Here is a 56,243-nt window from a genome sequence, read left to right as displayed (position 1 = left end):
CATCACGAACCCGCGCATGGCGCCGAAAACGCGCATGCTCTGCTATTCGGATTTCGTCGTGCTGCATTCGGGGATCACGCACGGGCCGCTCTGGTCGGCGGAACATCTCACGCGCGATCACCTCGACGCCGCCCGGGACATGACGCGCACCAATCGTTTCTTCGAGGACGACCGCCTGCCAGCCGGCGAAGGCGCGACGCTCGCCGACTACAAACGCAGCGGCTTCGATCGCGGCCACATGAGTCCGGCGGGCAATCGCTGGAATCCGCAAGCGATGGCCGAATCGTTTTCGCTCGCCAATGTCGTTCCGCAGAATCGCGAAAACAACCAGCGCCTGTGGGCACACATCGAAACGGCCGTGCGCAAGCTCGCCGACCAATACGGCGAAGCCTGGGTCGTGACCGGGCCGCTCTTCACGGGCGCGCAGTTGCAGACCATCGGCGCGACGCGGGTGCTGGTGCCCACGCAGATTTTCAAGGTCGTGTACGTGCCGTCGCAGCGGCTCGCGTTCGCCATCGTGGCCGACAACACCACCGTCGACCGCTATGACATTCGCCCGGTGCGCGAGTTGAGCGCGCAGGCCGGTATCGCATTCCCCGGCATTCCGGCGGACGCCGCCGCGAAGACCAACGTGGCGTTCAATGGCCACGCGTTCACGGTGCGCAAGTGGGGCTGGTAAGCGCGGCGGCATGGAAAAGGCGCGGCGCCTGAACCGCGCGCCGCGCCCTTTGAAACGCTTGTGAACTTGCTTGCGAACCGCTCGTGAGCCGATCAGAGATCGAGCCGCGAAACCTTCGAGCCTTCGAGCGAGACGCCCGCCATTAGACCCGCATTGGTGAGCACGATGGCTTCGATGGGATTGACGGCGGTCGTCGTGTCGATCGTACCGTTCGCGCCCATCTTCACGAGTGCGACGGTGCCGTCCGCGCCGGCCGCCCAGCCGCTGCTCTGGCGGAAGCGCTCGTATGCCCCTTGCGTCATGAAGGCGTAGAAGACGGCGCGCGACTGCGCCCCCACCTGGAAGCCGAGTGAGCCCGCAGTCGTGCTGAAATAGCCCACCGTGCGACCGCCTGCGCGCAACGCGCCCTTGCCATACTGCCCGCCCACGCCAAAGCCCGCGCCGATCACGTCCGGGAATACAAGCACGGCGCGCGCTTTCGAGAGCAATTCGCGCGAACCCTTTACCGTGCCATAGAGACGCGAGAGCGCGCCATCGACACCCGCGTCGATTTCACGGCGCGCGTGCCGGTTCTCATCGGCGGAACTGGCTGTCGCGGGCGTGGTCGTGCAGGCGGCCAGGCTGGCCAGCGTCGCCACGCCGGCGGCGCCGGTCACGAGAAATTGTCTTCGATTCATTTTTTCCATCTCGATTTGTACTCCGGAACAACGGTTACGATTGCGGACGCGGCAGCCAGTCCTGCGGATCGACGGGCTTGCCGTTCTCACGAACTTCGAAGAGGAGCGTGCCGACACCGGCCGCGTCGGCGCCGCTCGTGGCGATCGTCTGGCCGGGCTTCACGGCATCGCCCTGCTTGACGAGCAAGCGGCCGTTGCGGCCGTAGGCAGTGAGCAGGCGGGCGTTGTGTTTGACGATGATGAGCTTGCCGTAGCCCTGAATGCCGCTGCCCGCGTACACCACGCGCCCGGCGGCGGCGGCTTTGACCGGCTCGCCGGGCGCGCCCGCGATGACGATGCCGCGCGACTTGCCAGGCGAGAACGCGGTGGCGACACTGCCGCTCATCGGCCATGCGAGGCGTGCGGGGCGTGTGGTAGCCGCGCGCGATCTGGCGGCGGGCGGCGTGGCGCTCGATTCAGAGGCGGCCGTTGCAATCGACGCGGCGGGTACTTTAGGCGCTGCGGGAACGGACGCCGGTGCTGAAGCCGCCGCCGCGACCTTCACCGGCGGCGCGACCCGCAACATCTGCCCCACCTTCACCTGGCCTGAAGCGGGCAGCTTGTTCCACGCCACGATATCGGCGGGACGCTGGCCATGCGCGGCGGCGATGTGATAAAGCGTGTCGCCGGCCTTCACGCGATACAGGTCTTTGGACGCGCCCGCAGCCGGGACTTCGGCGACGACCTTGGACGTCGGTGGCGGAATCGGCGTGGACGAAGGCGCGGCCGACGCACTGGCCACGGCGGACGATGCCGCCGTGACGTCCGCCGCCGCGTCAGCGCCGCCATCGTCGCCGGGACGGCCGAGCGTCTGCCAGGGTGTAAATGTGCAGGCCGCCAGCAGCGTGACGCACGCGCCAATCAGCGCCGTCGCCGTGAGCCACGCTGCCCGCAAACGCGTCATACGCGCAACGCGCGAGACCGTCATCATCGGGCGGTCCATGACGTTTGCGCATCGCGCTTCGTTTGCGCCGCCATGCCGACGATTGCGGCAACCTTGTCTAGAATTCCCATGACGCACTCCTTGTTCAAACTCAGGTGCGTCATCATCATCGGTTTGCCGCGAAGCGCAGCGGATTCGCGATTCGATCTTGATCTGCGTCAGTGTGGGCGCAGCGCGGCCTCAAAGGCCTGACAATAGCTTCACATTCGGCTTCACATTCGCTTCACGTTTGATGGCGGCGTGCGGCGCTTCTTATAATGCGAGTCCAACGTGCATCGCGCTCAAGGAGGAATAGAAGGTGTTCGACGCATACGCAAACGACGACGATGTTCTGAACGTGCAAGGCGACGCGCTCACGCTCACCAACGGCACCACGCGCGTGACGCTTGCCGGCACGCTCGAACTCACGCGCGACAAGCGCGGGCTGGCTGCGGCGCTCGCGCTGAAGGCGGCGCTCGACAATGTCGTCGCGAAACTGCAGGCCGATCCGCATCTGCCCGCACAGGTCAAGGACGAACCGGACGCGAAGCCCGGCGTCGTCGACAATCCCTTTCAGTAAGCGCGGCGCTCACGAGCGCCCACGAGCGCCTGGCAGCGCCCATCACGAAGGCAAGCTCAGAACGGCTTGCCTTCGCTGCTTTGCCACGCGGGCATGAGCGTGTTCGACGGCAGGGTTTCGTCGAGCAGTTTCTTCGCGCTTTCGATGCCCGCGATCGGCAGGCCGGCCGGATCGATGGCGCCGATCTGCGCGAGCACCGAAGCCTGATCCCAGTAGATGTGCTCGTTGTACAGCTTGCTGCCGCGAAAGCAGATCACGGCGAGCATCGGCACCTCGAAATACTTGCCCGTGGGCGCGAGGCCCGGCAGCAGCCAGTCGATCTCGCGGTCGTGCGTGCAGCAGAAGATGAACTCGTCGACCACGCGATCCGAGCCGATGGTGCGCGAAATCGGAATCAGGCGCGTGTCGGCCGGGTTCGAATGCACGAAATGGTGCGTGTAGAAGCGCTTGAGTTCGTCGTGGCCGACGCCGCCCGTCATCGTCGGGATGTGGTTGACGTAGGGCTGCGCGACCATCGTCGGCATCACGTCGTTGGGATTGCGCGCGACGAACTCGTGATAGCAGTGCTCTTCCCAGAGCGCGTTGAAATCGTAGATCGGCCCCATCACCCGGCGCAGCATCGCCAGCGAGCGCGAGTACGCCATCATCGCGGCGGCCTTGTCGTATTGCGGCCGCGCGGGCGAGGCGAAGGCGTGATCGCAACCCGGATACGTGTACAGCTCGACGCCGGGCTTGCCCGCCAGCGCCGCTTCGATGCGCGCTCGCGTGGCCGCGTCGCATGACTTGTCGTCGGCGCCGAAGTGCAGCATCAGCGGGCAGCGGATCGTGCCGGCCTCGTTCAACTGGTGTTCGAGGCCCACGGCGTAGTAGCCGATCGCACAATCGACATCGGTGCGCGCCGCCGCCAGATACGCCAGGCGCCCACCCAGGCAATAGCCCAGCGCGCCCGTCTTGCCGCGCTGCGAGGGATGCGCGCGCAGCGCGGCGAGCGTCTGCGCAATGTCGTCAAGCGCGAGATCGACATCGAAGCGCTCATACAGCGCGAGCGCCTTCGTCATGTCCGCGCCTTCGTAGCCCAGATCGACGCCTGGCTCCAGACGCCAGAACAGGTCGGGCACCATGACCACGTAGCCTTCCTCGGCGAAGCGCTCGGCCATCGCGCGCATATGCGCGTTCACGCCGAAGATTTCCTGCAGCAGCACGAGGCCCGGGCCGCTGCCCTCGGGCGGCAGTGCCGTGTAGGCGCGGAATTCGCCGCCGTCGCGCGACTTCACCGTGGTCCATTGTCCGTTCATTCGGGTCGTCTCCTTGTGTGCGTATTTTCGAGGCGATGCGCGCTCAGGCCGTTGCGCCGAATCCGCCCGCCGGCAAGAGCGGCGGCAGCGGCACCTCGCCGCGTATCCAGGCGTGGTTGGCGAGTTGCGCCATTTCGCGGTCGCCGCGGCTGTCGCCGTAGGCGTAGAGCGTCGCGGGCGCCTTGTCGCCCCACCAGGCGCGCAGCCGCGCGACCTTCTCCGGCCCCCAGCAGTTGCGGCCCGCGAGCCGTCCAGTGTAGACGCCATCGCGCCACTCCAGCTCGCTGGCGAGCACCGTCCCGATGCCCACCGTCGGCGCCCATTTGCGCAGATACACCGAAGGCGACGCGCTCACGAGCACGACTTCGTGGCCAAGCGCCTGATGCTCGCGGATGCGCGCCAGCATCTCCGGGCGCAGCAGATCGGGCAGACGGGTATCGACGAAACGTTGCGCGGCGGCTTCCAGCGCGTCGCGCCGCACCGGGCCGAGCGCGGCATGAAGAAAGCGCGCCTTGGTGCGGCCCCGGTCGGACCAGCCGGGCGCGATGCCCGCGAGCCACGGCAGGCAACGCAGCGCGGCAAGCACGAAGCGCGGGACGCCAGCGGCATCGAGCATGAAGGCACGGAAGCTGTCGGACGTGGTGATGGTGCCGTCGAAGTCGAAGGCGGCAATGACGCGGTCGGTCATGAAGCGGTATCGGAAGGTCGGAAAGTCGGAAAGCGCCACGCTCAGGCGGCGGGTTGAAGGATGGGGCTGCGGCAAGCCCGCTGTAAGCCCGCGCCATTGTCGCGGCAAATGGCGCAGCGCCGCAATGGCGCGGGCCATCGGGCGCGCGTGGAATTAGCGCGCCTGCTGCTCCAGACGCTGCGCATCGACGATTTCTATCTCGCCGTAACGCAGCGCCAGCAGCCCGTCGCGCTCGAACTGACGCAGGATCTGGTTCACGGTCTGGCGCGACAGCGCCAGCATCAGCGCGAGATCCTCCTGCGGCACGTGTACGACGAGATGCGGCGGGCGCGCGCCTTTGGCCACTTCGCCGCCGGATTCGCGGCCCGCTTCGCCATAGCCGTAGCCCGCCGCCAGCAGCAGCAGACGCCGCGCCACGCGCGGCGCGGCGGGCAGGAGCGCGCTTTCCTCGATGGCGTCGAAGGCGAGGCGCAGTTTCTGCGCGAGCAGCAGCCCAAAGGCATGCCAGTACGCGGGCGTTGCGTCGAGCAGCGCGGCAAGCGGCGTGCGCGGGACATGAAAGAGCGTGGTATCCCGCTCGGCATAGGCATCGTGCGTGCGCACGCCCGAATCGAACAGCGCGATCTCGCCGAACCAGCTTGCCGGGCCCATCAGCGCGAGCAACGCCTCCCGGCCGCACACGCTCGCGGCGCCCACGCGCACCGCGCCTTCCAGCACGCAATAGACGCCGTCGGCCGCATCGCCGCGCAGGAACAGCCGCTCGCCCGCACGCAGCGCGCGCACCCGGCCCGCCGAGCGCAGGCCGTCGCGCAGCGGGTCGGACAGCCCGGCGAACCAGGCGCTGCGCTCCAGCGCCGCAATCAGGCTGGGCGAAGCAGTGTCGAGCGGCAGTCCGCAGGCGGGGGCGTCGGGGCGTGAAGTCATCGGATGGAGATTGTCGGCTAGCCGAAGGTCAGCGTCGGCGCGCCCGACGATCATAATGATTTTCGAGACGCAGTTGGAATAAAGGACATCCATGAGAAACCTGACCGATCAGCTCACCCAGTACGCCGAATATCATCGCGACCCGCGCAACATCGCCACGCATTTCGTCGGCATTCCGATGATCGTGCTCGCGCTCGCCGTGCTGCTTTCGCGCCCGTCGTTCGCGCTCGCCGCCTGGCCGCTGGCCGCCGTGCCGCTGTCGCCCGCGTGGCTGCTGTTCGGCGCGTCGACGCTCTATTACCTCGTGCTCGACGTGCCGCTCGGGATCATGATGGCCGCCGTCGCGGCGCTGAGCCTGACGTTCGGCGCGTGGCTCGCGCAGCAGAGCACGGCCACCTGGCTTGCGGGCGGCATCGGCCTGTTCGTGGTGGGCTGGGTGTTCCAGTTCGTCGGCCATATGGCTTACGAGCATCGCAAACCGGCCTTCGTGGACGATCTCGTGGGCCTCGTCATCGGCCCGCTGTTCGTGCTCGCCGAGGCGCTGTTCGGGCTGGGCTGGCGTCCCGCCTTGCGCGAGGCCATCGAAGCGAAGGCCGGCCCCACGCGCATCAATCCGCCGCGCGGGCACGCCGCGCGCTGAATAAGTCGAAACTCGCGTCGAAACTCGCGTTGAAAGCCGCGCGCTCAGCGGGCATGGCGCACGAGCCGCGCGCCATGCAGCGCCGTCAGCGCGACGGCGATCCAGATCGGCACGTAGGTCGCTAGCTGGCGCAGCCCCAGATGCTCGCCGAGCAGCGCGACGGAAACGATCACGAGCAACACCGGCTCCACATAACCGAGGATGCCGAACAGCGCCATCGGCAACAGGCGGCTCGACTTCAGATAGGTCGCCAGCGCAATCGTGCTGATCACGCCGAGCCCCGGCAGCAGCACCCACGCGAGCAGCGTGTGCTGGCCGAGCAGCGCAAGCGAGCCGCCCGCGTGCACTTCGATGAAGGCGACGGGCAGCAGCAGAACCATCTCGACCGCGAAGGTCACGAGCGAATCCGCCTGGATCTTGCGGCGCAGCACGAAGTACGGCGGATAGCCGAGCGAAGTCAGCAGCGTCGGCCATGAAAACGCGTGCGTGGCCCAGAGTTCATGCGCCACGCCCACCGCCGCGCAGGCGACCGCGAGCCATTGCAGCGGCTCCAGGCGCTCGTGATAGTAATAGCGCCCGACCAGCACCATCACCAGCGGCAGCATGAAGTAGCCGAGCGACACTTCGAGCATGCGTCCATGCAGCGGTGCCCACAGAAACACCCACAACTGCACGCCGAGCAGCGCGGCACTCGTCACCAGCATCAGCGCGACGCGCGGCTCGCGGATGGCGCGCGTCACCAGTTCCAGCAGTTGCGGCAGGCGCTTGCGCAACACCAGCAGCGCGAGCGCGCCGGGCGCGGTCCAGATCACGCGCCACGCGAAGATGTCGAGGCCGCCGAGCGGCTTGAGCAACAAGGTGTACGCCGACAGCAGCGCGAACAGCGCCGAGGCGCCCACCGAAAGCGTGATGCCGCGCCTGGGATCGTAGTTGTTCATCGGCGGATCACGGCGCGGGCCGTCTGCGAGGGCGAGGAAAATCGGAAAAATCGGGACGAAACATCCCGGCGCGCGGCCATGCAAAAAACAGGCGGCGCGGAAAAAAGCGTTGTCATGTGAATCGGTTATTGAATTAGGCGTGCTGTCTGCCACTACGCGCCAGCCGGCATTCTAATGCGCCGCAAGCCCCGCCGGAGCGGCGGGCACGGCCGATGCGAGCGCTGCCATAGCAGCGAATTCCGCGATTTAGTCCGTGAATTGCCCGGCACGATGGACTAGAACGGAAGTCTTTGCTGGAGAACCGCCCTTCGTCCGGCGCGCGGATTTTCGTTTTTGCGAGCGTGTTTTTGCGTTCGTTCGTAACCGCACCGCGCCCCGGCCGCCTGCCGTCCCATGCATCAGGAGCCCGCATGACCCTGCCCGCCTCCCGCCCCGAACCGCAGACTCCCGCCCAAACCAGCTTCGCCGCCGATGTCCGCCACGGCCTCCTGCACGCGCCGCAAAAGGAATTGCCGTCGATGTATCTGTATGACGAAGTCGGCTCGGCGCTGTTCGAAGTCATCACCGTGCTGCCCGAATACGGCGTCACGCGCTCGGAAGAACGCCTGCTCACGCGCTACGCCAACGAGATCGTCGAGGCGCTGCCCGCCGATGTCACCGTCGCCGAACTCGGCAGCGGCAGCGGCCGCAAGACGCGCCGCATCCTCGAAGCCCTGTGCCGCAAGCGCCCCACGTCGTATTGCCCAATCGAGATTTCGCGCACGGCCTTGCAGCTATGCCGGCGCGAACTGGCCGATATCGAACGCATTTCCATCGTCGGTTACGAGCGCGACTATCTGGCCGGACTGGCCGAAGTGAGCCGCCAGCGCAAGAACGGCGAGCGCCTGCTGGTGCTGTTTCTCGGCAGCACGATCGGCAACTTCGCGCGTCTCGCGGCCACGCGTTTCCTGCGCGAGATCCGCGCGATGCTGCGCCCCGGCGACACGCTGCTGCTGGGCACCGATCTCGTGAAACCCGTCGATACGCTGATCGCCGCCTACGACGACAGCATCGGCGCGACCGCCGCGTTCAACCTCAACCTGCTCTCGCGCATCAACCGCGAGCTGGACGGCGACTTCGACCTGCACGACTTCGAGCACGTCGCGCGCTTCAATCCCGATGCGCGCAGCGTCGAGATGCACCTGCGCGCGAAGCGTCACGTCCATGCGCACGTGGGCGCGGCGCGCCTGGACATCGACATGGAGGAAGGCGAGACGATCTGGACCGAGAGCAGCCACAAGTACCACGCCGACGAAATCCCGGCGATCGCCGCCGATGCGGGCTTCACCTGCGCGCGGCAGTGGGTGGAGAAGGAGTGGGGATTCGCGGAGAGCCTGCTGGCCGTGGCCTGAATGCAGCGAGTGCAATAAGGGCAGCAAGCGCGCTGGGCACGGGCTTCCGAAACGAAAAAGCGGTGCGCCTTTCAGGGCGCACCGCTTTTTTCCTGCGGCGTTTTCAGTTCAGTGCTGCTCGAAGCGCTCGTAGCGCTTTTCGGTGTGGCGCTCCTCGCTTTCCACCGAATTCACGTGCGCCGCCGGCGGCCCGTGGCGCAGCCACGAGAGCATGCGGTCCACCTGGTTCGCCGAGCCCTGGATCACGGCTTCGACCGAGCCGTCCTCCAGATTGGCGACATAGCCGCGAATGCGCAGCGCGTGCGCCTGGCGCACCGTCGCGTGACGAAAACCCACGCCCTGCACCGTTCCGCGCACGCGCACGTAATACGTTTCAACGCGCGCATCCAGATCCGGTTCACTCATATTTCGTTTCTCCTGTTTCCCTGCGTACGACATACGGACGGCATTGTAGACGCCCGCGCGCACACGCGCCGGACCCACGGCACGTACAATCCGTGCCACTGCGGCGTCCGGCATGGATGGATAACGACCCGGCGCCCATCATCGAACCCGAATGCGAAACCAGAATGACCGACACCTCCCGCGCTAACAAGGACCTCGTGCTGATCACCGGCGCGTCCGGCTTCGTCGGCTCGGCCGTCGCCCGCATCGCGCTGGAAAAAGGCTTCGCCGTGCGCCTGCTGGTGCGCTCGACGAGCCCGCGCAAGAACCTCGAATCGCTCGACGTCGAGATCGTCACCGGCGACATGCGCGACCAGGCCTCGATGCGCCGTGCACTCGACGGCGTGCGCTATCTGTTCCATGTCGCCGCCGATTACCGCCTGTGGGCGCCCGATCCGCTCGAAATCGAGCGCGCCAACCTCGAAGGCGCCGAAGCCACCATGCGCGCCGCGCTCGACGCGGGCGTGGAGCGCATCGTCTACACCAGCAGCGTGGCGACGCTCAAAGTCACGAGCTCGGGCCATTCCGCCGACGAAACCTCGCCGCTCAAGGCCGATCAGGCGATCGGCGTGTACAAGCGCAGCAAGGTGATCGCCGAGCGCGCCGTCGAGCGCATGATCGAACAGGACGGCCTGCCCGCCGTGATCGTCAATCCGTCCACGCCGATCGGCCCGCGCGACGTGAAGCCGACGCCCACCGGCCGCATCATCGTCGAGGCCGCGACGGGCAAGATGCCCGCTTTCGTCGATACGGGCCTGAATCTCGTGCACGTCGACGACGTGGCGAACGGGCACTTTCTGGCGCTTGAGCGCGGGCGCATTGGCGAGCGCTATATCCTCGGCGGCGAAAACCTGCCGCTGCAGCAGATGCTCGCCGATATCGCCGGGATGGTAGGCCGCAAGCCGCCGACGATCGCGCTGCCGCGCTGGCCGCTCTACCCGCTCGCGATGGGCGCGGAAGCCGTCGCGCGCATCACGAAGCGCGAGCCGTTCGTGACCGTCGATGCGTTGAAGATGTCGAAGAACAAGATGTATTTCACTTCGGCGAAGGCGGAACGCGAGCTGGGATACCGTGCGCGACCGTATCGCGAGGGTCTGAAAGACGCGCTCGCGTGGTTCCGCGAAGCGGGCTATCTGGGCGCGAAATAAGGGCTTCGGCAAGGCTTCGGGTCGCTCGAAAACCGGTCGCACCATTAATTGTTACAACTTAAGTTGCGACCTGCTTACAACGGCCGCCGACCTGTCGACGCGCTCTGTGGGTAAAATCGCGGGTCTTACCAGAGAAGCTCGCATGAATCTTCAAGACCAGATCGGCGCGATCGACGTGGGCGTCGATCAACTCATTCAGGCCGTCAGCGCCGCGCCCGCGCCGGCCGCGACCGACGCAGCGGCCCCGCAATCGACTGATACGGCGAAGTACACGCCTGCGCACCTGATAGCGCCGGACATGGCCATTGCCGCCGTGGACCACGCGCAGCCCGAAGCGCTGGAAGCCGAAAGCGAAGCCGCCGCGCCCGCCGACGCACCGGCTTCGGACGCGCGCGCCACGCTGGAGGTCGGCCGTCCCTCGCAGAACGAGATCACGATGACGATCGGCGGCCAGACGGTGTCGCTGCATCCGATGCAGGTGAGCCAGCTGATCGAGGAACTCGCGAACGTGCGCGCCTCGATGCAGCCGGAACCGCCGCCTGGCATCCCGCCCGGCTGGCGCTTCGCCTCGACCAAAAATCCGATGATGGCCGTGCAGAAGCAATCGAACGGCGACCGTCTGCTGGTAATGCGCCACACGGGCCACGGCTGGGTGCCGTTCACGTTCTCGCCCGACATGGTCGTGCAGATGTACATGATGCTGACGCAGCGCTAAGCCTTCGTCAGTCCGTCTGCGCGAAAAAAAAGCCGCCGCGTTTCACACGCGGCGGCTTTTTTAATCGGCGGATCGGCTGGATGGCGGCAGTGCGCCACGCCAGATCGACGAGGCGCTCAACGCCCTTTCAACGCCCCTGCGCCGGCGCCTGCACGCGCGCCTTCCACTGGCCGCCCTTGCCGCGCCAGAAACGCCAGGCCGACGCGAAGGTCGCGCCCACATAAAACAGCGCGATCAGCGGCAGGAACGGCGCCCACAGCGGCGAGCGGCGATAGTAGGCGAGCATCGGCGAGTACGCGCAGCACATCAGCGCCCAGGCAAGCCACGCGGGCCAGCCCTTCGCGCCCAGCACGAGCGCCACGACCGGCGGCGCCAGATAGATCACCGTCATGCCGACGATCGTGCCCGCCAGTTGCAGCGCCGAGTAATGCAGCTGCGTGAAGGCGGTGCGCGCGATCATGTTCCAGATGTCCTTCCACGAATCGTAGGGGCGCAGCGACACGCTCTTCGCGGCCACGTCCAGGCGGATCGGATGATGGCCTTCGCCGCGATGCTTGATGCGCGCGGCGAGGCTGCAATCGTCGATGAGTTCCGCGCGGATCGATTCGATGCCGCCCGCCTCCTCCAGCGCCTTGCGGCGCACCAGCATGCAGCCGCCGGCCGCCGCCGCCGTCTTGTTGCGCGCGTCGTTGACCCACGCGAACGGATAGAGCTTGGCGAAGAAGAACACGAAGGCCGGGATCAGCGCCTTTTCCCAGAACGAGTCACAACGCAGACGCACCATCAGCGAAACCAGATCGCGCTTTTCGGCCTGCGCGCGCACGACGAGCTGCGCGAGCGCGTCGGCGGGGTGTCCGATGTCGGCGTCGGTGAGCAGCAGGTAGTCGGCGTCCAGACCCAGCGTGCGCACGGCCTCGATGCCCTGCGACTGCGCCCAGACCTTGCCCGACCAGCCCGCCGGCAGCGGCTTCGCGGTGATGACCGTGAGCTTTTCGGGGCACTGCAGCGCGAGCGCGGCGGCGCGTGCGGCTTCGGCGGTGCCGTCGGTGCTGTGGTCGTCGATGACGATCACATGGAAAGCGCCGCCGTATTCCTGGCGCAGCAGCGAGGTGACGGCCTCGCCGATCGCGTCGGCCTCGTTGCGCGCCGGCACCACGGCACAGGCCGAGGGCCAGCCCGCCGCCGGCTCGATCACGGGCAGCGGCTCGGCGGGACGCGAGCGCCAGAAGCCGCCGCGGCCGAACAGCAGCACCAGCCAGATCAGCAGCGAAAGACAGGAAACGGCGAACAGAATCGTGGTCATCATGCGTTATTACTCTTGATCGAAGGCGTGCGCACGCCGACGCGGCGCGACAGCCACATGGCCGCCGTGCGCACCAGCACCACGGACCAATCGGAAGCGCGCAGCGCAGGCCGCGCGCGAAATACGTCGTAGTCGGCACGCTCGATCACGTCGAGCATGCGCAGGCCGCCGTGCACCACGCTGCACAGTTCGAGGCTGAAGCGCCCCGGCACGCGCAGCGCCAGCGGCGCGCCGCTGAGCATCAGCGCGCGCACGTGGGCAATCTCGTGCCGCATCAGCGCGCGCCACGCGTCGTCCACCACACCGGCGGCGATCTGCGCCTCGGTCACGTTCAGGCGCTCGCGGTCCGCGTGCGGCAGATAGACACGCCCGCGCCGCCAGTCGGCCGGCACGTCCTGCAGGAAGGTAATGAGCTGCAAGGCGGTGCAGATGGCGTCGGAGTCGGCGAGGTTCTCAGGCGTGGCCTCGTCGATCAGATGCAGCATCAGGTGCCCGACCGGATTCGCCGAGCGCCGGCAGAAGTCCATCAGTTGCAGGCGATCCGCGTAGCGCGTGGTGTCGATGTCCTGATCGAACGCCGACACCAGATCGTAGAACGGCTGCAGCGGCAGGCGGCAGCGGCGCACCACCTCCGCGAGCCTGGCGAACAGCATCGGGTGCACCGGCGCGGCGCGCCCTTCGGCCACGGCGTCGAGCCCGTCGCGGAAATCGGCCAGCCGCGTGTGACGCTCCTCGCGGCTCCAGTCGCCTTCATCGGCGATGTCGTCGAGCGTGCGCGCGACGTGGTAGATCACGCCGACAGGCGCTCGCAGCGCCTTCGGCAGCAACAGGCTCGCTACCGGAAATTCGTCGTAGTGCTCGGTTTCCATCCAGGCGTCCTGATTGGGGTCGGGCCCGCATCGCGTCGTGCGCTTCGACAGCGGGGACGTTAGTTTAAGGGTTCCCGCGCCATGTTGCACCGCGCCATCCCTGATCGCCCGCCTTTGTTTTCGGATCCTCGCATCGCGCGGACAGCCTGTTTGAGCGGCCCGGGGCGCATTTTATACAGGGTCGAAACGCGATTCATGCCGATTATCGTCGCGTGCGCGCCGCACCTTCTCGTGCGCCACACAGCAAAGGTGCGGCGATGGGGTTAAAATGCGCGTCTGGTTTTTCCGCCCTCCCTCTGGCGGATGTACGCATTCATTAGAACCTTATTAATATGATCGCCGCGGCGAGCAAGTCTTTCAGGGCTTCCTCGTGATGCGCGGCAGTCGGAGTTCGCCACCCTATGCGAGTGATCCTTGCCCAACCCCGCGGCTTTTGTGCGGGGGTTGTCCGCGCTATCGAAATTGTCGATCGCGCATTGCAGAAGCACGGCGCGCCGGTCTACGTGCGCCATGAAATCGTCCACAACCGTCACGTGGTCGAGAACCTGCGTAACAAGGGCGCGCGTTTCGTGGAAGAACTCGACGAAGTGCCCGAAGGCGCCGTCGCGATTTTCAGCGCGCATGGCGTGGCGAAGACCGTCGAGCGCGCCGCCGAAGAGCGCGAGCTCGACGTGCTGGACGCGACCTGTCCGCTCGTCACCAAGGTTCACGTGCAGGGCCGTCAGTACGTCGCGGCGGGCCGCACGCTGATCCTGATCGGCCATGCCGGTCACCCGGAAGTGGAAGGCACGATCGGCCAGATTCCCGGCACCGTGCTGCTGGTGCAAAGCGAAGCCGACGTGCAGAAGCTGGATCTGCCGCTCGACGCGCCGCTCGCGTACGTGACGCAAACCACGCTGTCGGTGGACGATACGCGCGGCGTCATCGATGCGCTCGTGAAGCGGTTCTCCGACATCGTCGGCCCGGACACGCGCGACATCTGCTATGCGACGCAAAACCGTCAGGCCGCCGTGCGCGATCTGTCGTCGCAGGTGGACGTGCTGCTGGTAGTGGGCGCCACGAACAGCTCGAACTCGAACCGCCTGCGCGAAATCGGCAGCGAATCGGGTCTGCCGAGCTACCTCGTGGCGGACGGCTCGGAAGTGAAGGCCGAGTGGTTTGCCAACGCGCAGACGGTCGGTATCACGGCCGGCGCGTCGGCACCCGAGGAAATGGTAGAAAACGTGATCGACGCGCTGCGCGCGTTGGGGCCTGTCGAGGTGTCGACGATGGCGGGCCGTGAAGAAAAAGTCGAATTCAAGCTGCCGTCGAAGCTCTTGCAACCGCTCGTCGCACGCGAAGTTTAAGGAGGACACCTCTTGTCTATTCCGCTGCTCCAAAAAGTCCGCGTTGGCGCCTATATCTTCCGCCAGCATTTCGGCGGCAATAAGCGTTATCCGCTCGCGCTCATGCTCGAGCCGCTTTTCCGCTGCAACCTGGCCTGTAACGGTTGCGGCAAGATCGACTATCCGGATCCCATCCTGAACCAGCGTCTGTCGCTCGAGGAATGCCTCGGCGCGGTGGACGAATGCGGTGCGCCGGTCGTCTCGATCGCCGGCGGCGAGCCGCTGCTGCACAAGGAAATGCCCCAGATCGTCAAGGGCATCATGGCGCGCAAGAAGTTCGTGTATCTCTGCACGAACGCGCTGCTCATGGAAAAGAAGATGGACGACTACGAGCCGAGCCCGTACTTCGTCTGGTCGGTCCACCTGGACGGCGACCGCGAAGCGCACGATCACTCGGTATCGCAGGAAGGCGTGTACGACAAGGCCGTCGCGGCCATCAAGGAAGCCAAGCGCCGCGGCTTCCGCGTGAACATCAACTGCACGCTGTTCAACGACGCGCAGCCGGATCGCGTGGCGAAGTTCTTCGACACGGCGCACGCCATCGGCGTGGACGGCATCACGGTCTCGCCGGGCTATGCGTATGAGCGCGCGCCGGACCAGCAGCACTTCCTGAACCGCGACAAGACCAAGAACCTGTTCCGCGAGATCTTCAAGCGCGGCAACAACGGCAAGAAGTGGTCGTTCAGCCAGTCGAGCCTGTTCCTCGACTTCCTGGCCGGCAACCAGACCTACGAATGCACGCCCTGGGGCAACCCGGCGCGCACGGTGTTCGGCTGGCAGAAGCCCTGCTATCTGGTCGGCGAAGGTTACGTCAAGACCTTCAAGGAACTGATGGAAACGACCGAGTGGGACAAGTACGGCACGGGCAAGTACGAGAAGTGCGCGGACTGCATGGTCCACTGCGGCTTCGAGGCCACCGCCGTGATGGACACGGTCGCGCATCCGCTCAAGGCCGCGCGTATCGCGCTGTCGGGTCCGCGCACCACGGGCGCGTTCGCCAAGGACATCCCGCTGGACACACAGCGTCCGGCTGACTACGTGTTCTCGCGTCACGTCGAAATCAAGCTCGAAGAGATCAAGAACTCGGCGAAGACCAAGAAGCCGGTGACGGTCGCGGCAAGCTGAGTTTTTCCGGTGCGCTTTTTAAGGCGCTGGGAAGAGAAAAGGGCGCAACGGTGCAAACCGTTGCGCCCTTTGTTTTTGCGCGTCGATCTGGCGACGCCATGAAAAAAGCGCGATGACTTTCGCCATCGCGCCTTCGTCTTTATCGGCCCTATCAGACCGGCAGTGTTTGCTTCAGCAGCACTTGCCCGCGCCCGACCCGTAACGCGCGTTCTGGCGCTCGCGGAAGAATTCCTCGTAGGTCATGACCGGGCGATCGGGATGCGTCGCGCGCATGTGCGCGACGTAGCCGTCGTAGTCCGGCAGACCGACCATCAGACGCATGGCCTGGCCGAGATAGCGCCCGGCCGTCTGCACGTTGTCGCGAAGTTCCGAGAACATGTTGCGCTCCGTTATGCAGGCGATTTAGTGCGCGCTCTGGCGCGTCGCGATCGTGGCGCCCGCAGGCAACGCTTCGTACGGCGTTTCCTGCACGGTCGGACGATCCGCGCGGCGCGCACGCGCAATCGCGATCAGGCCATAAATCACGATGCTGACCACCACGAAAATGAACAGGCCCGACAGCGCCGCATCCACGTAGTCGTTGAAGATCATGCGCTGCATCTGCTCGGCCGATTTCGCGGGCGCGAGAATCTGGCCCGCATCGAGCGCCGCCGACAGCTTCTGCGCATGCGCGACGAAGCTCACCTTCGGGCTGCTGTCGAAGATCTTCTGCAGGCCGGCCGTGAGCGTGCAGATCAGCAGCCAGAGCGTCGGCACGGCGGTAACCCAGGCGAACTTCTCGCGCTTCATCTTGAACAGCACGACGGTGCCGAGCATCAGCGCGATACCGGCGAGCATCTGGTTCGAGATGCCGAACAGCGGCCACAGCGTATTGATGCCGCCCAGCGGATCGACCACGCCCTGATACAGGAAGTAGCCCCACGCGGCCACGCACAGCGCCGTGGCGATCAGGTTCGCGGGCAGCGATTCGGTGCGCTTGAGCGCCGGGTGGAACGTGCCCAGCAAGTCTTGCAGCATGAAGCGGCCCGCACGCGTGCCCGCGTCAACGGCGGTCAGGATGAAGAGCGCTTCGAACAGGATCGCGAAGTGATACCAGAACGCCATCATCGCCTGGCCGCCGATCACCTGATGCAGGATCTGCGCCATGCCGACCGCCAGCGTCGGTGCGCCGCCGGCGCGCGCAACGATGGTCGTCTCGCCCACGGCCTTGGCCGTCTGCGTGAGCATGTCCGGGGTGAGCACGAAGCCCCACTGGCCGACCGTATGCGCGACCGCGTCCGGCGTCGTGCCGAGCACCGCGAGCGGCGCGTTCATCGCGAAGTACACGCCCGGTTCGATCACCGAAGCGGCCACCAGCGCCATGATCGCGACGAACGATTCCATCAGCATCGCGCCGTAACCGATGAAGCGCGCGTTGGTTTCGTTATCGAGCAGCTTGGGCGTCGTGCCCGACGAGATCAGCGCGTGGAAGCCGGAGACCGAACCGCACGCGATCGTGATGAAGAGGAACGGGAACAGGTTGCCCGACCACACCGGACCGGAGCCGTCGATGAACTTCGTGAAGGCGGGCATCTTCAGTTCCGGCGCGACGATCAGAATGCCGATCGCGAGCGCGAGGATCGTGCCGATCTTCAGGAACGTCGACAGATAGTCGCGCGGCGCGAGCAGCAGCCACACCGGCAGCACCGACGCCACGAAGCCATAGCCGATCAGGATCCACGTCAGCTGCGTGCCCGTGAACGTGAACATCGCGGCGAGCGTGGGCGAATCGTGCACGTGCTGGCCGAAGGCGATCGACGCCATCAGCAGGACAAAGCCGATGATCGAGATTTCGCCGATCTTGCCCGGGCGGATGTACCGCACATAAAGGCCCATGAAGATCGCGATGGGAATCGTCGCGGCCACGGTGAAGGTGCCCCACGGCGAATTCGTCAGCGCCTTTACCACGATCAGCGCGAGCACCGCGAGAATGATGATCATGATGAGGAAGGTGCCGAAGAGGGCAATCACGCCCGGCACCGGCCCGAGTTCCATCTTCACGAGATCGCCGAGCGAGCGGCCGTCGCGGCGCGTGGAGAGGAACAGCACCACGAAGTCCTGCACCGCGCCCGCGAACACCACGCCCACGAGAATCCACAACATGCCGGGCATGTAGCCCATCTGCGCGGCCAGCACCGGGCCGACCAGCGGACCCGCGCCCGCGATCGCCGCGAAGTGGTGGCCGAACAGCACATACTTGTTGGTGGGCACGTAGTCGAGCCCGTCGTTGTGACGCACGGCCGGCGTCGTGCGCAGGCCGTCGAGTTGCAGCACCGTCGACGCGATGAAGCGCGAGTAGAAGCGGTAAGCGATGAGATAAACGCAGACCGCGCAAATCACGATCCACAGTGCGGAAATACGCTCGCCGTGTGCGAGCGCGATGGTGCCGAACGCGAACGCGCCGAGCAGCGCGACTAGCGTCCAGACGACAAAACTGGATGTACGACTCATGGCGTCTCCTATTTTGTTTTTAGATTTGATGGGTTCTCTGTGCCCTGTTCTCCATACTAGACAAAGACAGGGCGAAACGTGGCGCACAATGGCGCACGCTATGGGCGCCTAGTATTCGCTTTCACCGCGCAAGCCACAACCGGACAACTACGTAAGGCGGCTACGTAGTATTACGTAGCCAACCAGGTCATTGCGCATTCACGGGCAGCGATAGCCTTGCCGCAGCGCGTCACGCACCGGCGTCATACGACGTGGCGAATCGGCCAGCACCGCATCCAGGCCCGCGCAAGCCGCCGCTTTGTAATCCGCCGCGCTGTTCACGGCAATCGCGACGATATGCACGCCCGGATTCGTGCGAAAGCACTGCACGGCTTGCGGCGACCATAACTGCGCATCGGCGACGCTCGAATGCGCTTCGCCCAGCGTGAAGCGCTCTGTCAGATCCAGCGAGCGGCGCCATTCGAAGGCCGTCCAGGCGCCCGTGAGCGGCGGCGCTTCGCAGGTGTGCGCCAGCGCGACGTTCGCGAGACGCGCGCGCGTCGCATCGCGCGACTCGAACACGCGCGCGCGCGGCCATGCGGTAAATGCCTGCTGATAATCCGCTTCGGTCGAATAGAGCAGCACGCGGTCCCACGCACCGGCTTCGTCGAGCACATGCGCCACGGCCGCTGCCTGCGGCGCGGCGGGCAGCGCCTTCATGTCGAGGATGACCGGGGTATCGGCGGGAATCGCGGCCAACGCTTCGGCGAGCGTTGGAATGCCGACCGCCCTCTGCCGATAAGGCCACGCGTCCTGCGACTTGAACTGCCAGCCCGCGTTGACGCGCGCGAGTTCCGCGGCGCTCTTTGCGGCGACCGGGCCATGGGCATCGGTGAGCGCGGCGAGATCGCCTGGGCGATAAAGCACCGGCACGCCATCGCGGCTCAGTTGCACGGTGAGCCAGATGGCGTCGGCGTGGCTCGCGAGCGCCGAACGGATCGCGACGAGCGTGTTCTCGGGCGCGTCGCCCGTGCCGCCGCGATGCGCGATGACGAGCGGCACCGCTTGCATCGTTCGCAGCGCTTGTGGCTGGGACGCGCCGGGCGACGCAGGGCCGCCCGCGCACGCCGCCAGCAGTAACGCCGTCGAGACAACCGCAACGGCACGCCAAGGCATCGTTCGCATCATGTAGTGGCTCATGAAAGTAGGCGCTTCGACAACGCGCGCGAAATCGTTGCGCACGCATCCATCTCGCGAGATTCGCGGGAACAAGGAGCAATAAGGAGCAACCGCAGGAATTGGCCATCCCCCGGCGCGCGCCCGGTTATGCTTGCACACTCTGCTCCCGAACGCCGCCATGCCTGCCCCATTTTTCTTCAACGACCGGCTGAAGACAAAAATCTTCCTGCTCGCGGTCGTGCCATTTCTCGCCGCGATCGCCAGCATCGGCATTGGCGTGCGGCAGCAGGCGACCGCGCTCGCGCGCACGCAGCACGCCACCATGCAGGCCGCGTATCTGTCGAGCAAGGAAATCGAGCTACGCCATTACGTCGAGCTGGCCACGAGCGCCATCGAGCCGCTTTACGCGCCCGACGCCACCACGGCCGGCACCGCCCCCGCAGCCCCGCCGTCCGCCGACGAGGCCGCCCGCCAGCGCGCCGCGCTCGCCGTGCTGCAAAAAATGGACTTCGGCACCGACGGCTATTTCTTCGTCTACGACATGCATGGCCGCTCGCTCATGCATCCGCGCGAGCCGGGCCTCGTCGGCCAGGATCTGTGGAACCTGCGCGATCCGCAAGGCGCGCTGACGATCCAGCAGCTCGTCAGCGCGGCGCAGCATGGCGGCGGCTTCGTGCGCTACATGTGGCATCGGCCTTCGACGGGCAAGCTCGCGCCCAAGCTCGGTTATGTGGTCGCGCTGCCGCGCTGGGGCTGGATGGTCGGCACGGGCATCTATCTCGACGATGTCGACTCCACGCTTGCCCATATCGACGAGCGCGCCTCGGCCAATATCGAGCGCACGCTGCAATGGCTCGGCGTGATCGCGCTGGCGGGGGTGGGCGTGTTCGCGCTCGGCGCGCTCGTGCTCAACGTGAGCGAGTACCGCAGCACCGACGCCAAGCTCAAGCGTCTCGCCCAGCAGGTCGTGGAGTCGCAGGAGCAGGAGCGCGCGCGCCTGTCGCGCGAGCTGCACGACGGCATCAGCCAGATGCTGGTGTCGGCCAAGCTGCTGCTCGAATCGGCGCTCGCGCGCTTCGAGCGGGGCGAGACGCGCGTCACCGCCGCCGAGGCCTCGCTGTCCACCGGGCTTACGCGGCTCTCGGACACGCTGCGCGAAGTGCGCCGCATCTCGCACGCGCTGCGCCCGGCGATGCTCGACGATCTGGGTCTGGCCGCCGCGCTCGAACAGCTCACGCGCGAACTCGCCGATGAATCGTCGGTGGAAATCGGCTTCACGCAGGCAGGCGAGGGCAGCAAACCCGCTAGCCCGCTGGGCGCGCCCTTGCCCGACGCCGTCAACACCGCCCTGTTTCGCATCGCGCAGGAAGCGCTCACCAACATCGTCAGGCACGCCCATGCGCGCCGCGCCGCGCTCACGCTCGATATCGCGCAGGATGGCGTGACGCTTTCCATCGCCGACAATGGGCGCGGCTTCGATGTCGCGCTCGCGCAAGCCGATCCACGCGGCGGCATGGGACTGCGCAACATGCGCGAGCGGCTGGAGCCGCTGGGCGGCCAGCTCTCGATCAGCTCGAAACCGGGCCATACGGTGTTGACGGCGTGGGTGCCGATCCACACGGACAGCGCCCGAGACGAAGACGACGCACCGCATAGACCCGCAAGAAAGCACACAGAGACACCATGAACGAACCAGCCAAAGCCGCGCGCCTCGTACTCGTCGACGATCACCCGCTCGTGCGCGACGGTCTGCGCGCGCGGCTCGAAGCCGTGCCGGGCCTCGAAGTCGCGGGCGAGGCGGGCAACGCCGACGAAGCCATCACGCTCGCCGCCGCGCTCGAACCCGATCTCGCGCTGATGGACGTCGGCATGGCCGGCATCAACGGCATCGCGCTCGCGGGCATTTTTCACGAACGTTTTCCGGCGATCCGCGTGCTGATGCTGTCGATGCACGACAACGTCGAGTACGTGACGCAGGCGCTGCGCGCGGGGGCGAGCGGCTACGTGCTCAAGGATTCGCCGGGGGCGGAGATCGTGCGCGCGATCGAGGCCGTGCTGGGCGGGCAGACGTTCTTCAGCGCGGGACTGGGCGCGCGCATGATCCAGGCGTCGCTCAGGGAAACGCCCATCGAGCGGCTCACGCCGCGCGAGCGCGACATTCTGGATGCCCTCGCCGAGGGCCTGTCGAGCAAGCAGATCGCACAGCGTGCGGGATTATCGGTGCGCACGGTCGAGACGCACCGGCTCAACCTCAAGCGCAAGCTCGATATCGACGGTCAGGCGGAATTGATCAAGTTCGCGGTGGAGAACCGCAGGAAGTAAGCGCCCCAAAAATGCGCCGTAAAAACACACACGGCGCGGCTCTTGCGAGCACGCGCCGTGCGAAATCCGTCTGAACGCCTAAGCTAGCTTGAATACGTCGAATCAGCTGCGCGCGTTGTGATCGACGAGGAACTTGATGAGGCCGTCGATGCCGCCCTTGGCGATCTGGTCGGCGAACTGGGTCTGATAAACCTGGATCAGCCACGCGCCCATCATGTTGATGTCGTAGATCTTCCAGCCGTTGCCGGAACGCTCAAGGCGATAGTCGATGGCGTCGTCGCCGCCGTTGCTCAGCACGTGCGACTGCACGACGGTGTCCTTCGCGGCCGCGCCGGTGTTCGACGGCGCGAACTTGAAGTTGACCTGCGTATCACGAAGTTGCGCAAGCGACGATGCGTAGGTCTTCACAAGCAGGAGTTGAAATTGCTCGTACAACTTTTGCTGCTGCTCGGGCGTGGCCGTGGTCCAGGCCTTGCCGATGGCGATACGCGTGGTGCGCTGGAAGTCGGTGGCCGGCACGAAATGGGTTTCGACCACTTTCGTGATCTGGGCCATGTCGCCGCCGCGGGCTTGCGGATCGGCCTGCATCGCCTTCACCGTGCCTTCCACGGCGGCCTTGACGACGGCGTCCGGCGACGACTGGGCGAAAGCGGCGCCCGACACGCCCGACAGGAAGGCGGCGGCGAGAAATGCGGTCAGATAACGTTTCATACGCGATTTTGGAACAGTGAATATCAGGTGCCGGCGGATGGGGCAGACTGAGGCGCAAGCCGCGCTGCGATCCCGCCCCGGCTGACCCAGTATAACGGCTTTGACGCCTGCGCTTGTGTGCGCACGGCACGCCTGACTGGGCGAGGCCGGTATACTTGAGCGCTTCACATCAAGAATAGTCAAACGACAAGGCCCCCTCGCCTTTATGCTGAAGCCATTCATCATCCACCTCGTCGCCTGGTCTGTGCGCCGCGCGGCGTGGGTCATCACAATCGCGCTCGCGCTGGCCGTCCTCGGCGGCGTGTACGTCGCGAAGCATTTCAAGATCAACACGGACATCAGCGGCCTCGTCGAGAACAACGCCGAATGGGCCGCGTTGGGCGACGCCAAGGACCGCGCGTTCCCGCAACGCAGCAGTTCGCTGCTCGTGGTGGTCGAAGCGCAGGCGCCCGAACTCGCGGACGCCGCCGCCGACAAGCTCGCCGACGCCCTCAAGCAGGACAAGCGCGAATTCAGCGCCGTTTCGCAGCCTGCGGGCGGCCCGTTCTTCGAGCACAACGGCCTGCTGTTCCCATCGACGTCAACGGTGCTGTCCACCACCGGTCAGCTCGTGCAGGCACGCCCGCTGATCAATCAGCTCGCGAAGGATCCAAGCCTCGCGGGCCTCGCCGGCACGCTCACGACCACGCTGCAACTGCCGCTCACGATCGGTCAGGTGAAGCTGCCGCAAATGGCGAACCTGCTCGGCAGCGCCGCCAATACCGTCGATCAGGTACTCGCGGGCCAGCCGGCCGCGTTCTCGTGGCGCGCGCTGGTGGACAAGGACGCCGCGACAAAACCCGCGTTTTCCTTCGTCACCGTTCAGCCGGTGCTGAACTTCGCGGCGCTCAAGGCGAGTGCAAGCGCCTCGCAGGCGATCCGCGACACCGCTGCGTCGCTGCATCTCGACACCGAATACGGCGCGCGCGTGCGCCTGACCGGCGAACAGCCGCTCGCCGACGACGAATTCGCCTCGGTGCAGGACGGCGCCGCGCTCAATGGCGCGATCACGGCCATCGTCGTGCTCGTGATCCTCTGGCTCGCGCTGCGCTCGGGCCGCCTGATCGGCGCCGTGCTCGTCACGCTGGTGGTCGGCCTGATCCTCACGGCGGCGCTCGGCCTCGCGATGATCGGCTCGCTCAACATGCTGTCGGTGGCCTTCATGGTGCTGTTCGTGGGGCTGGGCGTGGACTTCGGCGTGCAGTTCGGCGTCAAGTACCGCGAGGAGCGTTTCCAGGACAACCGGCTCGACGTCGCGCTGCTCAAGACCGCGCGGCTGATCGGCGTGCCGCTTACGCTCGCGGCCATCGCCGTGGCGGAAAGTTTCTTTTCGTTCCTGCCGACCGCCTACAAGGGCCTCTCGGAACTCGGCCAGATCGCGGGCGTGGGCATGTTCGTCGCGTATATCGCGAACATGACGCTGCTGCCCGCGCTCATCAGCGTGTTCAAGCCGAAGGGCGAGCGCGCCGCGCCGGGCTTCGCATTTCTCGCGCCAGTCGACAAGTGGCTCGCGGAACATCGCAAGCCGGTGCTGATCGGCACGCTCCTCGTCGTGGTGGGCGCGTCGCCGCTGCTGTATTTCCTGCGCTTCGACTTCAATCCGCTGCATCTGAAGGACCCGCATACGGAGTCGATGGCCACGCTGATCGCGCTGAAGAATTCGCCCGTCATTTCGATCAACGACGTGAGCGTGCTCGCCCCAACGCTTGCCGATGCGGACAGGATCGCGGCGAAGCTCGAAAAGCTGCCCGAAGTGGGCCGCGCGACCACGCTCAGCTCGCTGATCCCCACCGACCAGCAGCAAAAGCTGATGTTGATCGCAAGCGCCTCGCAGCAGTTGATGCCCGCCCTCACGCAGCAGCCGTCGTCGCCCGTCACCGACGCCGTGCGCGTGGACACGCTCAAGCGCGCGGCCAACCAGCTCGCGCTGGCGGCAGGCGACCATCCGGGTCCGGGCGCCGCCGAAGCCAAACATCTGTCCGACGGCCTCATGAAGCTCGCCGCCGCCAGCCCGGCCGTGCGCGACAAGGCCGAAACCGCCTTCAGCCTGCCGCTCAAGCTCGCCTTCGCGCAGCTCGAACGCCTGCTCCAGCCTTCGGAGATCACGCGTGAGAATTTGCCGCCCGCGATGGTCGGCGACTGGGTGTCGTCGGTCACGGGTCAGGCGATCGTCGATGTCGCGCCGCGCGTGCCCGCGGGCGTCGATCCGAACGACGACGTCATGCTCGCGCGCTTCTCGCACGCCGTAAAGAAGGCGGAGCCGAACGCGATCGGCGGCCCGATCTCGATCCTGCATTCGGCCAACGTGATCATCCTGGCGTTCCTGCAGGCGGCGTGCTGGTCGGTGCTGCTCATCACGGCGCTGCTGTGGATCACGCTGCGCCATTTCGGCGACGTGCTGCGCACGCTGATTCCGCTGCTGGTATCGGCGCTCGTGACGCTGGAGTTGTGCGTTGTGTTCGGTATCCAACTCAATTTCGCCAACATCATCGCGCTTCCCCTGATGCTGGGCGTCGGCGTCGCGTTCAAAATCTATTTCGTGATGGCATGGCGGGCGGGGCAGACCGGCCTGCTGCATTCGAGCCTCACACATGCGGTGCTGTTCTCGGCCGCAACCACCGCCACGGCGTTCGGCAGCCTGTGGCTTTCGCACCATCCGGGCACGTCGAGCATGGGCAAACTGCTCGCGCTGTCCTTGTTATGTACGCTGATCGGCGCCGTGGTGTTCCAGCCGGTGCTGATGGGCAAGCCGCGCGTCAAGCGCGCAGGATCGCAAATGCAGGGGATCGATCAATGAAGAAAAAACAAGCCGCGCTCACCATGGCGGCGGCGAGCCTGACGCTCCTCGTGACGTCAGGTTGCGCAACCGGTCCTGACCGCAAGCCGGGCGACCCGTTCGAACCGGCCAACCGGGCGATCTTCAAGTTCAACGATGAACTCGACACCCATATCGCGCAGCCGATCGCGAAGGGTTACCAGAAAGTCACGCCGCAGCCGATGCGCCAGGCGATCTCCAACTTCTTCTCGAATCTTGGCGACGTCAGCAACTTCGCCAACGATCTGCTGCAGTTGAAGATCACCGACGCGACCGAAGACCTCATGCGTCTGGCCATGAACACGACCTTCGGTCTGGGCGGCCTGATCGACTTCGCCACGCCAGCCGGCCTGCCCAAGCACCATCAGGACTTCGGCCTGACGATGGGCCACTACGGCGTGCCGGCCGGCCCCTACCTCGTGCTGCCGCTGTTCGGGCCGAGTTCGATTCGCGACGGCATCGGCATGGGCGTGGACGTGAAGTTCAATCTGCTCAACTACATCGAGCCTGCGGTGCGCAACCCGATGTATATCGCGCAGTTCATCAGCACGCGCGCGGATCTGCTGGGCGCGACCGATCTGCTGCAGCAGGCGGCGCTCGACAAGTATTCGTTCGTGCGCGACGCGTACCGCCAGCAGCGCCAGTCGATGATCCGCGGCTCGCAGAGCAACAACGCGCCGCTGCCGGATTACGGCGATCCGGGCGCCACCGACGACAACGGCGGCGCGGGCAAGTCGAATAACGGGCTGCCCAACTACGAGGACCCGGGCGACTCGAAGGGCGGCTCCGGCGCGTCGAATAACAATGGCCTGCCGAACTACGAAGATCCGGGCGAGGGCAGTGCGGCTGCGCCTGCTGCCGATGCGGCGGGTGCAGGGGCCGGCGCAGGCGCTGCTGCCGCGGCGGGCACCGCTGGCGTGGCGGCTGGCCGGGCTGCGTCCGCGCCGCTTGCTGCTTCGGCACCTAAAGCGGCTTCCGGCGCAGTGCCTGCCACGGCGGCTTCGGCGCCCGCGACGGCCGCGCCCGCGCAGCCGGCATCGGCGCCCTGAGCGCGATGGGAGGGTGATGAGGCCGCCTGTTTGTGTGGGCGGTTCAGATGCGAAAAACCCGGCAAGGTCGATGACCTTGCCGGGTTTTTTATCGACGGCGATCGAACAAGGCATTTATCTCGTCGTTGGATACGTCGATATCACTCGGAGCGACCACGCCGCCTTTAGCCACCCCAATTCGGCAATCGGTATCCGACGTCTGCACATGGGGCACGAGGCGCGCGACAGGTCGCCCATCACGAGCAATGACGATTTCTACCTTTCGCCCCGACTCGATGTCCTCGATCAAGCCGGCAAGGCGCAAGCTAGCCTCTGACACGTCTACGAATTCCATTGGCTCCCCTTGCAATGGAACCGAAGTATGCATTGGGCCAGGGACAGCAAGCGGAATTCGTCTATCGGAGTTGATCCAGACATGAAAAAAACCCGGCAAGGTCGATGACCTTGCCGGGTTTTTATTCAGTAGACTCAGCAGGGCAAACCGCCTCTCAATGCACCGCTTCGTCTTCCTGCTGTTCCTGGCGCGCGGCTTCGTTAGCTGCTGCCGCTGCCGTCGCGTCCGTCGCCGTGTGCACGGTCTGACGATAGCGCTCGTACGCCTCCTCGGCGTAGCGGATGCGCTCGCGGCCGTGCGGCGCGGGCTTGCCGTCGGCGCCCATGTTCACGAACACCATCTTTTCGATCGTCAGGATGCTCTTGCGCGTGACCTTGTTGCGCACTTCGCAGCGCAGCGTGATCGAGGTCCGGCCGAAATCGGTGGCGATGATGCCCAGTTCGATGATGTCGCCCTGACGCGCCGAACTCACGAAGTTCACTTCCGAAATCAGCTTGGTCACGACACGCTGGTTATCGAGCTGGCAAATCGCGTAAATGGCCGCTTCTTCGTCGATCCAGCGCAGCAGGCTGCCGCCGAACAAAGTGCCATTGGGATTCAGGTCTTCAGGCTTGACCCACTTGCGGGTATGAAAATTCATTTCTGGTCCTCCCATGCTTGATCCGTCCCCAAGTCTTATGGAAGCAGACCTAGGGTTAACGCTGAGATAGTACCAGAGATAAGGGTTTTCCCTAGTATTTCAATATTCCCGCAAGCGATCCGATCAACATCAGCCCAAAAAGTCAGCGAGGAAATAAAGCGCCCGATGCGCCCAGCACCCGGCGCGCGCCGGTCAGTGCCTTGCGCGCCGCGCCGGCGTCCGCAGCCACGCGCAGCAGGCCGCCCAGTTGCCGCGGATCGCGCGCCAGTTCGCGCAGGATCGGCAGCACGGCAGTCGAACCGTCGTCGCGCAGACCCGCCATCGCAGCTTTCGGCAGGCTGCGCCAGGCCGGATCGACCACCGCGCGGCACACCGCGAACGGCAGGCCGCGCGCGGCCGCCGCAGCGGCGGCCAGATGCGATTCCATGTCGACGGCCAGCGCGCCGCCACTCGACTGATGCAGCGCCGCCTTGTCCGCCGCGCCCGTGAGCGGCGCAGCCACCGCCGCTTCCACGCCACGGCGCGTCTGCGCGGCCAGCGGCGAAGCCAGCAGCGCGGCCGCCATGCGCTCGCTCCACGCCGGATCGCACTCGACACGGCCAAACGGGCCATCGACGGCCTCGGCGATCACGAGCGTGCCCGGCTCCAGATCCGGCCCCAAACCACCCGCCGTACCGAAGCTGATGACGCCCGACGCGCCCCGGTCCAGCGCCGCCGTCAGTGCGCGTTCGAGCAGGTCGGCGCGCGCGGCATAGACGGCTTCGACGCCGTCGCGCCCTTTGCCCGCCGCGATGCTCGCCTCGAAAGCCATGCCGGTCACGGCGATCACGGGCAGCGCGCCGCGCGATTGCATCGATGCCACCGCCGCCATCACAGACCGACCTTCACGAGCGTCGCGCCGTCGCGCTTGAGGTTGCGGTAGCGCGCCAGCGCCCACAGCGGGAAGAATTTGCGATAGCCGTGGTAGCGCAGATAGAACACGCGCGGGAAGCCCGTCGCCGTGAAGCGCGTTTCGTCCCACAAGCCGTGCTCGCGTTGCGTTTGCTGCAGCCACGCGATGCCGCGCGCGACCGCCGGATGGTTCACTTCGCCCACGGCCATCAGGCCGAGCAGCGCCCACGCCGTCTGCGAGGCCGTGCTCGCCGCGCGCTCGTAGCCGCGGTATTCGAGCTTGTAGCTGGTGCCGTCTTCGCCCCAGCCGCCGTCGTCGTTCTGGATCGCGATGAGCCACTGCGCCGCGCGCTTCATGCGCGAGTCATGGTGTTCGAGCCCCGCCGCGTTGAGCGCGCACAGCGCCGTCCAGGTGCCGTAGATGTAGTTCATGCCCCAGCGGCCATACCAGCTGCCATCGGCTTCCTGCTCGGCGAGGATGTAGTTGTAGGCGCGCCGCGCCGGCTCGCTCGTGGCCGGCGACTCGCCCAGTTGCGCGAGCATCGACAGACAGCGGCCCGACACATCGGCGGTCGGCGGGTCGAGCAGGGCGCCGTGATCCGAGAACGGGATGTTGTTCAGATATTCGTGGGTATTTTCCGGCTCGAACGCGCCCCAGCCGCCGTTGCTGCTCTGCATGCCGACGACCCATTCGCGCGCCCGCGCGATCGGCTCGTCGAAGTGGCTGGTCTGGTCGAGTTTGTCCACGCGCTCCATCGCGGCCACCACCACGGCCGTGTCGTCGACGTCGGGGTAGTGCGGGTTCGCGTACTGGAAGGCCCAGCCGCCGGGACGCACGTCGGGACGGCGCGAAATCCAGTCGCCGCGCACGTCGAGAATCTGCAGCGGCAGCAGCCATTCGAGACCGCGTCGCGCCGCTTCGTGCGCGCGCGCGTCGCCGGTTTCGATCAGCGCATGAGCCGCGAGCGAGGTATCCCAGATGGGCGACAGGCAGGGCTGCACGTAGGCCTCGTCGGCGTGGATCGTGACGAGCTTTTCGACCGACTGGCGCGCGATCGCGCGGTGCGGGTGATCAGCCGGATAGCCAAGCACGTCGTACATCATCACGGCGTTGGCCATGGCCGGGAAAATCGCGCCCAGACCGTCTTCGCCGTTCAGGCGTTCATCGACGAAGGCCACGGCGGCGTCGATGGCGCGCTGGCGCAGATAGGCGGGGAACAGCGGATCGGTCACGCGCAGCACGCCGTCCACGGCGCGGAAGAAGCCGAACCAGCCGGGGCTTTGATGCGGCGCGCGCTCGTTCAGGCCCGTGCTGACGGGCGCGCCGCGGAACAGCTCGTCGATGCGCACGCCGCGTGGGTTCTTCGCGACCGGCCGCTTCGCATTCAGCACGAGCAGCGGCACGATCACGGTGCGCGCCCAGTACGACACCTTCGAGAGATGGAACGGGAACCACTTGGGCAGCAGCATGATCTCGACCGGCATCATCGGCACCGCGTACCAGCTGACCACGCCGAACAGCGCGAGCAGGATGCGCGTGAAGACGTTGGCCTTTTCCGCGCCGCCCGCCGCCAGGATCGCTTCGCGCGCGCGCACCATATGGCCGGCGTCTTCGGCGTCGCCGATCATCTTCAGCGCGAAGTACGCCTTGATGCTCGCGCTCACGTCCATGTCGCCGTCGGTGAAGAGCGGCCAGCCGCCGCCGGGCAACTGGATGCGGCGCAGGTAGCGCGCGATCTTGCCTTCGAGTTCAAGATTCGGCTCCTCGCCCAGGTAGTGGACGAGCAGCACGTATTCGGCGGGAATCGTCGCGTCGGCTTCGAGTTCGTAGACCCAGTGGCCGTCGGCACGCTGGTCGGCGAGGATCGCGTCGGTCGCGCGTGCGACGGCGTCGTCGAGCCCCGCGGCGAGTCCGGCATCGTGCGCCAGCACGGCGGCGGGCACGGCGGCGCCGTCAGGCGCGAGCGCGGCGGTGCGCGCGTGTGCGAGGTCGTCGGCCGGCAGGGCCTGGGAAAGATCGTTCATCGGTACATCCTGGTGTCAAGACAGGAGCAGATCCGCGGCCTTGCGGCCCGAGCGGATTGCGCCTTCGATCGACGCGGGCAGACCGGTAGCCGTCCAGTCGCCCGCGAGCGTCAAATTGTTCCAGCGGGTGCGCGCCGACGGGCGGCGCAGTTCCTCTTGCGGCGTGGCGGCAAATACCGCCTGCGCGTCGCTTGCGATCTGCCACACGGGCAGCGGCTCCAACGGCAGCGATGCGGCAGCCGCCACATCAGCCCAGACGCGCCGCGCGAGTTCGTCGGGCGCGAGGCGCAACAGGGCGCCGGCATCGTGAATCGTCGCACTCAGCCGCCCTGCGGCGACGTTGAGCCAGCCGGCCGTGCCGTTGAGCAGCACCATCGGCGCCATCGATGCGGCAAGCCCCGGCGGCGGCTCGACGGCGAAATGCAGCGTGATGATGGCGGTGTGTTCCTGCGGCGCCTGCTGCCCTGGCACAAGGGCGGCAGCCGCGGCGGCGGGCACCGCCAGCACGACGGCGTCGTCCGCGCCCAGCAGGACACGGCCACTGTCGAAATCGAGTGCGACGGCGCGCCGCGCCGCGCCGTCGTACGCGATCTCCAGAAGCGGCGAATCGAGGCGGATGGCCGCACCGCCGTGTTGCAGCATACGCAGCGCCGGATCGATGAAGGCGCTCGACAGGCCGTTGCGCGCCGTCAACGGCCGGAAGGCCTCGCCGCCGATCGACAGCGCCTCGCGCATCATCGCACCCGCCAGTTCCGCGCTGGCGTCGCGCGGCTCGACATTAAGCGCGCAGAGGTAGAGCGGATGCAGCAGGCGCTCCCAGAGCGGCCCCACGCACGGCATGGTTTGCGCGACGGTGCGGCCGGGCCTCGCGAACAGCAGCGGCAGCGCCGTCAGATAGTCCAGCAGGCGCGTATCGGGCACGCGCGCGTTGGCGTCGGCGATCCACAGCGGCAGGCGCGAGCGCGAAAAGCGCACGCTCCAGCGCGAGCGCGCCGCCAGATCCATGAATGCGAAACCGGGTTCGTCCGGGCCGGTGAGGGCATCGGCGGCGCCGATCGCGCGCACATAGTCGAGCGTTTCGCCATGGCCCGCCAGAACGACGTGGTTGCCGGTGTCGAGCGTGGCCGCCAGCCTGCGGTCATAGTACGAACGGCATCGTCCACCTGCCTGTCCGGCTGCTTCGTGCAGTGCGATCTGCACCCCACGCCGCTGCAACCGGACGGCCGCCGCGAGGCCCGCAAGCCCCGCGCCGATCACGTGGACGAGCCGGGGCATCAGAACAGCGCGTAGCGCGCCACGATCCACATCAGCCGCGCGCGCGGTTTGGCGACCTTTGGCCGCGGCAGGTCGAAGCCGCGGTCCACGGTGCGTTCGAGCAGCACGCGGTAGACGCCCGACATGATGCGCGGCGCCTTGACCTGCACGCGCGGCGTGCGGTCCATGATCGCGTCCGCTTCGGCGAAATGCTTGAGCGCACGCTCGACCAGCGTGGCGCACACGCGCGGCAGCGACGGATCGGCGGCGATCTGGTGCGGCGTCGTCGCGGCGATCCCTTCGCGCGCCAGCAGTTCGCGCGGCAGGTAGCAGCGGCGGATATCGGCGTCTTCGTCGATATCACGCAGGATGTTGGTGAGCTGCAGCGCGCGCCCGAGGTGATGCGAGAGCAGGCGGCCAGGCTCGTCCTCCATCCCGAAAATCCTCACCGACAGGCGGCCCGCCGCACTCGCGACACGGTCGCAGTACAGGTCGAGCGTGTCCTCGTCGGGCGCGCAGATGTCTTCGGCGGCGTCCATGGCCATGCCGTCGATCATCGCGTGAAAATCCTCGCGCAGCAGACCGAAGGTGTGGATGTGACGCGTGAGCGCCGCGAGCGAGGCGCGCGGCGTGCCGGCATAGCACGCGTCGATGTCGGCGCGCCATTGGTCGAGCCCCGCCGCACGCTCGGCGCGCGGCAGGTCGCTATCCGCGATGTCGTCGACAGCGCGGCAAAAGGCGTAGACCTGATACATGGCGTCGCGCTGCGCGGCCGGCAGGATTCGCATCGCCAGATAAAACGAGCTGCCCGACGAAGCGGCGGCGGCATCGGTCTGATGTGTATCGTCCACGACGAGGTTGGAAACGGCCAAGACGATCTCCGCTGGGGGGGCGCCCTCGACGGGGCGTTACAGATATTCGGGCCCGCATGTGGCGGGTCGCCCGCGCGCGCGGACACGCGCGAGGCACCGGCCCTGTCGGAACGCCATTCAGGGTCCGAGGCCGGAAACGCCCAAAAGTATATCAACCTTTGCCAGCCGCCGCAGTCGGGGGCCGTCCGCCAGGGCCGATGAAATGGGGGCAGAGGCTAACGGCGAGCGCCGCCAGCCCGTGATATCGCGGATTGCGCGCGAACGTCGGCTAATTGAGTCGATTATCGAAGTCATCGCACCAGGACACTCGATCCCGGCCAAGGCGCTAATTCAGTTCGTGCAGCAGCACCACCGAACGATTGCGGCCCTGACGCTTGGCGCTGTAGAGCGCGGCATCGGCTTCGTTGATCATGGCCTCGTAATCGTTCGAGCCCGGCCGCGCCGAAGCCGCGCCCACGCTCGCCGTGACGGACACGACTTCGCCCTGCACGTCGACCGGCGTGTCGCCGATCGTATGGCGGATCTTTTCGGCCACGCGCATCGCGTCGTCAAGCGGCGTGCACGGCAGCAGCAGCGCGAATTCCTCGCCGCCGAAGCGCCCGAAAATGTCTTCCTTGCGCACGACGCCCGCCACGCGCTGCGCCATCGTGCGCAGCACCGTGTCGCCGGCAACGTGGCCGAATTCGTCGTTGATCTTCTTGAAGTGGTCCAGATCGAACAGCAGCACCGACATGTCGCCGCCGTACCGCTGCCAGCGCGAGAATTCCTCGGCCAAGCGCGTTTCGAAATAGCGCCGGTTGCCGATGCCGGTGAGGCCGTCGCGATCGGCGTATTCGCGCAGCTTGGCCACGGCTTCTTCGCGCTCGCGCTGCATCACGCTCACGTGCGTCACATCGGTGATCGTCACGCATACGGCGATCACCTCGCGCTCGCGCATGAGCGGCATGAAGGTGCAGTCCTGCTGCATGTAATCGACGCCGCCCGTGATGGGGCGGTCGTGATCGAAGCGGAACAGATAAGGACGCTGCTCCCACGAACTGAACGCAAAGCTGCCAAGCTGGAACACGCTCTCGATCTTGCGCGCGAGCCAGGCGCGCGGCAGTTCGGGAAAGCGCTCGAAGACCGGGCGGCCGATCACCTCTTCGGCCAGGACGCCGCTGTGGTCCTGCATGAAGCGGTTCCACATCAGCACGTTCATTTCGCGGTCGAGCACGAAAATGCCGAAACCGACACGCTCCGCGACGAGGTCCGAGAGCGAGGGCGATGAAGCGGGGGTAGTCATAGGCTATGGAGCATGGCGTCGATGGCGCGGCTCACGTGGTAGATCGACTCTTCGGCCATCAGCATGACGAGATGCGCACGAAAGCGCTGGTCCTCCAGCGCGAAGTTGACTTCGACGAGCAGCGCCAGATCCCACGCGAGCAGGCCCGGCTGGAAGACTTCGTCGAGCGTGACGGCCTCGCCGAGCAGTCCCGGCTGCGAGAACACCGGCAGACGCCCGAGCTGGATCGAGCATCGACGACACGCATGCGCCCGTCAACACGTTCGCCACGTCGAAAATCAGTTCGTGCCCGGTGAGCGCGTCCCACGTCGATTCCACGAACGGGCCGCCCACCAGCGCGCCCAATTCGCCGATCTCGCCGCTGCGGCAGATCACCAGCGCCTCGCCCTTGATCTCGGAGCGAAAGCCCTGCCGCACCGCCGTGACCGGGCCGTCGATGCCGGTCATCTCGTGCAGCGCCTGCGCCGCCTCGCGCACCGCAACCACGCGCACGCGCGGCACCGACAATTCGATGAACGCATTGAGCAGGCCCGACAGCCGCGTGGCCGCCTGACCCATGCCGAGATTGGCGATCTCCTGCAGGGCGTCGCGCTGCAGTTCCGTGAACACTCGATCAGGCATACAACCCGTACTCCTTCAGGATGGGTAGCAGCGCTTCCTGGGTGACCGGCTTCGGCACGAACGCCATCGCGCCGAGCGCCAGTGCGCGCTCCTGGGCGCGCGGCTGGACATCGGCGGAAACGACGATCACGAAGGTATTCAGGTCCTCGTGCTGGAGCGCTTCGAGGACCTGGAAGCCGGTCATGTCCGGCATCGTGAGGTCGAGAAACATGACCGGTGCACGCCCGGCGCGATAGTGCGCCAGCGCTTCTTGTCCGTTCGACGCGTAGGAAATCTCGACGTCCCAGTCCTCGGGAAGCGCCTTCGTGAGCACCTTACGGGCTAACAGCGAATCGTCGGCGATCACGATGGGTAAGGACATTGGATATGCGGAGTGAGTGTGCGTTGGACGGAATGCGTTAAGACGTATTAACGGCGATGCGCGCGGAATCTTTAGGGTTGCGCGCATTTTATGCTTAAAGCATGGAATCGTTGCGTATCGGCAGCCTGCGAGCCTGCCAGCGTGCGTCAGGCCGGGCAGCCCGGCAGCAGCGGCGACGGTCGCCCGCCAGACGGAAGCAATGCCGTTTTTATGCCGCGTCTTTTTGGCTTACAGATCGAAAATGCCAGGCGGCGTGCTAACAGCACCCATTTTCGGGCGTGTTATTTAACGCGTTAGCGATTCTCGAAGCAAATGGAAACAAATGCAACTCGACGATAATCGTTCGGCGAACGAAAACGACTTATTTTTTCGGCTTTTTAGAAAAAATAGATCGATCCCTTAATTAAAGTCCGACGAATATCCTTTTGTGTACGTTTGCGCTACATGGATTTTCGCGCAATCGACACCGCTGGCGGAAAAATCGCCTTACTTCGCGCACCTCCGCGCGCCTGGGCGCAATTGCATGCCAGGCGCATGATTGCGCGGACGATGCGGCGTGACTGGACGGTGGTGCGCTCGATGGAACCCTGAACGCGGCGGCGCCTGCGCGGTCGTTTATCATGTCAAAAGCGATCTCAAAAACGCTTTGCAGCGTCTTCCAGCCTTTTCCGTACGATGATTCCCAAGCGGCCCGCAAGGCCTGACGACCGTTTGCTGCCGTCACCGCGAACCGACGAAGCGCCGTTTCCGGCGGCGCCCAGCCACGATTTCACGGTGCGCCGGCGCACCCTGATTGCGCTCCTGCTGGCCGCGATCGTGCTGCCCTGCGTCTACGTGGCGACGATGGCGTGGAGCGATCTGCGCACGCGCGAAGCCGATGCCACCGACGTCACGCTGCGCACCGTGCGCGTGGCCGAAGAGCACGCGCTCAAGGTGTTCGACATGAACGATGCGCTCGACGCGCGCATTGTCGATGGCGTGGAAGATCTCGACGACGACGGCATTCGCGCGAACGAAGCGCAGATCCACGAAAAACTCGACGCGATCGGCGGCGGCTACCCGCAGGTGGCGGCGGTGTCGATCTTCGGGCGCAACGGCGCGCTGCTCGCGAGCAGCCGTTACTCGCCGCCGCCGCCCGTCTCGATTGCCACGCGCGACGACTTCGTCGGCATTCGCAGCGGACGCATGCTCGATCACGTTTCGCGTCTGATGATGAGCCAGGTGAGCGGCGAGACCGTGTTCAACACGGGCGTCGCGCGGCACGACGCGGCGGGGCAGTTCGCCGGGCTGGTGTCGGTCGCGCTGCGCCCGCGCTACTTCAACAAGTTCTACAACGAGCTGCTGGGCGACGGCTCGCCGATGGCGCTCGGCCTCGTGCGCAGCGACGGCTCGATCCTCGCGTTCGAGCCGCCGCCGCGTGCCGTATCGTCCGCATCGGCGGCACACCCGGCGGCCAGCGGCACGCCCGCCTCGGGCGCGCGCGCGCCCGACGCCATCACGCCCGGCACGCCGTTCGCCGCCGCGCTCGAACTCGGCAAGGATTCGGGCGTCGTGCGCATGCATTCGCGGTTGCTCGGCGGCAATGCAATCGTGGCGTTCCGCCGCGTGGGCGCGTATCCCGTCTACGTGACCTGCGCGTATCGCGCCTCGGCGATCTGGGCCGGGTGGTATCGGCATCTGAGCGTGCTGCTGATTTCGATGTTCACGCCGTCGATTGCGTTGTGGTGCGTGATCTGGCTGTCGCTGCGCCGTCTCGCCGCCGAAGAGGAAGCGTGGGAGCGCTGGCAGGCCGAAGCGTCGATGCGGCGCTCGATCGAGTCGGCCTACCGGCAGTCGCGCAAGATGGAGGCGCTCGGCAATCTGGTCGGCAGCGTCGCGCACGATTTCAACAATCTGCTGATGATCGTCTCGGCCAACGTGCAGATCGCGCGCCGGCGCGGCGCGCCAGGCCTCGAGCGCGAACTGTCCGCGGTCGAGCGCGCGCTCAAGAGCGGGCAGTCGCTCACGCGCCAGTTGCTCGGCGTCGCGCGCAAGCAGCCGCTGCGCAACGAGACGATTCAGGTCGGCCGCTGGCTGCCTGCGTGCCGCGAGCTGTTGCGCGCGTCGCTCGGCGCGAAGGTCTCGCTGGTCGTCGATCTCGACACGGACGTGTGGCCGGTGCAGGTCGACGTCGCCGAATTCGAACTCGCGCTCATCAATCTCGCCGTCAACGCGCGCGACGCCATGCCCAACGGCGGGCGCTTCACCGTCCACGCGCACAACATGGCGTTCCGGCCCGGCGAAGGCTTTCCGCTCGACGGCGATTTCGTGCATGTCTCGCTAGAGGACACGGGCGTCGGGATGTCGCCCGACGTCCTCGCGCGCGCCTTCGAACCGCTCTACACGACCAAGCCGAAAGGCATGGGCACGGGCCTCGGGCTGCCGCAGGTGTTTGCGTTCTGCGAGCGCTCGGGCGGTCTCGCCGCGATCGACAGCGCGATCGGCGCGGGCACCTCCGTGCATCTGTATCTGCCGCGCGCCGCCACGGCGCCTGCGCCCAGACGCGAGAGCGCGCCGCGCGAGGACAGCGCGAATCCGCCGCAAGGTCTGCACGTGCTGCTCGTCGAGGACAACGACGAAGTCGCGGCGGGCACCGAAGCGCTGCTGCAGATGATGGGCCATCACGTTACCTGTGCGAGCGACGCGGCGAGCGCGCTCGCGCTGGTCGATGCCGCACGTTCGGCCAGCGCGGATCGTCTGGACGACCACGATGCGCCGCATTTCGATCTCGTGCTGTCGGACATCCACATGCCGGGCAAGATGAACGGCATCGATCTCGCGGAAGCGCTGCAGCAGCGCGATCCGGCGCTGCCCGTGATTCTCGTGACCGGTTACGCGGAAGAACTTGAGCGTGCGCGCCATGTCGACGTGCGCGTGCTGTCGAAGCCGTTCGATATTGCGCTGCTCGAAAAAATGCTCGAAACGATCCAGCGCGAGCGCCAGGCGCGCGCGCGGCGCGAACGGGACGCGACGCTCTAAGGCGAAACGCCGACGGGGGAGGGCGTGAAACCCCGAGCGCGGGTCGCGTTGAATTATGCGCACGGCAGACTCCGTGGCATACGGATTGCGACATCATTGCACTTAGGAACGAAGCGGCCGGCGCGACCGCCGGCATTGCGGCCATTGCCCAGTAGCGACGAGGAGTGAGTGAGCCATGAGACAAACCGTGACGGGTCTGTTCGAGACCTACGACGCCGCGCAGCACGCGCAGGAAGCGCTGCTCCAACGTGGCTTTCCCGCAAGCGACATCGAATTGCCCGTGCATGAGGCCGGCGTGCTGGCCGGCATCGAGCGGCTCGTATCGAGCTTCTTTTCCACCACCGGCGATGTGCGCGCCAATGCAGGCGCGGTGCCCGAACCCGCGCCGCAGGCACCCGGCGCCCCCGCGACGCCGCAAGGCAACGTACTGATCGGCGTGCGGGTGAGCGACGAAGCCCATGCCGATCTCGCGCGCGAGACATTGCGCGACGAGCACGCCCTTGAAGTCGCCATTCGAGGCGGAAGCTGGACGTGGGCGTCGGTGGATGACGATCCGGTCGTGCGCGAACACTCGGCGCTAGAAGAACTGGGGCTGGCCGGCATCGCCGAGGCGATGCGCAGGCGCGCCACGCCGACCGCTGCCGCCAAACCGGTGCCGCCCACGGCGGCCAGTCCGGAACACATGGCCGCCGAAGCACGCCCCGTGAACGAAGCCGAAGCGACGGTGCTGGCATCCGCGAGCGCGCCGGGCGCGGGTGCGGTGATGGGCGCGCCCGCAGCGGCGCACGAAGCGCACACGAGAACCGTTGACGTGCCTGGCGCGCCCCAGGCGACGCAAGCGCCCAGCACGAGCGCGCCGCGCATTCCCGACGAATTCATCGAATACGAAGAGGATTCACACGATCATCGTGCGTCCGACGCGCCCGATCGGCCCGTGACGGGTTTCCCTCCGACATTGCATTGACGACGATGCCCGTCGCGATGACGCTCGCCGCACGGGCGTGCGTCATCGCGATGCCTGGTCAGCGGCCTACTTGCCGCTTCACCCACTCCACATAGCGATCGACGAACGTTTGCAGGAATTTGCGCGTGTCGTCGTTCACGATCTCGCCTTTCTCGTTGATCCGGCTCGCGTCGTGCTTGATGAACATTTCGGGCTGGCCGAGCGTCGCCACGTCGAGATAGGCGAGCACGTTGCGCAGATGCGCCTGCGAAAGCGCCGTGCCGATCGCGCCGGGCGAGGTGCCGAGCACTGCGCCCGGTTTGCCGCTCCACGAATTCTTGCCCCACGGTCGCGAGCCCCAGTCGATCGCATTCTTGAGCACGCCCGGAATCGAGCGGTTGTATTCCGGCGTCACGAATAGCAGCGCATCGGCGGCTTCGATCTTCTGCTTGAACTGACGCGCGACTTCGGGGAAGTCGGCGTCGTAATCCTGGCTGTAGAGCGGCAGCACGCCGATATCGAGAAACTCGAACGAAAAATCGGCGGGCGCCAGCGACGTCACGGCATGCGCGAGCTGACGGTTGAACGACTCTTTGCGCAGACTGCCGACCACGACCGCAACTTGATAAGCCATCTCAGTGTCCTCCTCGGGGTTTTCTAGCGCGCGCGAAGCGCGGGGGAAGAGAACCGACATCATAGGCGCGATGCGGAGTCGGGTGATTCAGGGTGTCCGCACGCGGAGCAGGGGGGTGTGGACAAGTCGAACGACGGCGGATTTATCCACAGTTTTCGTGCATAACCTTGTGCACAACTTCGCCCGAAGGCCGATGCCATCGGCCATGCGTTGGGATTGAGAACGCGGAGGAGGGCGCCTGCGTTTTGTGCAACTTCGTCGCTGCGCGCGAATCACGCGCAGCGACGCAGGCGGGTAGGGCGGGCAAGCGCGGTAATCGAACGGCCGTACTGTATTGGCTCAGTTGAGCAGGTACCAGAGCGCGAGCGTCAGGACAAGCCCCACGACCGAAACAATGGTCTGCAGGATCGACCAGACGAAAACGGTCTGCTTGAGCTTCAGGCCAAAGTATTCGCGCACCATCCAGAAGCCCGCGTCATTGACGTGGCAAAAGAACACCGATCCTGCACCGATGGCGAGCGCCATCAGCGAATTGTGCGTCGCGCTCAAGCCGGTCACGACAGGCGCGACGATGCCGGCTGTCGCCGTGGTCGCCACCGTGGCCGAACCCGTCGCCTGACGCAGTGCGACGGCAATCAGCCATGCCAGCAGCAGCAGCGGCAAATGCGCGCCGACGGCGATCTTGCTGATCGTCGTGCTGATGCCGGCCAGCACGAGGGTCTGCTTGAGACCACCGCCCGCACCAATGGTCAGCAACAGACCGGCGATCGGCGGCAGGCTCTTGCGCAAAATGTTCCCGACGCGATCGCGCGCCATGCCACGCGACCAGCCGAGTGCGACGATGGCAAACAAAACGGTGAGCCCGAGTGCAATCAACGGCTCACCGAGGAAATTGAGCACGTTGAAGCCGACGGTGTCGGGATGGAGCGCGAGTTTCGCCACAGTGCGACAGAGCATCAGCATCGCGGGCAGCAGGATCGTCAGCAGCGAGACGCCGAAGCCCGGCGCGGCCAGTTGCGGATCGTGGCTCGTGAAGACTTTGCCGAGATCTTCGGGTTCGGCCACCTGCATGCGGCGCGAGAGCCAGGATCCGTAGAGCGGGCCGGCGAGGATGACGGCCGGAATCGCCACAAGAATGCCAAACCCGAGTGTGATGCCCAGATCCGCATGCAATGCGCTGACGGCGATCAGCGGACCCGGATGCGGCGGCAGCAGCGCGTGCAAGGTCGTCATACCCGCGAGCGCCGGAATGGCGATCCGCAGGATCGGCTGCTGGGAGCGCCGCGCCATGACGAAAATGATCGGCACCATCATCACCAGTCCGACCTCGAAAAAAAGCGGCAAGCCGATGATGACCGCGACGAGCGACATCATCCACGGCAACGTGCGTGGCGTCGAATGGTCCAGCAAGGTGGAAACGAGCCGGTCAGCCGCGCCCGATTCGGCCATCAGGGCACCGAGCATGGCACCGAGCGCGATGATGATGCCGACGTCACCGAGCAGTGCGCCCGCGCCTTTACTGAAGGCGCTCGCTACGCCTTCGAGCGGCACACCAGCGGCAAACCCGGCCGCGAACGTACCGACCAGGATCGAGAGGAACGGCGCAAGTTTGAGTGCGCTAATCAGAATGACGATCAGCACGAGGCCGAGCGCGCAGGAAAGGATCAGGCGTGTGTCGTGGAACGACCACGCGGATAAGGTAGCAAGGGACTCCACAGGATTCTCGATGATCGGTCAGGTGTCGTTGCGGTTGGGGAAGGGGGGCGTGGCTCGCATGGCCCTGGTGGTGCCTGGCGATGCTGCTCGACGCAAGTGCGTTTCGCGGCGGCACTACGGCGGCATTAATTAGTCAGGCAAACAGCGCGGCGACGTTTTCTGGAGGACGGCCGATCACCGCGCCGCCACCGCGTACAACGATCGGGCGTTGGAGCAGGATCGGGTGCTTCGAGATGGCTTCGTACAGTTGATCGTCTGTGACGCCTTCTTCACCGAGGCCGAGGTCGGTGTATTCGGTCTCGTTCGTGCGCATCATGTCGCGAAGCGGCCCGCCAAGCAGAGCGTGCAGCGACTTCAGCTGATCGACGGTGAGCGGCGTCTTCAGGTACTCGATGACCTCGACAGGTTCGTTGGTCGCGTTATTGGCGGCTACCAGATCGCAGGTTGCGCGGGACTTCGAGCAGCGAGGGTTGTGATAGATCGTGATCATGGCTTGGGAGCAGGGAGTCAATAGGAGCGGGAGAGCTGGGCGGCCCGGGAGGCGCGCTCGTGGCGGCACTGATTTTACCGGCGGCCGGGAATCGGGGCACCCCGGGGTGGGGCGGCGAGGCGCTTTATGCGCATAAAGAACCGGTGCGGCAGTGAGAAGCGCGAAGGAGGGGAGTGGTTGCGCGCGGCCGATGAGGGCGTGGTTGCCGAGGCGCACTCGTGGCTTTATGCGCATAAAGCCGCCTATCTTTGCCGACGCGATTCTGGCGGGCGACCTGCTCCTGCGCGTCCCCGGCGTCCACACTCACTCGCTTTATGCGCATAAACCTGCCGACAGCCCGGTCCTTTGACCTGCTGAATTGGTTAGCGCATTCAATCCTCACCAACCTGGCCGCACCAAGCCCCCAGGAGACGCCGCCAGCCTCAAACCTTTATGCGCATAAACCCAGGCCAAATGGCCAACGTTGTGCGCCCACACGACGAAAATCAGACGGCCGCCGTTGAATCACAACTTAATCCAGGTAAAATCCAAAACAATTAGCAAAAGGAGAAAATCAATTGGCAGCAGAGATAATCGCAGTCACGCAGCAGAAGGGCGGGGTCGGCAAGAGCACGATCGCGATGCATCTCGGCGCAGCATTCCATGAAAGGGGAAAGCGTGTACTCGTGGTCGATGCCGACGGCCAGAACACGCTGGTTCACTGGGCCAGTGCGTCCGCTGACGGCGACGTCGGTATTCCCTTTCCGGTGGTCAACCTGTCAGAAGCGGGTGGCCAGATCCACCGCGAGATAAAGAAGTTCATCGGGGACTACGACATCATCGTTGTCGACTGCCCGCCGTCGATCACCGAGAAAGTCTCCGGCGTGGTCCTCCTCGCCGCGACCATCGCCGTCATTCCCACGTCGTCATCGCCCGCCGATTACTGGTCGAGCGTCGGCCTCGTGAAGCTGGTACAGCAGGCGCAGGTCATGAACGAAGACCTCAAGGCCGTATTCCTGCTGAACAAGACCGAAGAGAAACGTATGCTCACGCGCGAACTGAAGCGCGCGCTGGAAGAACTCGGTTTCCCTTTGCTCAAGACGCAGATCCCCACCCGCGAAGCGTACAAGCAGGCGATGGCCCTCGGTCAGACGGTCCTGCAGATGAACGATCGTGGTGCGCGGCTCGCCGCGGTCGAAGTTCGCGCCTGCGCGAACGAGATCGCGGAGATGCTCTCCTGACTTTATGCGCATAAAGGAACCTGAATGAAGTCCTCACAATTTGCCAAGGGTTTTCAGGCACGTCCCGATACGACGAGCAGCGAAAAGCGTACGGCGCTCGACCGCCTCAACGCTATCGATGGCCTCGTCCAGGACTCGCCAAAGACGCGCGAACCTGTTGGCCGCGCAAGTCAACCCGAGCCCGCCGTCGACTCCGCAGGCGATAGCCTGGCCGCGCCCGAGCATGAATCCGCCGAATACCGCGCGTGGCGTATCGACCAGGGCTACCGGCCCGGCCAGATCATCGAACTACCGCTGAAGGCCATCAAGCCAAGCCCGTTCAATCCGCGTCACTTCTATCTGAAGTCGTCGATTGCCGAACTGGCGGTGAACCTGGCGAAGCAGGGTCAGCAGCAGGCGATCCACGTGATTCCCGACTACGCCGTACCGGGCAGCTACTTCGTGAGCGACGGCGGACGGCGCGTGCGTGCGCTCAAGGAAGCCAACCGGGAAGTCGTCAAGGCGATCGTCGTCGATTTGCCTATCGGCCTGCAAAGCTACAAGCTCGGCTACGACCTCAATGTGCAGCGCGACTCGCAAACGGTGTTCGACAATGCCGTCGTCTGGAAGCGCTTCATCGACGACCGGCACTTCCAGAGCCAGCGCGAACTGGCCGAGCATCTCGGTCTCGACGAATCGACCGTGGCGGTCGCCCTGTCCATCGGCAAGCTGCCCGAGACGGTGATGCAGGAAATGGTCGCGCGTCCGGATCGCTTCGGATCGAACATGGCGTATCAAGTTGGCCGATATCACGGCGCGCGCGGCACGGACGCCACGCTGCGGCTCATCAACCGGATTCTTGCCGATGACCTCAGCACGCGTCAGGTGGCCGATATCGTCAAGGGCCGCGCCACGCCGCAGGAAAGTCCCAAACCGGCGGCCCGGCAGCGTTACGCGCAGCGTCTGGAAATCAAGTTCGACGGCGTATCGGTCGGCGATCTCAAGTCGTATGGCGATGACCGGCTGGAGTTGCGCCTCAAGGGACTGACGAAGGACCGGCGCGACGCCATCCTTCACCAGATCGAAGCGATGCTGAAGGCGAAGTAAGCCTCGAACACGCTGGTCCGAAAATAAAAAAGCGGTCTTCACGTGGAATGCGTGAAGACCGCTTTTCATTTGGAACTTCTTTACGACTCCACCGTTTCAGCGGAGCACTTCGCTCGCTCTATCAGGCTGCGCGCGAGTGATTCAGCGTGAAGGCAAGCAGATCGCCATCTGTCGGCTCGCCCCAGGTCTTGCGGGCCAGCCAGTCGAAGAACGCCGTCTCCCCGAGCTTGGAGTCGAGACCGCGACGGCGCCAGTCATCGCGCAAATGCGCACCGAGTCCCGGCAGTTCGTCGTTCTCGAACGAGGTGCGCGCGATCTCGCGCTCGAGGTCGCCCTGCTCGTCGTAGAGTGCGCGGGCTTCCTTGCGCCGGTAGGCCGCGTATTCGTCCATCAGACGCGCCCGCGGATCGTCCGCCGCGACAGCGCCCGCCGCGAGCGCACGGCCCGATGCCGCAGCACTCGCGGCGTCCTCGACCGGCGGCGCGTAGCCCTTCTTGAGCGCATCCTTGAAGAGCGCGGCCGCGCTGCGCACTGGCGGCAGGCTCGTGCTGCGCATGCGCTGTTCGGTGAGCTGCAGCGCCGCGCGAATGCGATTCTCTTCGCTATCGGCGTAGAGCGACTGCGCTTCCTTGAGCGGAATGCCAATCTTCACCATGCGATCCACGAGCGTGCTGTCGAACACGTTCGGGTGCTCGTCGAGCGCCAGCATCGGCTGCTTACGCTCGGTGACGCGGAACTGGATCTCGGCAACGCGCCGCCCCTCGCGATGCTCGATGAGCTCGACGAAGATGTTGGTCACCGCGTTCACTTCGGCAATCGCCGGGCGCAGATAGTCGCGCTTGAAATACTTGTACTCGCGTTTGGCCTCGTCGCCGGCTTCGGTGTCCGGCGTACCGGACAGAATCGGGCGCCACCACTCCCACGTTTCGCGCATCGTCAGATGACTCGGATTCGTGAGATAGCGTACGCAGATTTCGTAGAGCGCCAGACCCGCACTGCTGCGCAGCTGACTCTGAAACTGCAGGCTCAAACGAGCATACTGGACCGGGTCGAGCAGTTTCTTCTTGATCTTGGGCGCGAACGAGAATTCCACCCAGACGCGGCGCGTCGTCGGATCTTCGAGAATTTCGGCGTCGGCGATCAGTGTGGAGATCCCCCACTTGCGGCCCGGCTTCTGGCTCGACGTGCCCTGACTCCATTCGACCTGCACCGACACCATGCGGCGCAAATGCTCCTTCACGAGCGCAGTATCGTTCGAGTCGAACGCCGAGTTCGCGACGATGTCGGAGAGCAGTGCACGATAGGTATCGCCAGCCTCGTCGGCCTGCTGCGCGACGGCGAGCAGGACATTGAAGAGCTTGCGGGTGAGCAGGGTGATCTTGCCGCTTTTCGGCTGAATCGCGATCGCCTCGACGGCCTTACGCAGTTCGGCCGAGCTGGGGCTCACCACATCGGTTTTTTTCACGCGCTTCGTGGCCATGCGTCGGGTCAAGGTGAGATTTCGCGCAAGGATACCGTTTGTGGTGAAACGCGTCTATAGCGCGCCTCTCACCATTGCCGGTGATGGCGGCTTCAATCGCACACCTCACCGCGAAACGCTCCCGGAAAGCCTCACCTTTGCGCAACCCGCCTGGCGGCGGGGCTCCCGACGGGTACTAGCTTATCAAGCGCACCGTCGATCAAGAAGTGTTTCGCACGGTGTCGAATTCATCCCGAAAAGCCTCACCTTAAAAATTTCCTGGCGTGAACGCAACACCAGGGTTCCGGGCAGAGGGTGACTTCGCGTCTCTCCGGCATCGAGCAGACCTCAAATCGGCCGTCCAACCTATTCCCTAAGGCGCTAACCGGGCATATTGGCTCGCCAGACATCGCAGTTTGTGCCTTTTGGCTCCCGAAAATACTCACCTATATCATCGACAGCAACCCAGCCGTGCGGCCTCCAGTGCCATTCTTGCTGCGCCATGGAGAGGAAAGCGCTCCTGAAAAGCCTCACCTTTATACAGTCCCGGCCAGCGGTTCAAAGCCAGGTTTAAGCTCCCGAAGAATCTCACCTTTTGAACCGCGATGAGAAAAAGCTAATGAATTCTGGGGGTTATCCACATCCTCCGCGGGCCGGCAATCGAATGAATACCTCCCGAAGAGGCTCACCCTGGAGGGTCCCGCGAGCTTCGTCAGCCATTTAAAATCGCCTCGCACCAATCCTGAAAATTCTCACCTTTTCCGACAACGGTGGGTATCGATCGAATTTCACGGCCTTTGTTTTTCAAGGTTTTGCCGTCAGTGAACGCCAACTAGCTCCTGAAAACCCTCACCTCAGCACATAAATTGACCCAAAAAGGCTCCCGAAAACACTCACCTACGACGGTCCTGGCGATGGGGAATGTCCAATTTCAGATCTTCATGGCAGGCTCCCGGAAATCCTCACCTCAACGCCCGAAACAAGCCACTGGCCGACGAAGCTCATAGCGTTCGCAGTCCCATACCGCGATTTTTGCCCTCCTGTAAAAGCTCACTTGATGCCCTGAAACGCCTCAATCCGGTCAAAATTAGCCTTCGGCTCCCGGAAAGCATCACCTTCACCCGGCGTTTTTTCCCGATAGCTCTCACCCAAGCCTTTTCGACCGCCCGATTCGCGTCAAAAAACATGGAGATCGCGTGCCCCGAATCCGCTCACCGTTGCATTTCGCGTAACAGCGCCCGCCCCTCCGGCGTATACACGGGTCCCGCCACATTCGCTCCCGTAATCGCTCACCCTTGCCGGAGAGTCAAGAATGAGGCTGGCCCCGAATCCGCTCACGTTCTTTCCCGCAGGCTCTCACCGGCTTCCCCGAAGCCCATCACCCACACGTCCCGTAGAGCCTCACTACCTGTCCCGTAAAGCTTCACCCAGGCAGTCTGTAAACCACGCCAGGTAAGGCTTTGCCGTGGCGTTAACGTTTTTAACGGGTATCAAGGGTGTTTACTTTTATTACTCTCTAGCCTTTCTAACCCCGCGAGCCCCTTGAGATATCCACATCCTCTTCTCGAAGAAATGCCCACGACACCTCCCAACGCCTCGTGAAACATTGTCTATAAATGGCTCGCCCATGGAAAATCAAACGTTTACAATTACTTAAGGCGTAAACCTAGATTTGTTTCACGAACCAACAGAGACAGGCGTGAGCTGGCACGCGATTTTGAGTCTGCCTATCCACTGCTTTCAGGCCTGCATGCACATAGGTTGGAAAATCGTATCGAACAATACGTAATTTGTTATTATTCGATCCGTTATCCCTAGCCGAGACAACCATGCTTCGAGACGAAGAACGCCAGACCCTTCGCGAAGAACTCGACCGCCTGCGCAAGGACGGTGCGCGCCGCCAGGAGCTTTCGCTCCATGCATGCAAACGGCTGTTTTTTGATTTTGGCATTCGGCCGTCAATGGCTACCGTCCGCGATCTGACGCAGACCGGTAGCGCCAGCGATATTCCCAAAGACATCGAACTGTTCTGGCAGCGTATCCGTGCGGCTTCCAAAGTACGCGTGGGCAGCGGCGCCATCCCCCCCGCACTGGAAGAACGCGCGGGTGAACTGCTTGGCGCGCTATTTGAAGAAGCCCGCATACTGGCGAAGCAAACGCTGGAGTCAGAGCGCGAAGTTATCGACGCCAGTCGCCAGGATGCCGAACAGGCTTTGCGCGATGCCCAAGCGCGACAGCTGGCGGCCGACGAAATGCTCCTGCGCAGCGAAACCCGTACGGAAGCCGCCTGGCTTCGCGTGCGAGAACTCGAGAATCAGCTCGCGGCCTCGTCGGCGCACGACGCCTCGCATCACGATAGTCTCCAGGCCACGGTGCGTCGCCTGGAAGCCGAAAACGAATCGTTGCAAAAACGTATCGATGCCGAGCAGGCCACCAACGCAGGCCTGCGCGACCGCATCGATGGTTTGCACGAGGAAATGCGCCGCAGTACCGAGCACTACGCCCAGCAGATCAAGGATGCACTGGCCGAAGCCGAGCGCCGCGTGAAGCCGATGCTGGTCGAGCTCGATTCGCTGCGTACGATGTCATCGACATGGCAGGCTGCGCAGCGCGACGCGAGCCGGAAAGAATTCGATTTCATCCAGCAACTGGCGACGGCCAAGGCGCGCGCCGACCGGCTCGACACGGTGTTGCGCGAGCGTTCGGACGAGGTGGATGGCTTGACGCGTCAGGTAGCGACACTGCGCGCGCAGCAGGGAATCGATGGCTCGGTGGCGAGCGTGCTCTGCGCACTGGCGGAGTCAGGCCGCCTCACGCAGCCGGAACTGGCCCAGCTTGGCACCCTCGTGGACGGTCACGTCGGCTTGCCGGCGCACTGTCCGAATTGCGAGCAAGGCGAGCCGGAGCTTTCGCAGGTGGGAGAGGGTTTCGAGCTTTCCTGTCCCGAGTGCGACTACACGTCGGGCGCAGGCGCTTCGCGACTGGAGGCGCTCGCGCGATTTGTCGCCGGGAAAAGACTGTCGGCGACGCGCTGAGGTGAGTGTTTACGGGAATCGCGGCGACACGCGCCACTGCGTTTTCACGGGATTCTTGACGCCTTAGAGGTCTGTTTTAGCTTATACCGGGTTAGCATCAGCCGCGCGCAGGGCGGCTTCCCGGTCGGCCCAGACGCGCCAGGAGCGATGCAGGCGCCCCGCCGAAATTGGCTGCAGAAAACCCAGCCACTGGCCGACCTGATCGGCATCCACGCCACGCTCGAACAGATCCGCCGCAAAACTGTTGCGCAGCGTTTGCGGACTGGCGCGCTCCGCGCGCGTCTGCGCGACGCCCGCGGCCTCCATCAATCCACCGATCGCCCGCAGCACCGTGGCCTTGTGCATCGGCCGCCCGCTGGGCGAGCCGGGAAACACGAGCTGTCCGGGCAGCCCCGCAAGACGCCGCGCCTCGAGCCACGCCCCCATCACGTCGACCGCGAACGGCGCGAGCTTCGTGCTGTGCGTGAAGGCCGGATTGTCGGCTTCGATCGTGATCCATTCCGAACCAATCGCCGTGGCGTCGAGCCGCAGCGCGATCGCGTCACCGGTTTTCAGGCCGCCGCCGAGAAACACCGCCACGAGCGCGCGATCGCGCCGCTCGCGCCAACGCCTGGCCGCCGATTGTTCGGTGAGCGGGGCGAACAGGCGGGCGATCACCGCTGCGCGCTCCGTGGCCGTGAGAAAACCGGTCGGCTCGTTTTCACGCGCGTTGCGCCAGGCGGCTTCGCCGTCCTGGGCGATGAAGCGCGCGGGGTTCGTGGACGCCAGTTCGATCTGCCGCACATGGTCGAGCACGCGCTCGATCAGGCGCAGGTAGCGCAGCCGCTGCGGTTTCTTGACTTCGAGCCCGGCGACGAATTCGGCGATCGTGCCGGTATCGACGGAAACGATGGTCTTGCGCTTGAGCGCGAGCCATTCGAGAAAGCGCCCCCATTGCACGCGGTAGATATCGGCCGACGAACGGCGCAGATCCTGCGCGGCCAGCCACGCATCGAAGGCCGCGGCGGGGTCCTGTTGCCAGTCCTTGCGCTGCTGGTCGAAGAGATCGCGGGAAGAGGGGGACGAGTGGGACAAGTCGGAGGCGGTCATCACTGTCCTTCCGTTAGTTGCAACGCAGAAGGGAATTCTAGCGAAGGCTGGAGCGCGATGGAGTCAAACATGGGGTCAAGGACGGGCGCGATCATCAGCCGCCCCACGCGCGCGAGCGCTTGACGGCCGCCTTGCGGCGCGTGTCGCGTTGAGCTTCTTCGGCACTGCGCGCGGCATATTCATAGGCGCTGACGGCGAACGCGAACACCGCGGGCAGCGCATTGGACTGTCCGAAGTCGACGGTTTCGTCGGTTTCCGGATAAGCGAGATCGCCTGGGCGCTGGAACAGACCGAGCATTAGCGCGTCGTGACGGCTGGCGAAACCGAGATCGGCGAGCGCCTCGGCTTCGATCGCGTGCAGCAGGCGCCAGCTCAGCGGCACCTGCTGGGCAATATATCGATGCGTGATGCTGCGCACGATCTGCTCAAGATCGCGCGCGGCCGCCTGGAAACGCAAGGCGGCCAGATCCTGCTCGTTCGGGATGCGCGAGGTGTGCATGGGCGGCTCCGTTCGTTCTTTTTACTGTATGAATATACAGTAGTTGGAGCGATCGCGCAGCCCGGAATGTGTGTTTTGGCCATCCGGCCAAGCGGGGTAAGCCGTGAATCAGCCGTGAATCACCACGAGCAGCGCTCGCGCTTCGCCTTTGCCCACATTGCGGATCGCATGGGGCTGGTCGGCGATATACCGCGCCGTGTCGGCCGACTTCAGCCGTTCGACGCTGCCGGCCGCTTCCACTTCGATCGCGCCTTGCAGCACGGTGAGGTGCTCGCGCGTGCCGGGCTCATGGGCGTTCGACACCAGCGCGCCGCCGGGCTTGAGCGTCAGTTCGTACCATTCGAAGTGACCGGCCAGTTCGATCGGGCCCCACACGCGCAGCTGATAGCCCGCATCGTGACCGAGCAAGGTGGGAATGTCGTGCGAGCCGGCCACGACGATCGCATCGGGCGCCCTGGGGGCGGCGAACAGCGAGTCGAGCTTGACGCCGAGCGCATTGGTCAGCCGCCAGGCCACGGCGATGGTCGGATTCGCCTTGTCGCGCTCGATTTCCGAAAGCATGGACTTCGACACGCCGGCGGCGCGCGACAGTTCGTCGAGCGTCATGCGGCGCTCGCTGCGCAGGCGCTGGATCTGCTCGCCCACACGCGGGGGCGCGGCGGGCGCTGATTTGCCCGGCAGGTCGCCGGGTTCCGTCGCAGCACCGGTTTTGGCCACTGCGGCGCGGGATTTGCGCGCAACGGGTTTCACGGCGACCGCGCCAGCCGGATCGTCTGCTGGTTTCTTGACCTGCGCGCGCGCGCCTGAGCCGGTGCTTGCCATTCCCTGCCTCATCGTTTAGAGTTTGTTCGATATACCGAACTTGAGTTCGAAAAAACGAATAAATTCGCTCGAAGCTGACGGCGACTATAACAGCCGCGGCTTGCCCTGTCAGGAGCACATTCCCATGAGCCTTTCCTATTTCGACCACCTGCGCGCGACGCTCGACCAGATCCGCGCCGATGGCTTCCACAAGAGCGAGCGCGTGATCGCGACGCCGCAGTCGTCCGCCATCGGGCTGGCCGACGGCAGCAACGTGCTGAACTTCTGCGCCAACAATTATCTGGGGCTCGCCAATGACGCGCGCCTGATCGCCGCCGCGAAGGACGGGCTCGATCGCGACGGCTTCGGCATGGCCTCGGTGCGCTTTATCTGCGGCACGCAGACGGTGCACAAGCAACTCGAAAGCGCGCTGGCCGCCTTCCTCGGCACGGAGGACAGCATCCTCTATTCGAGCTGTTTCGACGCCAACGGCGGCTTGTTCGAAACGCTGCTCGGCGAAGAAGACGCGATCATCAGCGACGAACTCAACCACGCGAGCATTATCGACGGCGTGCGGCTCTCGAAGGCGCGCCGCTATCGGTACAAGAATAATGACCTCGCCGATCTCGAAGCGAAGCTGCGCGAAGCCGATGCCGGCGGCGCGCGCTACAAGCTCATTGCGACCGACGGCGTGTTCTCGATGGACGGCATCATCGCGGATCTCAAGGGCATCTGCGATCTGGCGGATCGCTACAACGCACTCGTGATGGTGGACGACTCGCACGCGGTGGGCTTCATTGGCGCGCACGGCCGCGGCACGCCCGAGCATTGCGGCGTCGCGCAGCGCGTGGACATCATCACAGGCACGCTCGGCAAGGCGCTGGGCGGCGCATCGGGCGGCTATGTCGCGGCGAAGAAGGAAGTGATCGAACTGCTGCGCCAGCGCTCGCGCCCCTATCTGTTCTCGAACACGCTCGCACCCAGCATCGCCGCCGCCTCGCTCGCGGTGCTCGAACTGATCGCGAGCGACGAAGGCGCGAATCTGCGCGCGCGCGTGCAGGCCAACGGCGCGCACTTCCGCCGCGAGATGAGTGCGCTCGGCTTCACGCTCGTGCCGGGCGAGCATCCCATCATTCCGGTGATGCTCGGCGACGCGCAAGTGGCCTCCACAATGGCCGATGCGCTGCTGAATGAAGGCGTCTATGTAATCGGTTTCTCCTACCCCGTGGTGCCGAAGGGCCGCGCGCGTATCCGCACGCAGATGAGCGCGGCGCATACGCCCGAACAGGTCGAGCGCGCGGTGGCGGCATTCGCGCGCGTGGGCAAGCAACTGGGCGTGATTTGAGCGGCGATTTACCAGGGATACCGAAATAACATGAAAGCACTTGCCAAACTCGAACGCGGCCCGGGCCTCACGCTGACCGACGTGCCGAAGCCCGAAGTCGGCCACAACGACGTGATGATCAGGATCCACCGCACGGCGATCTGCGGCACGGACATTCACATCTGGAAATGGGACGACTGGGCGCAAAAGACCATCCCCGTACCGATGCACGTAGGCCACGAATACGTGGGCGAAATCGTTGAAATGGGCCAGGAAGTACGGGGTTTCTCGATAGGTGACCGCGTCTCGGGCGAAGGTCATATCACCTGCGGCTTCTGTCGTAACTGCCGTGCGGGCCGTCGTCATCTGTGCCGCAATACGACAGGCGTGGGGGTGAACCGCGAGGGTGCGTTCGCTGAATACCTCGTGATTCCGGCCTTCAACGCGTTCAAGATTCCACCGGAAATCTCCGACGACCTTGCCGCGATCTTCGATCCGTTCGGCAATGCCACGCACACGGCGCTGTCGTTCAATCTCGTCGGCGAAGACGTGCTGATTACGGGGGCGGGGCCGATCGGCATCATGGCCGTGGCGATCGCGAAGCACGTGGGCGCGCGCAATGTGGTCATTACCGACGTCAACGACTACCGCCTCGACCTCGCGCGCAAGATGGGCGCGACGCGCGCCGTGAACGTCGCACGCGAATCGCTGCGCGACGTGATGGCCGACCTGCACATGACTGAAGGCTTCGACGTGGGCCTCGAAATGTCGGGCGTGCCCAGTGCCTTCACGGCTCTGCTCGAATCGATGAATCACGGCGGCAAGGTCGCGCTGCTCGGCATTCCGCCCGCGCAGACCGCCATCGACTGGAATCAGGTCATCTTCAAGGGCCTTGAAATCAAGGGCATTTATGGCCGCGAGATGTTCGAGACCTGGTACAAGATGGTCGCGATGCTGCAAAGCGGGCTTGATCTGTCGCCCATCATCACGCACCGCTTCAAGGTCGACGATTACGAAAAGGGCTTCGCAGCCATGCTTTCGGGCGAGAGCGGCAAGGTGATTCTCGACTGGACCGGCGCCTGAGTCCTCGTCCCTTTCTTCATTCCGCTTATTGAGCCGCCGCCGCGCCTGCTGGCGGCGGTTGCTCGAATTCAGCCTCGATGCGTACGTCGATCGCATCGCCTACCGCCGGATACCACGTCGTCAACCCGAACGCCGACCGGCTGAAGGTTCCGTGCGCCGAAAAGCCCAGCGTCGGCTGCTTCGTGAGCGGATTCGGCGCGTAGCCGTTGAACGTCACGTCAAGCGTGACCGGCTGCGTCGCGCCGCGGATCGTCAGATTACCCGTTAATTTCCCCGTCAGCCTGCCATTCGCTTCGCCGGTGCGCTCGAAGTGCGTGCTGGCGAAATGGATCTGCGGATAACGCTGCGCGTCGAGCATCTGTGCGCCCTTCACCATGCGATCGAGCGCGTCCACGTTGGTGTCGAGGCTGGCGGCATCGATATCGACTTCCACCGTGGCGTCTTCCAGTGTGTGCTCGCGCCAGTCGAGCCACGCGTTCGCGCGATCGAAGCGCATCACGAAGCGCGTGTAGTGCAGATGATCGACATCGAAAACGATGCTCCAATGGTGGGGATCGAGCGTGTACTGACCCGCCGGCACGGCTGCTTCGGTGGAACTCACGCTATGCGTCACCACGCGTAGCGGCGTGCAGCCGAGCAATCCGGCGCACAGCAATGCAGTGAAGGCTCGGCGTCGGTTCATGGTTTCTCCGTGGTGGAAGACGCAAGGGCGTCATAAGAACAGAACGTATCAGGCCGCGATTTTCTTCCATTCTCCGCCGTATCGGCGATATCTCCGTCGGACCCCGGCAAAATCCGTGCGCGCGCGAGCCTAAGTTTTTCGCTTGACTTGGGAGAATGATCGTTCTACATTACCGGTCATGGAGAACGATCATTCCACCTCAAATCGATGATGTCATGAGCAAGACTGCTATTTCCGCTGAAGAATCGCCGCTTCTTTCATCGTCGCTCGATGCGCGCGAGCGCCTGCTCGAAGCCGCCGAAGCGCTGATTTACGCGGGCGGCATTCATGCCACGGGCGTCGATGCGATCGTCCGCTCGGCAGGAGCCGCGCGCAAGAGCTTCTATACCTATTTCGAATCGAAGGACGCGCTCGTCGCGGCAGCGCTCACGCGTCGCGACGAGCGCTGGATGCGCTGGTTCATCGACGGGACGCTCAAACGAGGCCGTACGCCACGCACGCGCCTGCTTGCGATGTTCGACGTGCTGCACGAGTGGTTTGCCTCGGATGGCTTTCACGGCTGTGCGTTCCTGAACGCCGCGGGCGAAACCGCGTCGCCTGACGATCCCGTGCGCGAGGTCGCGCGTATGCACAAGGCGCGGCTGCTCGCCTTCGTTGCTGAACAATGTGACGCGTGGCGCCTCGCCAACGGCGCCGATCGACGCGTGGCCATGAGACTCGCGCACCAGTGGTTGATCCTGATCGACGGCGCGATCGGCGTGGCGCTGGTGAGCGGGGACGTTGATGCCGCGCACGATGCGCGCGCAGCCGGCCAGCTATTGCTCGACGCACTTACGCCAGACTGCGCGCAAGCCTCGCGTCTGCGCCGCTGACGATCGAATCTTCCGCTTTGTTCGAATCAGGCGCGCCACGTCGGCTCGCCGCCCTTCAGCCAGAGAAAGGAGCACGACCATGACCGACTCAAACACGACCCCCGCAGAAGTCCGCCCGCCGCTTCCGCCGTTCACGCGCGAAACCGCCATCCAGAAGGTACGCGGCGCCGAGGACGGCTGGAACACGCGGGATCCGCAGCGCGTGTCGCTCGCCTATACGCCGCAAAGCGTCTGGCGCAATCGCGCGGAATTCGTGACGGGGCGTGAAGCCATCGTCGGCTTTCTCACGCGCAAGTGGGCGCGCGAACTCGATTACCGGCTCATCAAGGAACTGTGGGCCTATACGGACAACCGCATCGCGGTGCGCTTCGCCTATGAGTGGCACGACGATTCGGGCAACTGGTTCCGCTCGTACGGCAACGAGAACTGGGAGTTCGACGCGAACGGGTTGATGGCGCATCGTCACGCCTGCATCAACGACTTGCCGATTCGCGAGGCCGACCGTCTTTATCACTGGCCGCTCGGTCGCCGGCCCGACGATCATCCGGGTCTGAGCGACCTCGGCCTCTGAGCGGCGCGTTCCGCGTTCATCGCCACGACGCACTGGGCTGGCATGATGGTCTGAGCCGAAGGTGACGCAAACACAGTCGATGCGCCCGCCGCGTTTCCGAGCAAAGCCTCGGTACGCGTGCGGGCGCGCTTGCTGTACAGTTTGCAGTCACCGGAAGGCAGAACAACAGCAAACCATAAACAGACCCAGCAGCAGACGCCCCGAAGCAATTCGGCGAGCGCGAGGACGGAGAGCCCATGCGGTTTTGGCAAGTGCGCGGTGGCAGGACAGGGAGAAAGACGATTGCGGGCGCAGCGCTCACGCTGCTGATGCTTGGCGCGGCAATGGGCGCACGCGCGGCCGACTGGTGCGGCGCGGGCCTATGGGTCGACGCGATGGTCGGCTCGTATCACATCCATCCCGACAAAGACTTCGAGCAGTTCAACCCGGGCCTCGGCATCGAATGCTGGCCGAGCGACCAATGGGGCGTCACAGCAGGGGGCTTTCGCAACTCGCTGCGCCGGCCCTCCTTTTACGGCGGCGGGGTCTGGGCGCCGGAGTTTCTCCATTGGGGTTACGTGCGCCTGGCAGCCATGGGCGGCATCATCTCCGGCTACAACTACGGCAACTGGGGCCTCGGCCACAATCACACGATCGGCCCGGTGGCCGCGCCTATCGTGATGGTTGCGTATAAGCGCGTGGGCGTGAACTTCATCGTCATTCCGCCGATTCCGTCCGATGATTTGCCATTCACGGTCGGGTTTCAATTGCGGGTGAAATTTTGAGCGGTTTTTAGAAAAATCGGCCCGTTGAAATAATTTTTTCAAATTCGCTTGACGGGTCGATCTGCGCCCTGCATAATTCGCCTCCTCCTGCTGATGCAGCGACGCAGAAAACACCGGATAGCTTGATTTTTCAGCGGTTTTCAGCGAATCGATCTTTAAAAATTTACAGCCGATAAGTGTGGGCGCTTGATTCGATCTAGCTCCTCGTCGCGATCATTTTTTGATCTGGCGAGATAGCAAAAGTATCAAGAGTCTCACACAGAAGTAAGTCAGGTTTTTGAAGTGATTCAAATTCCTGTCAGCTTTGAGTGAGCGACGGGTTCTTAAGTGA

At 65.0% G+C, this 56,243-nt stretch carries 51 protein-coding genes and 1 pseudogene (1 of these 52 running past the window's edge); 23 read left to right on the top strand and 29 right to left on the bottom strand.

What is annotated here, in order from left to right; all coding sequences use genetic code 11:
- A protein-coding gene (locus B0G62_RS29365; RefSeq protein WP_103707675.1) for a DNA/RNA non-specific endonuclease crosses the window boundary here: on the top strand, nucleotides 1–679 show its 3' portion. It extends 98 nt beyond the left edge of the window; 679 of the gene's 777 nt are visible here — the last part of the coding sequence; its start codon lies off the left edge, out of view; it ends in the stop codon at nucleotides 677–679.
- A 92-nt stretch (nucleotides 680–771) separates the two neighbouring features.
- Here the strand turns inward: B0G62_RS29365 and B0G62_RS29360 are convergent, their stop codons facing one another.
- Together B0G62_RS29360 and B0G62_RS29355 are read right to left on the bottom strand one after the other, a co-directional pair.
- Nucleotides 772–1,356 (bottom strand): BPSL1445 family SYLF domain-containing lipoprotein, encoded by a 585-nt coding sequence (locus B0G62_RS29360; RefSeq protein WP_103707689.1) that lies wholly within the window; start codon nucleotides 1,354–1,356, stop codon nucleotides 772–774.
- Between the two features lie 34 nt (nucleotides 1,357–1,390).
- Entirely contained in the window at nucleotides 1,391–2,338 is a 948-nt protein-coding gene (locus B0G62_RS29355) for a peptidoglycan DD-metalloendopeptidase family protein (protein WP_244193428.1), read from the bottom strand.
- A 298-nt stretch (nucleotides 2,339–2,636) separates the two neighbouring features.
- On the opposite strand from B0G62_RS29355, the gene B0G62_RS29350 reads away from it, so the two are divergent.
- On the top strand, nucleotides 2,637–2,897 hold the full coding sequence (locus B0G62_RS29350; protein ID WP_103707674.1) for a hypothetical protein: 261 nt from the start codon (nucleotides 2,637–2,639) through the stop codon (nucleotides 2,895–2,897).
- Between the two features lie 56 nt (nucleotides 2,898–2,953).
- Here the strand turns inward: B0G62_RS29350 and B0G62_RS29345 are convergent, their stop codons facing one another.
- From B0G62_RS29345 to B0G62_RS29335, 3 genes are all read right to left on the bottom strand, one after another.
- The gene (locus B0G62_RS29345; protein ID WP_103707673.1) at nucleotides 2,954–4,192 is read right to left on the bottom strand and encodes a dienelactone hydrolase family protein; all 1,239 of its coding nucleotides are present in this window, start codon (nucleotides 4,190–4,192) and stop codon (nucleotides 2,954–2,956) included.
- A gap of 43 nt (nucleotides 4,193–4,235) precedes the next feature.
- On the bottom strand, nucleotides 4,236–4,880 hold the full coding sequence (locus B0G62_RS29340; protein WP_103707687.1) for an HAD family hydrolase: 645 nt from the start codon (nucleotides 4,878–4,880) through the stop codon (nucleotides 4,236–4,238).
- A 153-nt stretch (nucleotides 4,881–5,033) separates the two neighbouring features.
- Nucleotides 5,034–5,804, bottom strand: coding sequence for a Crp/Fnr family transcriptional regulator (locus tag B0G62_RS29335; protein ID WP_103707686.1), 771 nt, complete (start codon nucleotides 5,802–5,804; stop codon nucleotides 5,034–5,036).
- A 91-nt stretch (nucleotides 5,805–5,895) separates the two neighbouring features.
- Between B0G62_RS29335 and B0G62_RS29330 the strand changes: the two genes are divergently transcribed.
- Entirely contained in the window at nucleotides 5,896–6,444 is a 549-nt protein-coding gene (locus B0G62_RS29330) for an Mpo1 family 2-hydroxy fatty acid dioxygenase (RefSeq protein WP_103707672.1), read from the top strand.
- 44 nt (nucleotides 6,445–6,488) lie between these two features.
- Here the strand turns inward: B0G62_RS29330 and rarD are convergent, their stop codons facing one another.
- Entirely contained in the window at nucleotides 6,489–7,382 is an 894-nt protein-coding gene (gene rarD, locus B0G62_RS29325) for an EamA family transporter RarD (RefSeq protein ID WP_103707685.1), read from the bottom strand.
- Nucleotides 7,383–7,792: 410 nt separating this feature from the next.
- Here rarD and egtD point away from each other — a divergent pair, with 410 nt between their 5' ends.
- Nucleotides 7,793–8,773 (top strand): L-histidine N(alpha)-methyltransferase, encoded by a 981-nt coding sequence (egtD, locus tag B0G62_RS29320; RefSeq protein WP_103707671.1) that lies wholly within the window; start codon nucleotides 7,793–7,795, stop codon nucleotides 8,771–8,773.
- Nucleotides 8,774–8,881: 108 nt separating this feature from the next.
- Here the strand turns inward: egtD and B0G62_RS29315 are convergent, their stop codons facing one another.
- Nucleotides 8,882–9,178, bottom strand: a complete 297-nt coding sequence (locus B0G62_RS29315) for an acylphosphatase (protein WP_103707670.1) — start codon at nucleotides 9,176–9,178, stop codon at nucleotides 8,882–8,884.
- Between the two features lie 164 nt (nucleotides 9,179–9,342).
- On the opposite strand from B0G62_RS29315, the gene hpnA reads away from it, so the two are divergent.
- Together hpnA and B0G62_RS29305 are read left to right on the top strand one after the other, a co-directional pair.
- Nucleotides 9,343–10,365, top strand: a complete 1,023-nt coding sequence (gene hpnA, locus B0G62_RS29310) for a hopanoid-associated sugar epimerase (protein ID WP_103707684.1) — start codon at nucleotides 9,343–9,345, stop codon at nucleotides 10,363–10,365.
- A gap of 142 nt (nucleotides 10,366–10,507) precedes the next feature.
- Nucleotides 10,508–11,080: a hypothetical protein gene (locus tag B0G62_RS29305; protein ID WP_103707669.1), complete on the top strand. Its 573-nt coding sequence runs from the start codon at nucleotides 10,508–10,510 to the stop codon at nucleotides 11,078–11,080.
- Between the two features lie 127 nt (nucleotides 11,081–11,207).
- On the opposite strand, the gene B0G62_RS29300 is transcribed toward B0G62_RS29305, so the two are convergent.
- Both B0G62_RS29300 and hpnC read right to left on the bottom strand, forming a co-directional pair.
- Complete coding sequence (locus B0G62_RS29300; protein WP_407671260.1) at nucleotides 11,208–12,383, bottom strand: glycosyltransferase; 1,176 nt, start codon at nucleotides 12,381–12,383, stop codon at nucleotides 11,208–11,210.
- Complete coding sequence (hpnC, locus tag B0G62_RS29295; RefSeq protein ID WP_103707667.1) at nucleotides 12,383–13,252, bottom strand: squalene synthase HpnC; 870 nt, start codon at nucleotides 13,250–13,252, stop codon at nucleotides 12,383–12,385. The genes B0G62_RS29300 and hpnC overlap by 1 nt, the downstream gene beginning before the upstream one ends.
- Before the next feature lie 401 nt (nucleotides 13,253–13,653).
- Between hpnC and ispH the strand changes: the two genes are divergently transcribed.
- Both ispH and hpnH read left to right on the top strand, forming a co-directional pair.
- On the top strand, nucleotides 13,654–14,598 hold the full coding sequence (gene ispH, locus B0G62_RS29290; protein WP_103707666.1) for a 4-hydroxy-3-methylbut-2-enyl diphosphate reductase: 945 nt from the start codon (nucleotides 13,654–13,656) through the stop codon (nucleotides 14,596–14,598).
- Nucleotides 14,599–14,610: 12 nt separating this feature from the next.
- A complete protein-coding gene (gene hpnH / locus B0G62_RS29285) occupies nucleotides 14,611–15,762 on the top strand; it encodes an adenosyl-hopene transferase HpnH (RefSeq protein ID WP_103707665.1) in 1,152 nt (383 codons plus the stop codon).
- A 171-nt stretch (nucleotides 15,763–15,933) separates the two neighbouring features.
- Here hpnH and B0G62_RS29280 read toward each other — a convergent pair whose 3' ends face one another.
- From B0G62_RS29280 to B0G62_RS29270, 3 genes are all read right to left on the bottom strand, one after another.
- A complete protein-coding gene (locus B0G62_RS29280; protein ID WP_027820406.1) occupies nucleotides 15,934–16,140 on the bottom strand; it encodes a YbdD/YjiX family protein in 207 nt (68 codons plus the stop codon).
- 24 nt (nucleotides 16,141–16,164) lie between these two features.
- Nucleotides 16,165–18,252, bottom strand: a complete 2,088-nt coding sequence (locus tag B0G62_RS29275; protein ID WP_103707664.1) for a carbon starvation CstA family protein — start codon at nucleotides 18,250–18,252, stop codon at nucleotides 16,165–16,167.
- A 198-nt stretch (nucleotides 18,253–18,450) separates the two neighbouring features.
- On the bottom strand, nucleotides 18,451–19,419 hold the full coding sequence (locus B0G62_RS29270; protein WP_244193427.1) for a glycerophosphodiester phosphodiesterase family protein: 969 nt from the start codon (nucleotides 19,417–19,419) through the stop codon (nucleotides 18,451–18,453).
- A 169-nt stretch (nucleotides 19,420–19,588) separates the two neighbouring features.
- Between B0G62_RS29270 and B0G62_RS29265 the strand changes: the two genes are divergently transcribed.
- Nucleotides 19,589–21,097, top strand: coding sequence for a cache domain-containing protein (locus tag B0G62_RS29265; RefSeq protein ID WP_103707663.1), 1,509 nt, complete (start codon nucleotides 19,589–19,591; stop codon nucleotides 21,095–21,097).
- Nucleotides 21,094–21,732 carry a response regulator gene (locus B0G62_RS29260; RefSeq protein WP_103707662.1) on the top strand — a complete coding sequence of 213 codons (639 nt, stop codon included), beginning with the start codon at nucleotides 21,094–21,096 and terminating at the stop codon, nucleotides 21,730–21,732. Before B0G62_RS29265 ends, B0G62_RS29260 begins: the two co-directional genes overlap by 4 nt.
- 102 nt (nucleotides 21,733–21,834) lie before the next feature.
- Here the strand turns inward: B0G62_RS29260 and B0G62_RS29255 are convergent, their stop codons facing one another.
- Nucleotides 21,835–22,443: an MlaC/ttg2D family ABC transporter substrate-binding protein gene (locus B0G62_RS29255; RefSeq protein ID WP_103707661.1), complete on the bottom strand. Its 609-nt coding sequence runs from the start codon at nucleotides 22,441–22,443 to the stop codon at nucleotides 21,835–21,837.
- A gap of 205 nt (nucleotides 22,444–22,648) precedes the next feature.
- Between B0G62_RS29255 and hpnN the strand changes: the two genes are divergently transcribed.
- The 3 genes from hpnN (at nucleotide 22,649) to B0G62_RS31850 (ending at nucleotide 26,662) form a co-directional block, all read left to right on the top strand.
- Nucleotides 22,649–25,279 carry a hopanoid transporter HpnN gene (gene hpnN, locus B0G62_RS29250; RefSeq protein ID WP_103707660.1) on the top strand — a complete coding sequence of 877 codons (2,631 nt, stop codon included), beginning with the start codon at nucleotides 22,649–22,651 and terminating at the stop codon, nucleotides 25,277–25,279.
- A complete protein-coding gene (locus B0G62_RS29245) occupies nucleotides 25,276–26,346 on the top strand; it encodes an MlaA family lipoprotein (protein ID WP_103707659.1) in 1,071 nt (356 codons plus the stop codon). The genes hpnN and B0G62_RS29245 overlap by 4 nt, the downstream gene beginning before the upstream one ends.
- Before the next feature lie 70 nt (nucleotides 26,347–26,416).
- Complete coding sequence (locus tag B0G62_RS31850; RefSeq protein ID WP_167401368.1) at nucleotides 26,417–26,662, top strand: hypothetical protein; 246 nt, start codon at nucleotides 26,417–26,419, stop codon at nucleotides 26,660–26,662.
- A 172-nt stretch (nucleotides 26,663–26,834) separates the two neighbouring features.
- On the opposite strand, the gene B0G62_RS29235 is transcribed toward B0G62_RS31850, so the two are convergent.
- The 8 genes and pseudogenes from B0G62_RS29235 to B0G62_RS29200 all read right to left on the bottom strand — a co-directional run bounded on the left by B0G62_RS29235 (nucleotide 26,835) and on the right by B0G62_RS29200 (nucleotide 34,626).
- Nucleotides 26,835–27,320, bottom strand: coding sequence for an acyl-CoA thioesterase (locus tag B0G62_RS29235; RefSeq protein ID WP_103707657.1), 486 nt, complete (start codon nucleotides 27,318–27,320; stop codon nucleotides 26,835–26,837).
- A gap of 142 nt (nucleotides 27,321–27,462) precedes the next feature.
- Nucleotides 27,463–28,173: a phosphorylase gene (locus tag B0G62_RS29230; protein WP_244193426.1), complete on the bottom strand. Its 711-nt coding sequence runs from the start codon at nucleotides 28,171–28,173 to the stop codon at nucleotides 27,463–27,465.
- Between the two features lie 17 nt (nucleotides 28,174–28,190).
- A complete protein-coding gene (gene shc, locus B0G62_RS29225) occupies nucleotides 28,191–30,236 on the bottom strand; it encodes a squalene--hopene cyclase (protein ID WP_103707655.1) in 2,046 nt (681 codons plus the stop codon).
- Between the two features lie 15 nt (nucleotides 30,237–30,251).
- On the bottom strand, nucleotides 30,252–31,511 hold the full coding sequence (hpnE, locus tag B0G62_RS29220; protein ID WP_103707654.1) for a hydroxysqualene dehydroxylase HpnE: 1,260 nt from the start codon (nucleotides 31,509–31,511) through the stop codon (nucleotides 30,252–30,254).
- Entirely contained in the window at nucleotides 31,511–32,362 is an 852-nt protein-coding gene (hpnD, locus tag B0G62_RS29215; protein WP_103707653.1) for a presqualene diphosphate synthase HpnD, read from the bottom strand. The genes hpnE and hpnD overlap by 1 nt, the downstream gene beginning before the upstream one ends.
- Before the next feature lie 325 nt (nucleotides 32,363–32,687).
- Entirely contained in the window at nucleotides 32,688–33,644 is a 957-nt protein-coding gene (locus tag B0G62_RS29210) for a sensor domain-containing diguanylate cyclase (protein ID WP_103707652.1), read from the bottom strand.
- A pseudogene (locus tag B0G62_RS29205) lies at nucleotides 33,641–34,265 on the bottom strand (chemotaxis protein CheC). The gene B0G62_RS29210 and the pseudogene B0G62_RS29205 overlap by 4 nt, the downstream one beginning before the upstream one ends.
- Complete coding sequence (locus B0G62_RS29200) at nucleotides 34,258–34,626, bottom strand: response regulator (protein ID WP_103707651.1); 369 nt, start codon at nucleotides 34,624–34,626, stop codon at nucleotides 34,258–34,260. Before B0G62_RS29200 ends, B0G62_RS29205 begins: the two are co-directional and overlap by 8 nt.
- Nucleotides 34,627–35,301: 675 nt before the next feature.
- Between B0G62_RS29200 and B0G62_RS29195 the strand changes: the two genes are divergently transcribed.
- Together B0G62_RS29195 and B0G62_RS29190 are read left to right on the top strand one after the other, a co-directional pair.
- Nucleotides 35,302–37,644, top strand: a complete 2,343-nt coding sequence (locus B0G62_RS29195; RefSeq protein WP_103707650.1) for a hybrid sensor histidine kinase/response regulator — start codon at nucleotides 35,302–35,304, stop codon at nucleotides 37,642–37,644.
- A 175-nt stretch (nucleotides 37,645–37,819) separates the two neighbouring features.
- Nucleotides 37,820–38,608, top strand: a complete 789-nt coding sequence (locus tag B0G62_RS29190) for a hypothetical protein (protein WP_146055380.1) — start codon at nucleotides 37,820–37,822, stop codon at nucleotides 38,606–38,608.
- 58 nt (nucleotides 38,609–38,666) lie between these two features.
- On the opposite strand, the gene B0G62_RS29185 is transcribed toward B0G62_RS29190, so the two are convergent.
- The 3 genes from B0G62_RS29185 to arsC form a co-directional block, all read right to left on the bottom strand.
- A complete protein-coding gene (locus tag B0G62_RS29185) occupies nucleotides 38,667–39,221 on the bottom strand; it encodes an NADPH-dependent FMN reductase (protein WP_103707648.1) in 555 nt (184 codons plus the stop codon).
- 339 nt (nucleotides 39,222–39,560) lie between these two features.
- The gene (locus B0G62_RS29180; protein WP_103707647.1) at nucleotides 39,561–40,937 is read right to left on the bottom strand and encodes a GntT/GntP/DsdX family permease; all 1,377 of its coding nucleotides are present in this window, start codon (nucleotides 40,935–40,937) and stop codon (nucleotides 39,561–39,563) included.
- A 133-nt stretch (nucleotides 40,938–41,070) separates the two neighbouring features.
- Nucleotides 41,071–41,427 (bottom strand): arsenate reductase (glutaredoxin), encoded by a 357-nt coding sequence (gene arsC / locus B0G62_RS29175; RefSeq protein WP_103707646.1) that lies wholly within the window; start codon nucleotides 41,425–41,427, stop codon nucleotides 41,071–41,073.
- A 557-nt stretch (nucleotides 41,428–41,984) separates the two neighbouring features.
- Here arsC and parA point away from each other — a divergent pair.
- Together parA and B0G62_RS29165 are read left to right on the top strand one after the other, a co-directional pair.
- Nucleotides 41,985–42,647 carry a ParA family partition ATPase gene (gene parA, locus B0G62_RS29170; RefSeq protein ID WP_103707645.1) on the top strand — a complete coding sequence of 221 codons (663 nt, stop codon included), beginning with the start codon at nucleotides 41,985–41,987 and terminating at the stop codon, nucleotides 42,645–42,647.
- Nucleotides 42,648–42,671: 24 nt separating this feature from the next.
- On the top strand, nucleotides 42,672–43,733 hold the full coding sequence (locus tag B0G62_RS29165; protein ID WP_103707644.1) for a ParB/RepB/Spo0J family partition protein: 1,062 nt from the start codon (nucleotides 42,672–42,674) through the stop codon (nucleotides 43,731–43,733).
- 121 nt (nucleotides 43,734–43,854) lie between these two features.
- Here the strand turns inward: B0G62_RS29165 and B0G62_RS29160 are convergent, their stop codons facing one another.
- Nucleotides 43,855–45,213: a replication initiation protein gene (locus B0G62_RS29160; RefSeq protein WP_103707643.1), complete on the bottom strand. Its 1,359-nt coding sequence runs from the start codon at nucleotides 45,211–45,213 to the stop codon at nucleotides 43,855–43,857.
- Between the two features lie 1,808 nt (nucleotides 45,214–47,021).
- Here B0G62_RS29160 and B0G62_RS29155 point away from each other — a divergent pair.
- On the top strand, nucleotides 47,022–48,227 hold the full coding sequence (locus B0G62_RS29155; protein ID WP_103707642.1) for a DNA-binding protein: 1,206 nt from the start codon (nucleotides 47,022–47,024) through the stop codon (nucleotides 48,225–48,227).
- An 81-nt stretch (nucleotides 48,228–48,308) separates the two neighbouring features.
- Here the strand turns inward: B0G62_RS29155 and B0G62_RS29150 are convergent, their stop codons facing one another.
- The 3 genes from B0G62_RS29150 to B0G62_RS29140 form a co-directional block, all read right to left on the bottom strand.
- On the bottom strand, nucleotides 48,309–49,316 hold the full coding sequence (locus tag B0G62_RS29150; protein ID WP_103707641.1) for a tyrosine-type recombinase/integrase: 1,008 nt from the start codon (nucleotides 49,314–49,316) through the stop codon (nucleotides 48,309–48,311).
- 94 nt (nucleotides 49,317–49,410) lie between these two features.
- Complete coding sequence (locus B0G62_RS29145; RefSeq protein ID WP_103707640.1) at nucleotides 49,411–49,815, bottom strand: DUF2471 family protein; 405 nt, start codon at nucleotides 49,813–49,815, stop codon at nucleotides 49,411–49,413.
- Between the two features lie 108 nt (nucleotides 49,816–49,923).
- On the bottom strand, nucleotides 49,924–50,637 hold the full coding sequence (locus tag B0G62_RS29140) for a helix-turn-helix domain-containing protein (protein WP_103707639.1): 714 nt from the start codon (nucleotides 50,635–50,637) through the stop codon (nucleotides 49,924–49,926).
- 124 nt (nucleotides 50,638–50,761) lie between these two features.
- On the opposite strand from B0G62_RS29140, the gene B0G62_RS29135 reads away from it, so the two are divergent.
- Both B0G62_RS29135 and tdh read left to right on the top strand, forming a co-directional pair.
- Nucleotides 50,762–51,961, top strand: coding sequence for a glycine C-acetyltransferase (locus tag B0G62_RS29135; RefSeq protein ID WP_103707638.1), 1,200 nt, complete (start codon nucleotides 50,762–50,764; stop codon nucleotides 51,959–51,961).
- Between the two features lie 30 nt (nucleotides 51,962–51,991).
- Nucleotides 51,992–53,023, top strand: coding sequence for an L-threonine 3-dehydrogenase (gene tdh, locus B0G62_RS29130; RefSeq protein ID WP_103707637.1), 1,032 nt, complete (start codon nucleotides 51,992–51,994; stop codon nucleotides 53,021–53,023).
- A 25-nt stretch (nucleotides 53,024–53,048) separates the two neighbouring features.
- Here tdh and B0G62_RS29125 read toward each other — a convergent pair whose 3' ends face one another.
- Nucleotides 53,049–53,705: a YceI family protein gene (locus tag B0G62_RS29125; RefSeq protein ID WP_103707636.1), complete on the bottom strand. Its 657-nt coding sequence runs from the start codon at nucleotides 53,703–53,705 to the stop codon at nucleotides 53,049–53,051.
- 215 nt (nucleotides 53,706–53,920) lie between these two features.
- Here B0G62_RS29125 and B0G62_RS29120 point away from each other — a divergent pair, with 215 nt between their 5' ends.
- The 3 genes from B0G62_RS29120 to B0G62_RS29110 all read left to right on the top strand — a co-directional run bounded on the left by B0G62_RS29120 (nucleotide 53,921) and on the right by B0G62_RS29110 (nucleotide 55,912).
- On the top strand, nucleotides 53,921–54,577 hold the full coding sequence (locus tag B0G62_RS29120; protein WP_103707635.1) for a TetR/AcrR family transcriptional regulator: 657 nt from the start codon (nucleotides 53,921–53,923) through the stop codon (nucleotides 54,575–54,577).
- Between the two features lie 79 nt (nucleotides 54,578–54,656).
- Nucleotides 54,657–55,148: a nuclear transport factor 2 family protein gene (locus B0G62_RS29115; RefSeq protein ID WP_103707634.1), complete on the top strand. Its 492-nt coding sequence runs from the start codon at nucleotides 54,657–54,659 to the stop codon at nucleotides 55,146–55,148.
- A 308-nt stretch (nucleotides 55,149–55,456) separates the two neighbouring features.
- Nucleotides 55,457–55,912, top strand: a complete 456-nt coding sequence (locus tag B0G62_RS29110; protein WP_244193429.1) for a hypothetical protein — start codon at nucleotides 55,457–55,459, stop codon at nucleotides 55,910–55,912.
- Nucleotides 55,913–56,243: the final 331 nt, after the last annotated feature.

The organism is Paraburkholderia eburnea (genome assembly GCF_002917095.1).
GTDB lineage: Bacteria > Pseudomonadota > Gammaproteobacteria > Burkholderiales > Burkholderiaceae > Paraburkholderia > Paraburkholderia eburnea.
This window is presented reverse-complemented; position numbering and strand designations above follow the sequence as displayed.

Coding starts and splice junctions, on each gene's coding strand:
- B0G62_RS29255 (WP_103707661.1), bottom strand. CDS start 22,443: ATGAAACGTTATCTGACCGCATTTCTCGCCGCCGCCTTCCTGTCGGGC.
- egtD (WP_103707671.1), top strand. CDS start 7,793: ATGACCCTGCCCGCCTCCCGCCCCGAACCGCAGACTCCCGCCCAAACC.
- B0G62_RS29335 (WP_103707686.1), bottom strand. CDS start 5,804: ATGACTTCACGCCCCGACGCCCCCGCCTGCGGACTGCCGCTCGACACT.
- B0G62_RS29195 (WP_103707650.1), top strand. CDS start 35,302: ATGATTCCCAAGCGGCCCGCAAGGCCTGACGACCGTTTGCTGCCGTCA.
- B0G62_RS29125 (WP_103707636.1), bottom strand. CDS start 53,705: ATGAACCGACGCCGAGCCTTCACTGCATTGCTGTGCGCCGGATTGCTC.
- B0G62_RS29185 (WP_103707648.1), bottom strand. CDS start 39,221: ATGGCTTATCAAGTTGCGGTCGTGGTCGGCAGTCTGCGCAAAGAGTCG.
- B0G62_RS29135 (WP_103707638.1), top strand. CDS start 50,762: ATGAGCCTTTCCTATTTCGACCACCTGCGCGCGACGCTCGACCAGATC.
- B0G62_RS29200 (WP_103707651.1), bottom strand. CDS start 34,626: ATGTCCTTACCCATCGTGATCGCCGACGATTCGCTGTTAGCCCGTAAG.
- B0G62_RS29275 (WP_103707664.1), bottom strand. CDS start 18,252: ATGAGTCGTACATCCAGTTTTGTCGTCTGGACGCTAGTCGCGCTGCTC.
- arsC (WP_103707646.1), bottom strand. CDS start 41,427: ATGATCACGATCTATCACAACCCTCGCTGCTCGAAGTCCCGCGCAACC.
- B0G62_RS29140 (WP_103707639.1), bottom strand. CDS start 50,637: ATGGCAAGCACCGGCTCAGGCGCGCGCGCGCAGGTCAAGAAACCAGCA.
- B0G62_RS29270 (WP_244193427.1), bottom strand. CDS start 19,419: ATGATGCGAACGATGCCTTGGCGTGCCGTTGCGGTTGTCTCGACGGCG.
- tdh (WP_103707637.1), top strand. CDS start 51,992: ATGAAAGCACTTGCCAAACTCGAACGCGGCCCGGGCCTCACGCTGACC.
- B0G62_RS29190 (WP_146055380.1), top strand. CDS start 37,820: ATGAGACAAACCGTGACGGGTCTGTTCGAGACCTACGACGCCGCGCAG.
- B0G62_RS29115 (WP_103707634.1), top strand. CDS start 54,657: ATGACCGACTCAAACACGACCCCCGCAGAAGTCCGCCCGCCGCTTCCG.
- hpnA (WP_103707684.1), top strand. CDS start 9,343: ATGACCGACACCTCCCGCGCTAACAAGGACCTCGTGCTGATCACCGGC.
- B0G62_RS29260 (WP_103707662.1), top strand. CDS start 21,094: ATGAACGAACCAGCCAAAGCCGCGCGCCTCGTACTCGTCGACGATCAC.
- B0G62_RS29150 (WP_103707641.1), bottom strand. CDS start 49,316: ATGACCGCCTCCGACTTGTCCCACTCGTCCCCCTCTTCCCGCGATCTC.
- B0G62_RS29120 (WP_103707635.1), top strand. CDS start 53,921: ATGAGCAAGACTGCTATTTCCGCTGAAGAATCGCCGCTTCTTTCATCG.
- B0G62_RS29160 (WP_103707643.1), bottom strand. CDS start 45,213: ATGGCCACGAAGCGCGTGAAAAAAACCGATGTGGTGAGCCCCAGCTCG.
- B0G62_RS29235 (WP_103707657.1), bottom strand. CDS start 27,320: ATGAATTTTCATACCCGCAAGTGGGTCAAGCCTGAAGACCTGAATCCC.
- B0G62_RS29330 (WP_103707672.1), top strand. CDS start 5,896: ATGAGAAACCTGACCGATCAGCTCACCCAGTACGCCGAATATCATCGC.
- hpnC (WP_103707667.1), bottom strand. CDS start 13,252: ATGGAAACCGAGCACTACGACGAATTTCCGGTAGCGAGCCTGTTGCTG.
- B0G62_RS29210 (WP_103707652.1), bottom strand. CDS start 33,644: ATGACTACCCCCGCTTCATCGCCCTCGCTCTCGGACCTCGTCGCGGAG.
- B0G62_RS29340 (WP_103707687.1), bottom strand. CDS start 4,880: ATGACCGACCGCGTCATTGCCGCCTTCGACTTCGACGGCACCATCACC.
- B0G62_RS29110 (WP_244193429.1), top strand. CDS start 55,457: ATGCTTGGCGCGGCAATGGGCGCACGCGCGGCCGACTGGTGCGGCGCG.
- B0G62_RS29245 (WP_103707659.1), top strand. CDS start 25,276: ATGAAGAAAAAACAAGCCGCGCTCACCATGGCGGCGGCGAGCCTGACG.
- B0G62_RS29315 (WP_103707670.1), bottom strand. CDS start 9,178: ATGAGTGAACCGGATCTGGATGCGCGCGTTGAAACGTATTACGTGCGC.
- B0G62_RS29360 (WP_103707689.1), bottom strand. CDS start 1,356: ATGAATCGAAGACAATTTCTCGTGACCGGCGCCGCCGGCGTGGCGACG.
- B0G62_RS29165 (WP_103707644.1), top strand. CDS start 42,672: ATGAAGTCCTCACAATTTGCCAAGGGTTTTCAGGCACGTCCCGATACG.
- B0G62_RS29305 (WP_103707669.1), top strand. CDS start 10,508: ATGAATCTTCAAGACCAGATCGGCGCGATCGACGTGGGCGTCGATCAA.
- B0G62_RS29145 (WP_103707640.1), bottom strand. CDS start 49,815: ATGCACACCTCGCGCATCCCGAACGAGCAGGATCTGGCCGCCTTGCGT.
- B0G62_RS29280 (WP_027820406.1), bottom strand. CDS start 16,140: ATGTTCTCGGAACTTCGCGACAACGTGCAGACGGCCGGGCGCTATCTC.
- hpnN (WP_103707660.1), top strand. CDS start 22,649: ATGCTGAAGCCATTCATCATCCACCTCGTCGCCTGGTCTGTGCGCCGC.
- B0G62_RS29155 (WP_103707642.1), top strand. CDS start 47,022: ATGCTTCGAGACGAAGAACGCCAGACCCTTCGCGAAGAACTCGACCGC.
- B0G62_RS29230 (WP_244193426.1), bottom strand. CDS start 28,173: ATGCAATCGCGCGGCGCGCTGCCCGTGATCGCCGTGACCGGCATGGCT.
- B0G62_RS29265 (WP_103707663.1), top strand. CDS start 19,589: ATGCCTGCCCCATTTTTCTTCAACGACCGGCTGAAGACAAAAATCTTC.
- B0G62_RS29345 (WP_103707673.1), bottom strand. CDS start 4,192: ATGAACGGACAATGGACCACGGTGAAGTCGCGCGACGGCGGCGAATTC.
- hpnE (WP_103707654.1), bottom strand. CDS start 31,511: ATGCCCCGGCTCGTCCACGTGATCGGCGCGGGGCTTGCGGGCCTCGCG.
- ispH (WP_103707666.1), top strand. CDS start 13,654: ATGCGAGTGATCCTTGCCCAACCCCGCGGCTTTTGTGCGGGGGTTGTC.
- B0G62_RS29355 (WP_244193428.1), bottom strand. CDS start 2,338: ATGGACCGCCCGATGATGACGGTCTCGCGCGTTGCGCGTATGACGCGT.
- B0G62_RS31850 (WP_167401368.1), top strand. CDS start 26,417: ATGACCTTGCCGGGTTTTTTATCGACGGCGATCGAACAAGGCATTTAT.
- rarD (WP_103707685.1), bottom strand. CDS start 7,382: ATGAACAACTACGATCCCAGGCGCGGCATCACGCTTTCGGTGGGCGCC.
- shc (WP_103707655.1), bottom strand. CDS start 30,236: ATGAACGATCTTTCCCAGGCCCTGCCGGCCGACGACCTCGCACACGCG.
- B0G62_RS29300 (WP_407671260.1), bottom strand. CDS start 12,383: ATGACCACGATTCTGTTCGCCGTTTCCTGTCTTTCGCTGCTGATCTGG.